The organism is Citrobacter sp. wls718 (assembly GCF_005280945.1).
In the GTDB taxonomy this organism is placed as follows: Bacteria; Pseudomonadota; Gammaproteobacteria; order Enterobacterales; family Enterobacteriaceae; genus Citrobacter; species Citrobacter gillenii.
Map to the genome: position 1 here is coordinate 56703 of NZ_SZWV01000102.1, position 47001 is coordinate 103703.

A 47001-nucleotide genomic window follows, 5' to 3' on the forward strand; every position below is an offset into this window, starting at 1 on the left:
TAAAGGCCTGATTCTCTGTTCTTCCGTCAATCAACAGAAGAAGAAATCTCTCAATTTTTTTGCCTGATGGCGCTTCGCTTATCAGGCCTACCACTACAACTCATGAATACTTTTTGGTGCGCCGTGTCGGCGCGGTATTCGCCGGGTCGTCCGGCCAGACATGTTTGGGATAACGCCCTTTCATCTCTTTTTGCACCTCACGGTACGCCCCCTGCCAGAACGCGCTCAAATCACGGGTGATTTGCAGCGGTCGCTGCGCCGGGGAGAGCAGTTCCAGCACCAGCGGGACGCGCCCCTGTGCGAGGGTCGGCGTATTGGCCTCGCCAAACATTTCCTGCATCCTGACCGCCAGCGCCGGTGGGTTATCCTCGTGATAGCGAATGGCTATCCGGCTTCCCGTCGGCACAGTGTAATGTGTGGGCAATTCACTATCCAGACGTTGCAGCATTGACCAGTCCAGTAATCCGCGCAATGCCTGGCCCACATTTACTGCTTTAAGCGCGCGTAAAGCGTGCACACCGCTCATATGCGGCAGCAGCCAACTCTCCAGCGTCGCCAGCAACGACGCGTCGTCCATGGCAGGCCAGTCGTATTCCGGTAGCCATTTTGCCGCACATTGCAGACGCAGTCGGAACTGCTCTGCTTCCGGCGTCCAGTTGAGCACACTTAGCCCTTTATCGCGAATACCATTCAGCATCGCCTGATGCAGTTCCTCTTCCGAGGGTTTGGCCAGCGGCTGCACTTTTAGCGTCAACTGACCTACCTGCGTGCGGCGCAATGCCTTTAGCGTCCCCTGACTTTCATCCCATTCGATAGTGTCGGACTGCTGCAGCAACTCAGGAGATGATTGTATCAGCGCATCGATATCCAGCGGCAGGGCCAGCAAAATACGCGCATCCGGCGAGGCGCTGCCTTGCAGCAATAAAGGCGCAATAATCCATTCATGACGCCCTGATGCGTCGTCGGCATCCAGCATCGCCCCCATCCCGTTAGCCAGCTGATACCGCCCCTCCTGACCACGACGTCGGGCAATGCGATCGGCGAAAGCCGAAGCCAGTAACGGGGCGATCAGCGCGCTATCAGGCTGCCCACCTCGAATATTCAGGCGCTTCAGCAATTGCTGGCTACGCTGCTGCCAATTCGGCTGATTGCGTGAAAACGCCACCGTCAGATCGGTACTGCCACCGCGCGGGGGCTCTTCGAGAATCGCCGCCAGTTTTGCTGCCGTTGCCGCTTCGTTGTCATCTGTGGCACGGACCAGCATCGCCGCCAGACGCGGATCGTTGCCGAGCGCCGCCATTTTCTGCCCCGCCGCACTGAGCCTGCCGCCCTCAAGTGCGCCCAGCATGTGTAGCAGCCGTTTTGCCGCCTGCAAATTGACCGTCGGCGGCCTATCCAGCCAGCTTAACTGCGCTGGGTCAGTGCATCCCCATTGCAGCAATTCCATTAGCAAGCCGGACAAGTCGCTTTGCAGCATCTCCGGCTCGCCCTGCGCCGCCGCTCTTTCGGCCTGCTCTTTCGCCAGCAGATGCAGGCAAATACCGGGTTCCAGACGGCCTGCTCGCCCGGCTCGCTGGGTCATCGACGCCTGGCTAATACGCTGGGTAATCAGGCGCGTCAAACCGGTGCGCGGGTCGTAACGCGCCACGCGCTCCTGCGCACAGTCCACCACCAGCCGGATACCTTCGATAGTTAAACTGGTCTCGGCAATATTGGTGGCCAGCACCACTTTGCGCGAGTCTGGCGGCGCGGGCAAAATCGCCTGACGCTGTTCGGTAAGCGATAACGCACCGTATAGCGGGCAAAGCAGAACATCATTGCCTACGCGCGAGGTCAGCTGTTCCTGCACTCGCTGAATCTCCCCCACGCCCGGTAAAAAAAGCAGCAACGAGCCGCTTTCCTGGCGCAATAGCTCCGCCGTTGCCACCGCCACGGCTTCATCAAAGCGCTGATGCGCCGCCAGCGGCTGATAGCGTCGTTCTACGGGAAAGGCGCGGCCTTCAGAGACAATCGTCGGCGCATCGGGCAACAGCTGCTGTAAACGCCCGTTATCCAGCGTTGCCGACATGATCAGCAGTTTTAAATCATCCCGCAGCCCTTGCTGTACATCCAGCAATAGCGCCAGCGCCAGGTCAGCCTGCAAGCTGCGCTCATGAAATTCGTCGAGGATCACAAGGCTAACGCCGTTTAGCTCGGGATCGCGTTGGATCATGCGCGTGAGCACACCTTCTGTTACCACTTCGAGCCGGGTATGCGGTCCAACGCAGTGTTGAGCACGCATGCGGTAGCCCACGGTCTCACCGGGCTTTTCGTTCAGCAACTCGGCCAGACGCTGCGCCACGTTGCGGGCCGCCAGACGACGCGGCTCCAGCAGAATAATCCGCCCCTGAATGCCGTTGTGCGCAAGAAGCTGCAACGGCAGCCAGGTCGATTTCCCGGCGCCGGTCGGTGCGGTCAGCAGAACCTGCGGTGAGGTATCAAGGGCGGTAAGCAGTTCAGGCACTACGGCGGCAACGGGCAACGTCGTCACAAATGGCTCCAGAGGGTTAACATTCTTCGCGTTGCATTGTAGCATCGCGTTAATTCATAACCGAGTATCCATCATGTCTGAGCCAAAAAGGCTGTTCTTTGCCATTGAATTGCCAGCCGAGGTTCGGGAGCAGCTTATCCACTGGCGAGCCGCACAGTTCCCGCCTGAAGCGGGTCGCCCCGTCGCGGCTGACAATCTGCACCTGACACTGGCCTTTTTAGGCGAGGTCAGCGCTGAGAAGCAGCAGGCGCTGTCACAACTGGCCGGGCGTATTCGCCAGCCGGGTTTTACGCTAACACTGGATGACGCCGGACAATGGCTGCGCTCACGCGTGGTCTGGCTAGGAATGCGCCAGCCACCACGCGGGCTGTTGCAATTGGCGAGTATGCTGCGGGCGCAGGCCGCGCGCAGCGGGTGTTACCAAAGCCCACAGCCGTTTCATCCGCATATCACACTGTTGCGCGATGCCGGCCATGCGGTCACGATCCCGCCGCCGGGTTTTTGCTGGTCATTTCCGGTCACCGAGTTTGCGCTTTACGCCTCTTCATTTGCACGCGGTCGCACACGCTACACGCCACTACAGCGCTGGACGCTTGGCGAAAAATAAAAGGACATTTCCATGGAATTTTCTCCGCCACTTCAACGCGCGACTTTAATTCAGCGCTACAAGCGTTTTTTAGCGGATGTGATCACACCCGACGGTACAACCTTAACGCTACACTGCCCGAATACCGGCGCGATGACCGGATGCGCCACACCGGGTGACACCGTCTGGTATTCAACATCAGAAAATACTAAACGGAAATACCCGCATACCTGGGAATTAACGCAAACCCAATCCGGTGCGTTTATTTGTGTTAACACCCTGTGGGCTAACAGATTAACGAAAGAAGCTATTCAGAATGCGTTAATTTCAGAACTTTCGAACTACAGCATATTGAAAAGTGAAGTAAAATACGGCGCCGAAGGCAGCCGCATTGATTTTTTGTTACAGGCGGATTCCCGCCCTGACTGCTATATTGAAGTGAAATCAGTCACGTTGGCGGAAAAAAATCAGGGTTATTTTCCCGATGCCATCACTGAACGAGGTCAGAAACACCTTCGGGAATTGATGAACGTAGCGGCCGAAGGCAAGCGAGCGGTGATATTTTTCGCAGTGCTGCATTCAGCCATTACACATTTTTCACCCGCGCGCCATATCGATGCAAAATATGCGCAATTATTAGTCGAAGCACGGCTTAAGGGGGTAGAAATTCTGGTATATAAAGCGGAACTTTCTGCCCACGGAATGACTCTTAAAGAGCCATTAGCCATTACGTTGTAATGGCATATACAAACGGGTTAATTAGTATTCTGGCCGCGTGCGCAAATACGCTTTTCCTCACAGGGTTGTCAAGTGTAACGTTTAGATAATTGCTATCCGGAAAAGCATCTGCTATTTATAGCGACCTGATTTTTCCCCCGAACATGGGGATCGATAGTGCGTGTTAAGGAGAAGCAACATGCAAGAAGGGCAAAACCGTAAAACATCGTCCCTGAGTATTCTCGCCATCGCTGGGGTGGAGCCGTACCAGGAGAAACCGGGCGAAGAGTATATGAACGAAGCCCAGCTGTCGCACTTCAGGCGTATTCTTGAAGCATGGCGTAATCAACTCAGGGATGAAGTCGATCGCACTGTGACTCATATGCAGGATGAAGCAGCTAACTTCCCCGATCCGGTTGACCGTGCCGCACAGGAAGAAGAGTTCAGCCTTGAGCTGCGTAACCGTGACCGTGAGCGCAAACTGATCAAAAAGATCGAGAAGACGCTGAAGAAAGTAGAAGACGAAGATTTCGGCTACTGCGAATCATGCGGCGTAGAAATTGGTATTCGCCGTCTGGAAGCGCGTCCGACAGCCGATCTGTGCATCGACTGCAAAACGCTGGCTGAGATTCGCGAAAAACAGATGGCAGGTTAATCCTGTCATTTGTACCACGTTGACTACAGGCGGGAGTTTCTCCCGCCTTCTTCTTTTATGCTATCCACCGACATGACTGACAAACGCTATATTGGCCGTTTCGCCCCATCCCCTTCCGGCGAACTGCATTTTGGTTCATTGATTGCCGCTCTCGGCAGCTACCTACAGGCTCGCGCACAGCACGGGATCTGGTGGGTGCGCATTGAAGATATCGATCCCCCTCGTGAAGTTCCCGGTGCTGCAGATACGATTCTGCGTCAGCTGGAACATTACGGACTGCACTGGGATGGCGAAGTACTGTGGCAATCTCAGCGCCATGACGCGTACCGTGAAGCGCTGGCCTGGTTACAAAAGCAGGATCTGAGCTATTACTGCACCTGCACCCGTGCCCGCATTCAGAGTATTGGCGGCATTTATGACGGTCACTGTCGCACATTACGCCACGGACCGGAGCACGCGGCGGTGCGTATCAAGCAACGCCACCCGGTCATGCAGTTTAACGACCGACTGCGCGGCGAGATTCAGGCCAACCCTCAGCTTGCTCGGGAAGATTTTGTCATCCACCGACGCGATGGGCTGTTTGCCTATAACCTGGCGGTGGTGGTTGATGACCATTTTCAGGGCGTGACGGAAATCGTGCGTGGCGCGGATCTTATCGAGCCCACAGTGCGCCAAATTTCGCTGTATCAGCAGTTTGGCTGGCCGGTACCGGACTATATTCATCTCCCGCTGGCGCTCAATGAACACGGGGCTAAACTTTCTAAGCAGAATCATGCGCCTGCCCTGCCGCAAGGCGATCCGCGCCCTGTTCTCATCGACGCGTTGCGCTTCCTCGGACAAGACATAGCAATACCGTGGCAAGCGCTAAGCGTGGAAGAATTACTGCATACTGCGGTGCAAAATTGGGTGCTTACGACGGTGCCGGGTTCAGTGAATGTAAATCCGGCATTCTCAAATGCCTCTTGCTGAGCTATGATTAGCCGCTATTTTTACACAGCAACACTTGTTCTGACTGAAGTTTGACACTACCGAGGTGTACTATTTTTACCCGAGTCGCTAATTTTTGCCGCAAGGTGCTAAGCCGCGAGGAGCGCGAGGCCGAGCTTGCCATCGCCCGTCCACATATGACGGTAATCCCGCGTGAGCAGCACTCTATCTCCCGCAAAGATATCAGTGAAAATGCCCTGAAGGTAATGTACAGGCTTAATAAGGCTGGATACGAGGCATGGCTGGTCGGCGGGGGCGTACGCGATCTTTTGCTGGGCAAAAAGCCGAAAGACTTTGATGTCACGACCAACGCGACCCCCGATCAGGTTCGGAAACTGTTCCGTAACTGCCGTCTGGTAGGACGTCGTTTCCGTCTGGCCCATGTGATGTTTGGCCCGGAAATTATCGAAGTGGCAACCTTTCGCGGACACCATGAAGGCAGCGAAGCCGACCGTGCAACCTCACAGCGCGGTCAAAATGGTATGCTGCTGCGTGACAACATCTTCGGTTCCATCGAAGAAGATGCGCAACGCCGCGATTTCACCATTAACAGCCTTTACTATAGCGTAGCGGATTTTACCGTTCGCGATTACGTCGGCGGGATGCAGGACCTGGAAGACGGCGTCATTCGCCTGATCGGTAATCCTGAAACTCGCTATCGTGAAGATCCCGTGCGTATGCTACGCGCAGTCCGCTTTGCAGCAAAACTCGACATGCGCATCAGCCCGGAAACCGCCGAGCCGATCCCGCGTCTGGCAACCTTGCTGAACGATATTCCGCCGGCACGCCTGTTTGAAGAAGCTCTCAAACTGTTACAGGCGGGCTACGGCTACGAAACTTATAAGAAACTGCGCGAGTACAGCCTGTTCCAGCCGCTGTTCCCGACCATTACCCGCTATTTCACCGAAGAAGGTGACAGCGCAATGGAACGCATTATTGCCCAGGTACTGAAGAACACCGATACCCGTATCCACAACGATATGCGTGTCAATCCGGCGTTCCTGTTTGCCGCCATGTTCTGGTACCCGCTGCTGGAAGCCGCGCAGAAAATTGCTCAGGAAAGCGGTCTGGCCTACTACGACGCTTTCGCTCTGGCGATGAACGACGTGCTGGACGAAGCGTGCCGCTCGCTGGCGATTCCTAAACGCCTGACATCGCTCACCCGCGATATCTGGCAGCTTCAGTTACGCATGTCCCGTCGTCAGGGAAAACGCGCCTGGAAGCTGATGGAGCATCCGAAATTCCGCGCCGCCTACGATTTACTGGCGCTGCGTGCCGAAGTGGAAAACAACGCCGAACTGCAGCGTCTGGCGCAGTGGTGGGGCGAATTCCAGGTTTCCGCGCCACCAGAGCAAAAAGGCATGCTGAACGAGCTGGATGAAGAGCCAGACGCACGCCGTCGCCATCGTCGTCCGCGTAAACGTGCGCCGCGCCGCGAGGGAAGTGCGTGACCCATCGCGTATACCCAACGGATTTCGGGTTGCATCAAGACGGCGACACAGCGAATGCCCAGGAACGTACATCAGTACGTGACAGGGATGAGCGAGGAAAGCCAACACAGATGCAGCCAGAAAGACGACGGGTATATATCGCACTCGGCAGCAATTTAGCCTCCCCGCTGGAACAGGTTAATGCTGCCGTACAGGCGCTGGGAGAAATCCCGGACAGCCGGATCGTCGCCGTATCCTCCTTCTACCGCACGCCACCATTGGGTCCTCAGGATCAACCTGATTACCTGAACGCTGCCGTTGCGCTGGAAACCACGCTCGCGCCTGAAGAGTTGCTCAACCACACGCAGCGTATCGAGTTGCAGCAAGGGCGAGTACGGAAAGCCGAACGCTGGGGCCCGCGCACGTTGGATCTCGACATCATGTTGTTTGGCAACGACGTGATTAATACCGACCGTCTGACCGTTCCGCATTACGATATGAAAAACCGGGGCTTTATGCTGTGGCCGCTGTTTGAAATCGCGCCGGAACTGACTTTCCCGGACGGTACCCGCCTGCATCAGCACCTCACCCTCCTTGGCGCAGCAAAACCTGCCCACTGGTAAATCTTCCCCTCCCCTTTAGCGTTTACTGCTTTCGCGCCAAACGGTTGCTTAAAACCATTGCCCCCCTGAATGTGACTGCTAGAATGCCGGTAAATATGACTTTCACACTCAGGAAATGTTATGAAACCGACGACCATTTCCTTGCTGCAAAAATGCAAGCAAGAGAAAAAGCGCTTCGCGACGATTACGGCCTACGACTACAGCTTCGCTAAACTCTTTGCCGACGAAGGCATCAATGTGATGCTGGTCGGCGACTCACTGGGAATGACAATACAAGGGCACGATTCCACCCTGCCGGTCACCGTTGAAGACATCGCCTATCATACCCGGGCAGTACGTCACGGTGCGCCAAACTGCCTGCTGCTTGCCGATCTACCGTTCATGGCCTACGCCACACCGGAGCAAGCCTCTGCTAACGCGGCGGTGGTGATGCGCGCTGGCGCAAACATGGTCAAGATTGAAGGTGGCGCGTGGCTGGTTGATACGGTGAAAATGCTGACCGAACGTGCGGTCCCGGTGTGCGGTCATCTGGGCTTAACACCCCAGTCGGTGAATATCTTTGGCGGTTATAAAGTGCAGGGCCGTGGCGATGCGGGCCAAACGCTGCTCAACGATGCGCTGGCATTAGAAGCCGCAGGTGCGCAGCTGCTGGTGCTGGAGTGTGTTCCGGTTGAGCTGGCAAAACGCGTGACCGAAGCGCTGTCCATCCCGGTCATCGGCATCGGCGCAGGCAATGTCACCGACGGTCAGATCCTGGTGATGCATGATGCGTTTGGTATTACCGGCGGTCATATTCCGAAATTTGCCAAAAATTTCCTCAATGAAGCGGGCGACATGCGTGCCGCGGTACGGCAGTATATTACCGAGGTTGAATCCGGCGTTTACCCGGGTGAAGAACACAGTTTCCATTAAGGAGTCAAGGTGTGCTAATTATTGAAACCCTACCGCTGCTGCGCCAGCACGTTCGTCGTCTGCGTCAGGAAGGTAAGCGCGTCGCGTTAGTTCCCACCATGGGCAACCTGCACGATGGTCATATGAAGCTGGTCGATGAAGCCCGGGCTCGAGCGGATGTAGTGATCGCCAGCATTTTCGTTAACCCGATGCAGTTTGACCGCCCGGACGATCTGGTGCGCTACCCGCGTACGCTGCAAGAAGATTGCGAAAAGCTGAACAAACGTAAAGTCGATTACGTCTTTGCTCCAGCCGTAGAAGAAATCTACCCTCAGGGTCTGGAAGGCCACACTTTCGTTGATGTTCCCGGCCTCTCCACCATGCTGGAAGGTGCAAGTCGTCCAGGTCACTTCCGCGGTGTTGCCACCATCGTTAGCAAGCTGTTCAACCTGATCCAGCCTGATATCGCCTGCTTTGGCGAGAAAGACTTTCAGCAGCTGGCGCTAATTCGCAAAATGGTGGCCGATCTGGGTTACGACATTGAGATCGTCGGTGTGTCGATTATTCGCGCCAAAGACGGTTTAGCCCTCAGCTCACGCAACGGCTACCTGACGGCTGAGCAGCGTAAAATCGCCCCAGGCTTGTACAAAGTGATGAGCCGCATTGGGGAAAAATTACAGGCCGGTGAGCGCGATCAGGAAGAGATCATTGCCATTGCAGAGCAGGAGCTGAACGAAAAAGGCTTCCGTGCCGATGACATTCAGATTCGCGATGCCGATACTTTGCTGGCGCTAAGCGAAACCAGTAAACGTGCAGTAATTCTGGTCGCTGCATGGCTGGGCCAGGCGCGTCTCATCGACAATCAAAGCGTTACATTAGCCCAGTAGACAGGGGCTAAAAATCGGGCAATACTGCCTGAAAATTTCTCAAAGCAGGTCGTTTGTGCCTGCTTTGCCAAGGTAAACGACAGGGTATAGACGTTATGATTCGCACCATGCTGCAAGGCAAGCTTCACCGCGTGAAGGTCACGCAGGCGGACCTGCATTACGAAGGCTCCTGCGCTATTGACCAGGACTTCCTCGATGCTTCCGGTATTCTGGAAAACGAAGCGATTGATATCTGGAACGTGACCAACGGTAAACGTTTCTCTACGTATGCCATTGCGGCTGAACGCGGCTCGAAGATCATCTCCGTGAACGGTGCTGCGGCGCATTGCGCTGAAGTTGGCGACATCGTGATTATCGCCAGCTTCGTGACGATGTCTGATGAAGAAGCGCGAACCTGGCGCCCGAAAGTTGCCTACTTCGAAGGCGATAACGAAATGAAACGTACTGCGAAAGCGATTCCGGTACAGGTTGCCTGATAATATAATAGCCTTGAAATATTTTTCAGGGCTATTATTCATAAAATATATAAAAAGCGCAGAATAATAAATATCACAAAATATATTATATTTTATTAATTAATCCTGTAAAACTTATTTTCGATTTTAACATATTCACCTAAGTCATTCAAACGCTCAATTCTACATTCATTATCAACAATTCTTAATTCCCCCTACAGTCCTTTCAAGAATAAAATGCCCAGACCTAAAATTCTTTAGGCTCCCTCCATTTATTGCCGGGAATATTTAATTTTATATGGATGTTAACAAATGAATAAGTTGAGCATTGCTGCGGCAGCAATTGTTTTCGCACTGGGTTCAGCATCTGCATTCGCAGATGATGTAGGTCTGATCACTTTTGATGGTGCCGTTACTGACACCACCTGCACCATCACCACTAACAACGGTGTTGACGCCAACAACGTCACCATCACCATGCCAGTGGTAAAAGTCAGCGAAGTTGAAGGGGCGACCACTGACACTGGCGGCGTTGGTTCCAAAGAATTCGAACTGCATCTGAGCGGTTGCCCGACAACGCTGACCAAAGCGTCAGCCACCTTCACCTCTCAGCAGTTCGCTGAACTGTCTAACGGTACCCTGAAAACCGATCCGAGCGTTGCTGGACATGCCGATAACGTAAGCCTGGCGCTGTATAACAACGGTTCCAGCAACACTGACCGCATCGAGGTTGGCCTGCCGGCGAACAACACTCAGACAGCAACGCTGGACGAAGGTGTTGGCGTACTGGCTTACCGCGTGGCTTACGTTCCAAGCGCAGACTGGGTGAAAGGGACGACTGATATCACCGCCGGTAAAGTCAGCAGCAACGCTACCTTTACTATGTCCTACGAGTAATCACGCCGTAGTTGGATTATGCGCCTGCCTTTTCCGCAGGCGCATCGCAGGGAGCATATATGCATCGTTACACCCAATTGACCCTCGCTGCTCTGGTATGCGCCAGCGCTGCGTTAAGCACATTTAGCGCCAGTGCGGACATCGTTATCTCCGGCACTCGCGTTGTGTATCCACAGTCATCCAAAGACGTTACCGTCAAGATGGAAAACCGTGGCAACAAACCGCTGCTGGTGCAGTCCTGGCTGGACGACGGTCGTGATACGGTTAATCCACAAGAGCTGAAATTACCGTTTATCGTCACGCCACCGGTCTCGCGCGTTGATCCGTCAAAAGGCCAGACCGTCCGTATTACGTGGACCGGGCAGGCCCTGCCTCAGGATCGGGAATCTCTGTTCTGGTTTAACGTGCTGGAAGTTCCACCAAAGGCAAAAGACGCCAATGCCCAGAACGTCCTGCAGCTCGCGTTCCGCACCCGTATTAAGATGTTTTTTCGCCCGGAAGGTTTACAGGGCGATCCGGCCACCGCGGCGGGAAATCTGAAATGGTCACAGCAGGGCGGAACACTGGTTGCCAATAATAGCAGTCCTTATTACGTATCGATGGCAAGTGCCACTATTACGGCAAGCGGTAAGAAAATAAATGTCGATTCCCATACGATCTCACCGCTATCAAGTGAAGTTATTCCGCTAAAAAACACGCCTAATATATCAGGTGGAAAAATAGAATATGCCGCAATTAATGATTTCGGTGGGATAGAGAAGCACCAGGCCAGCATTAATTAATTACCGCGCTGAAGGATATCAGCATCCAGAAGAGATAAGGGAACTATGCTTTTTCGTCGATCATTATTGTGTACAGCTATTTATATTGCACTCCAGTCTCCAGTAATGGCAGAAGAAGCATCTCCAGTTTTAGCGGATGATGTTGAATTTAACGATCAATTTCTCTTCAATACTGGCTCAAACATCGACGTAAGTCGTTATTCAAAAGGCAACCCAGTCCCACCGGGTACCTATAAAACGCAGATCCTGCTGAATGGTCAGCGTAAATTGCTGGGCGATTTTACCTTCAACGATAATGGCACGCCACGCGCTACGCCCTGCTTCACTAGCAAGTTATTGACGCAAATTGGCGTCAAAACAGCAGGGATGGATCTCGAGTCTGCTGAATGTGTCGATCTTGCCAAACAGTTCCCGCAGTCCTCATGGAATTATGATATCGGCACTCAGGAACTGTCACTCTCCATGCCGCAGATTTACGTCCTCAAAAACCCTAACGGATACGTCGATCCTTCGTTATGGCAGGATGGTATTCCGGTGGCAATGTTTTCTTATGATCTCAACAGCTGGCATTCGGAAAACAGCGGTAGCAGCTCTGACTCGGCCTATGCCGGATTAAAATACGGTGCCAATTTTGGCGCATGGCATCTGCGTGCCAGAGGTAACGCGAACTGGGACAAAGACAACGGCAGCGAATACTCTAGCCAGGATATTTATCTACAGCGTGATATCACGGCATTGCGCTCGCAGTTTCTGGTTGGCGACTCCTTTACCCGCGGTGATGCCTTTGATTCCTTCAGCCTGCGCGGCGTTCGTTTTTATAACGATGACCGTATGCTCCCCGGCGGGGCGTCAACCTTCGCCCCGGAAATTCGCGGCGTGGCAAAAAGCAACGCCAAGGTCACGATTAAGCAAAGCGGCAGTAAAATTTATGAAACCACGGTGCCGCCCGGCCCCTTCGCTATCAACGATCTCAGTACCACCGGCTATGGCAGCAATCTGGATGTTTCTATTGAAGAAGCCGACGGCAGCGTGCGCACCTTCTCGGTGCCCTACTCCTCCGTCACACAGATGCTGCGTCCTGGCTATGGTCGCTGGGACGTTGGCGCAGGCGAACTGCACGACAATGGCTTAAAAGAGAAGCCTCGACTGGGCTACGCCAGCGGCTACTACGGCCTGAATAATACCTTCACCGTTTACACCGGTGCTCAGTACATGGACGTCGGCTATTACGCTGGCTTGCTGGGTATCGCCACCAATACGCCAGTGGGTGCCTTCGCTTTTGACGTTACGCACTCAAATACATCGGTCGACGATCTGGACACCCTCACCGGGCAGAGCTATCGCATCACCTGGAGTAAGCTGATTGAAGATTCGCAAACGTCTTTCAACATTGCCGCCTACCGTTTCTCGACTGAAAACTACATGTCGCTGCGCGATGCCGCCACGCTAAACGATAACGTGAAGCACAACGGATCGGATGCAAACAATGAGTTCAGCAATTTCCAACGCATGAAAAACCAGTTCCAAATCAATATCAGCCAGCCGGTCTCTCTGTGGGATTCCAGCAGCGGGAACCTGTATGTGAACGGGAGTTGGGAGGACTACTGGAACAAGTCGTCATCGACCTCGCAATACAGCATCGGCTACAGCGATTCCTTCTCGTGGGCCAGCTACAGCCTTTCCGTTCAGCGCACCTATAACGAATACGGTGATAAAGACGACAGCGTTTACTTAAGTCTGAGTATTCCGCTGGAAAACCTGTTCGGTCGTAACAAAAGGCCGCTCGGTTTTTCCACCGTCAACATGAGCGTCAACAGTGATCTGAAGTCGAACAATAACTTCGCCACCAGCGCCAACGGTAACACTGACGACTATCGCTTTAACTATAGCGTTAACACCAGCGCCAGCCGTAGTGACAGCGGCTCAATTAACCAAGTTGGCGGCTACGGTAGCTACAACAGCTCACTGGGGCCACTCAGCGTGTCGGCTTCCGCATCCGACGATAATAGCCGTCAATATTCATTAAGTTACAGCGGCGGCATGTTGCTGCACTCCGGCGGCCTGACGCTGGCGCCGAACAGCATCGGCGATACCGACACGCTGGCACTGGTTCACGCTTCGGGTGCCAAAGGCGCGCGCTTAACCAATGGCGACGGCGAAATTAATCGCTTTGGCTATGCCATCCAGCCTTATCTGTCCGCTTACCGGGAAAATAATGTAGGCATCAATATCGACAAAATGGAACACGACGTCGAGGTGAAAAACACCAGCTCCGTGGTGATTCCGCGCAGCGGCGCCGTGGTACGGGTGGATTTCGAAACCGATGAAGGACGTTCACTGCTGCTGGAGTTGCAACGTACCGATAACGGCTTTATCCCGCTCGGCGCGGATGTGCAAAACGAAAAAGGTGAATCTATCGGGACCGTCGGGCAGGCCGGTATGGCGTACGTTCGCGGTGTCGTTGATAGCGGAAAACTGCTTGTCATCTGGGGCAGCGGCAGCGACGGACGCTGCACCGTCAACTATCAGCTCGATAGCGAGAAAGCTGAACAGAAAGTTGGCCTTACCCGTCTACTGAGTAACCAACGTTGCCAGATGTAATGGCATTATTTTTACAGGGATTATGAAGATAATGAGACTGAAAAAACTCTACCTACTGGGCTGTAGCGGACTGCTGTTCGCAACCGCATACCCAACCCAGGCGACATCACTGGATGTCACCTTTACCGCAACGCTACGCGAAACCACCTGTGATATGGCTATCGAAGGCGGCAGTGGTACTGGTCAAGACAACACCATTCCCATTGGCTCGGGAGGAACCGTCAGCCTCGATAAAATCGTCAACGGCGACAGTGCAGCACAGGCAACTTTTAAGCTGAAAATCACCGAATGCCCGGACAGCTTACAAGGGCTAAAAACCACCATAACGGGCACCAAGTCTGGCTATTCCGACTACATCATAGTTAACGGAGCAGGAACGGCTGATGCCGCAAGCTACCTCGGTCTTACTATCGCCAGGGGTTCCGCAACCGATGCGCCTTTCATCATTAACGCCACTACTGATACGGGCCGGATAGTCTGGAGCAGCGCGGAAATCAGCGCTAAAGAAGTGTCGTTAGTCGCCGCATTAGCGGTAACCAGCAAAGGCAAAGGCACCACAGGTGACTTTAGCGCCGTGGCGACCTTCAACTTCACCTACGAATAATCATCAGAAAAGGGATCTCTTGATGAAAAAATTATCATTTCTGGGCGGCGTTGCCGGTGCAGTGCTTTTTTCTGCTCACTCTTTTGCCGCAATAACCGGTACCGCCAGCGTTTCGGCAACCTTTACCACGACCGTCTCGGCAGGCACCTGTACGGCACAAATTCAGAACACCGGTGGTCAGGCTATCAGTACATTGGATTTCGGCGAGGTCTTTAAGTCAGATCTGGTCAATCAAAGCCGCAGCGAGCCGTTCAAAGTGGCCTTTACCGACTGCGCGGGCGTCAAAACCGCCAGCTATCAGGTCGTCTCCGGTACCGGGGGCGGGTGTTCAGGGCCAAGCACTAACGGAGATTCATTCTCTGCTGGTAACGCCACCGGTTTTGAAGTCTGGCAAGGCGTAGCCGGAACAGGAACGCTGCTAAGCTGCAATACCAAGCCCGCGCAAACGCTCACCATGAGCGGCAGTACGCTCGATGTTGCTTTTGCCTCCCGTATTGTTATCGCCAAGGATAGAACGATTTCCAACGTCACGGCAGGCAGCGTCAGCGCGCCGGTCACGTTTGTTGTCACCTATCAGTAAACCTAGAGGAGTAGAGCCGTCATGCCATTCAACATCCAAATACTCTCTTCACTAGGGAGAGCACTACTGATAATGGGAGTGACTGGCGGACTCTACACTGCCCCCTGCTTTGCGGATGAGGACGCGGGAGGTCTGGACGTCACTCTCACGGCTAACGTCGTGGAGAACACTTGCCAGATCTCCCTCTCAGATAACGGATTGGTTCATTTACCGATCGTTTCACGGGGTTGGTTTTACAACGGCGACGGCACAACACGTCTGCAGCCGGGCGATGCCGACAGCGGCACGCAGTTTAGTGTCAACGTTGAAAGCTGCACTAATGATACGGCAACGGTTAACGCAATGGTGTTCCGCTTTCAGCCGCAAAACGGCACCTGGCCTGCCGAGAGCCAGCAGGTATTTATCAACGACACACCCGCGGCCACTGGCGGGGCGGAAAACGTCGGCATCGTGATTTTCTCCAGCAGCGATAACCGTAACGTCGTCAATAGCGACGGCAGTTCATCCGTCGCCATTGATGTTTCAACATCAGCCAACTATCTGACCCGTTACGACTTTTACGCCCGCTACCAGAATACCGGCATCGTGAGCGCCGGAAAGATCACCAGCCATGTGCTGGTTGATGCTATTTATCAATAATCAAGGAAGATGACATGATTAAATATCTACTACTCCCGGTAGCGCTATTGGCCCTGAGTTTTAATGCCAGCGCAAGCACAGAATGCCGCCTCTCACAGAGTGGCAAAAGTGGCACTATGGCGCTGAATGGCGGAGGGACAAACCCAATTTCATTTCACTATGTGAGCGACGACATCTCAGGCTCCATCTATGAACTCACCTATTTTGATCCCTCGCTTGACCGTGATCTCTGGACCTATTGCAATAACGGAAAGGACGGCGTGGCATTTTATATGAATACCACCGAAGCCTCGAGGGTCAATATGACCGATGGCAGAGCGCTTTATCCTACCAATGTCGACGGTATTTACTATGCGGTAAAAATGTATAGCACCGGCGGAGGCGGCGGTTATTTTCCGTCGTCTAGTGGAGGCTCGTGGGTCATGGTCGACAGCGGTAGCATAGACTACTGGGACAGCAAGCAAATGAAAGCTACCGTAACGCTATATCAGGGTAGCGGGTTTGCTGGAAATGTTAACAACGTCAGCGCGATTACACCAAAAGATTCACGCACGCTGGGGCAAATTCGCATCGGCACCGCAGATTCTGATGATAACAACCCGTGGACCATCAACGTTACGCCGACCAGCTTTAGCGTGCCGGTTTACGCAGCAACCTGCACCGCGGTATCGGCCAATAACGGCACCAATAACGTTGATTTTGGCGAGATCATGATGTCATCGCTCAGAGATGGCTACTGGCCATATCAGAATTTTACGTTGCAGATGAAGTACTGTACCAACACCGTGTGGATGCGTTTTAAACTGACTTCAACGGCCAGCACCACCAATGGCACTGGTTATATGCTCCTCAAAAACACGCTGAGTGGCAGCAATGCGGCGAAAGGGATTGGCGTTTACGTGCAAACCAATGCGATAACTCGCGAGGGAGACGGAGGCTTTAAACCCGGAGCTGAAATCTGGAGTCCAATGACGAGCGTCGCGAATAGCCTCTCCCTCGACCTGCCTTTTTATGCACGTATTTACGAGCTCGATGATGGTAGTACAGTGACCGCCGGTGAATTTAAGGCCATTGGCACCTTCACCATCGACTACTTTTGATTTTACCCCTGCGGCTGGTTACTGATCAGCCGCGACATCGTCTCTAGCGAATCCGTTCTTAAAATATAAAGCCTTTTCAATAAGAACGGATTATCCCCCGGTTTCACCTTCCCTTTCACCGTCGTCACCGCTAAGTGAAACCCCGCCTCTCCTGCCGCTGTCACCGCCGTAGCGTTATAACTGCCAAAGGGGTATGAGAGGTACAGCACATGCGGATTAAACTGCGCCAGCGCGCGCCGCGAACGGGCAAAATCAAACAGGATATTATGGTGGCTACGACTCAGCAGGATCGGCCGACGGTAACCATCTACCCGATGTAAAAAATGGGTATGTGACTGAAAGTCAAACACATCCCTGATGCCATTCAATTCAGAGACGCTCATAAACTGCAGCGATTTTGGATCCCACTTTTGCGGATGCCGCTTAATACGCGATGAGATAATAAACGCCGTTGCTTTCATGCCGTATTGTTTCAACACCGGATACGCATAGCGGCTGACCGACTTCAGGCCATCGTCAAAGGTTACCACCACCGCGCGCGCGGGCAGATTAGCGCGGTTACGCACGTAGTCTTCTAACTGGTACATCGTCAGCGTGGTGTAGCCCATATCACGCAGCCAGGTCATCTGGTTGCTGAAAGCACGTACGGAAGTGGTCGTCGAGGTATGGCGAAAACGGGTGTTCTCTTCATCACGCAGAATGTGATGGTAAGTCAGCACCGGGATCCCATTATCGGTCTGAGCATCTAAGGCGCTGATATAAGCCAGCCGGTCGCCAATACGGATTTGAAACCACGTCTGGTTCAGCCTGTCTTTCAGCTTGTTTATTATGGGATAGCGCAGATTGTCCGCCAGCACGCCAAACGGCGCACTCCCGGCGTCGGGGGCGTTATAAACCGGCGTATCTTTCCAGGTGATCAGATTCTGATTGCTCAGGGGCTTATTGAGATCGCCCAGTCCATCTTCGACCTTCTGTCGCCCCTGAACGCGCTCCAGATGGCCTTTATCGATAAATCCCTTACCGAAGCCAAAGGTAAACGCGTAATAGTCTTCGCCACCGGGAATGACCGAGAGGATCTGGCCCGCACGAATATTCCCTACCGTCACCATTTTATTGCCAACCAGTGCCCAGACAGCAGCATCTTCAGTGGTTTGCATATAGCGCGCAGGCAACGCCGCAACCGCAAAACCAGAAAACAGGAACATCAGAATAAGCAGAGCACGCATAACCATATGGAATAACCGAGGCGAAAAACCTCGGTTATTGTAGCAAAAGCATCATCAATACCAATGCTTAATACTCATACAAATCATGCTTCAACACAAAGGGGGGATTTTTCTGTTGCTGATGCCACAGGCTGGTGACATCAGGACCGCCGAGGGAAACAATTTGATTGCGAAACGCCGCGCTGCTCATCGATTCTCGCGACAAAAGCATTCGCTCAAGCAATGGATACGTCACGCCTGAGATCACTTCACACTGGGAATGTTTATGGCTCATCAATGCCGCCGCGCGATAAGGCGCAGCACCTGGAATATCCGTCAGGAATATCACACCCTCGCCAGAATCGGTGTCATGCAGGGCATCGCACATCATCCGACTTAACATATTTGAACTCAGTCCACGCCAAAACCCTACCGCCCGGCATTGCGCCTGCGAGCCGAACTTTTTTTCCAGACGATGCAGCATATCCTGTGCCGTATCGTCATGACAGGTAATCACCCAACCTAACATTGCCTACCTCCTTAGCAGACAAGTAGTTTATCAGGGTGATAAATACATAACGGTGATAAACATCAAAAGTCTTCCTCTCCCGGTCCGGGAGAGGAAGAAAGAATCAGCTACGTAACCCACGTCCGCGTTGAATCAGATACCAGCAGAGTAAATAAAAGGCGGCAATAAACACCACCAGCACGCCAAAGGTCGTGACCAGCGGTACATCATGAATGCCGAGGAAACCGTAGCGGAAACCACTGATCATGTAGACAATCGGGTTCAGGTGCGACAGTCCCTGCCAGAACGGCGGCAGCAGCGTTAGCGAGTAGAACACGCCGCCCAGGTAGGTCAGCGGTGTCAGCACAAAGGTCGGGATCAGACTGATATCGTCAAAGGTTTTGGCAAAAACCGCATTCAGCAATCCGGCCAGCGAGAACAGGACCGCCGTCAGGACGAGCGTAAGCGCCACAAAGACCCACGAATGTACCTGAAACGGCACAAAGAACAGGGAGATAGCGGTCACCAGAATACCTACGCACAGCCCGCGCGCCACGCCACCACCGACAAAACCGGTAATAATGACGTGCGTCGGTACCGGCGCGACCAGCAGTTCTTCAATGTTGCGTTGAAACTTGGCGCTGAAAAATGACGACGCGACGTTGGCGTACGAATTGGTAATGACCGCCATCATAATCAGCCCCGGTACGATGAACTGCATATAGCTAAAGCCGTGCATTTCGCCGATGCGTGAGCCAATCAAATTACCGAAGATAATAAAATACAGCGTCATGGTAATGACCGGTGGGACCAGCGTCTGGATCCAGATCCGCATAAAACGGTGGATCTCTTTCGCCCAGATGCTTTTCAGTGCGACCCAGTAAAGCTGCATCATGTGCGATCTCCTTGTTTGTCATGCACCAGAGAAACAAACAGCTCCTCCAGTCGGTTCGCCTTGTTACGCATACTCAATACCTGAACGCCCTGGGCGCTCAGCTGGGAAAACACGCTGTTTACCCCCTGCTCTCTCAGCACTTCGACTTCCAGCGTGGAAGTATCAACCAGACGGTATTGATAGCCCTCCAGTTTGGGCAACGGGCTTTTCGCTGCTAAATCGAGAATAAAGGTCTCGGATTTCAGTTTGGAAAGCAGGTTTTTCATCGACGTATTCTCCACCAGCTCACCATGCTGAATAATACCGATATTACGGCACAGCATTTCCGCCTCTTCGAGGTAGTGGGTGGTCAGAATAATCGTCGTGCCTTTGTCGTTTAAATCTTTTAAAAATCCCCACATTGAACGACGCAGTTCGATATCAACGCCCGCCGTCGGTTCATCGAGGATCAGTAGCTTCGGCTCATGCATCAAGGCACGGGCGATCATCAAACGTCGCTTCATACCGCCGGACAACATACGCGCCCGTTCGTTACGTTTTTCCCACAGATCGAGCTGTTTTAGATAAATTTTGCTGCGTTTTACCGCCTCTTTATACTCAACGCCGTAATAGCCCGCCTGGTTCACCACGATCTGCTGCACGGTTTCAAACGGGTTAAAGTTAAACTCCTGCGGCACGAGCCCAAGCTGGCGTTTAGCGTTAACCGTATCTTTTTCAAGATCGTAGCCAAAGACGCTCACCCGCCCTGAGGATTTGTTCACCAGCGAGCTGATAATCCCGATGGTGGTGGACTTTCCTGCGCCGTTAGGACCTAAAAGCGCATAAAAATCACCCGCTTCGACTTGCAAATCTATGCCGCGTAGCGCCTGAACGCCACCGGGATAAGTCTTTTTAAGTTGTTGAAGTTCCAGAGCAATGGTCATGGTTTTTTACTTACCTTACATTCTAATACTTGATATTTGGTTTTAATAAATCAGGAGTTACCCTATATTAGCGCAACGCAATTTACTGGGTTACAGCCTCCATGAAAGACATAGATACACTTATCAGCAACAATGCACTATGGTCAAAGATGCTGATAGAAGAGGACCCCGGATTTTTTGAAACGCTGACGCATGCGCAGAATCCGCGCTTTCTATGGATTGGATGCTCCGATAGCCGCGTTCCCGCGGAACGTTTAACCGGTCTTGAACCGGGCGAATTATTTGTTCACCGTAATGTTGCCAATCTGGTAATTCATACCGATCTGAACTGCCTCTCAGTGGTTCAGTATGCGGTTGATGTGCTGGAAGTGGAACACATTATTATTTGTGGGCACTACGGTTGCGGTGGCGTACAGGCCGCCATTGAAAACACAGAATTGGGACTGATTGATAACTGGTTGCTGCATATCCGCGATATCTGGTTTAAACACAGCTCGCTGCTCGGGGAAATGCCGCCGGAGCGTCGTATTGATACACTGTGCGAGCTGAATGTCATGGAGCAGGTCTACAACCTGGGCCACTCCACCATCATGCGTTCAGCCTGGAAGCGTGGTCAGAAGGTCACTATTCACGGATGGGCCTACGGTATTCATGATGGCCTACTTCGCGATCTGGACGTGACCGCCACCAGCCGTGAATCCCTGGAACAGCGCTACCGACAGGGGCTGTCGAACCTCAGCCAAAAGCACAGTAACCATAAGTAACGCAACATTGCCGGGGGGCGGCTACGCCTTACCCGGCCTACAAAACGCTCACCATCAGGCACGTTCGCAGTTTTACTCGTCCAGCAGTACCACTTTGCCAACATACGGCAGATGGCGATAACGCTGGGCGTAGTCAATGCCATAACCGACAACAAACTCATCCGGAATGGAAAAGCCGATAAATTCGACTGGAACATTCACTTCACGACGGGAGGGTTTGTCCAGCAGCGTACAAATAGCCAGAGATTTCGGCTCGCGCAGGCTGAGGATTTCACGCACTTTTGACAGCGTGTTACCGGAGTCGATGATATCTTCGACAATCAGTACATCTTTACCACGAATGTCTTCATCCAGGTCTTTGAGGATTTTAACATCACGGGTAGTCGACATGCCGCTGCCGTAGCTTGAGGCAGTCATGAAGTCGACTTCGTGGGAGACATGCACTTCACGGCACAGGTCTGCCATAAACATAAATGAGCCGCGTAACAGACCAACCAGCACCATGTCACTGCCGCTGTCCTTGTAACGTTCGTTAATCTGACGCCCGAGTTCAGCAATGCGCGCTTTGATCTCCGCTTCCGGGATCATGACTTCTACAGTATGTTTCATATCTCTAACCATATGATTTAAAAACAAATCACTCAATGCTCACTCTTAATAAGACAGCATCTAAGCGCAAGGTACGAAGTATACCAGTAAAAGCCTTTATTCGCGGCATCTGTTGTCCTATGACGGTATCTTTACCCCACACCAGAACAGAGAACATGGGTCTTCCCTGGCCACCCTGAGCAAGACTCAATAAAAATACCCGCTATTTACTGCGGGTATTTTATTGCTCTCAGATTTTTGACAACAATCACTTATCAAATTTAAGCGACATTAACGATGCTTTCGCCACATCCTGATATTGTTCAACCAAATCTTTGGTCATATTAAAAGCGACCTGCACGGCTTTATCTTTTTCCGACGTTACCAGCATCATATTCAGGATTTCGGTATCCGGCGCCTGGGAGCGGAAGGTAATTAGCCAGGCTTTATGCCCATCCACGGTCACGGCTTCCGCCTGCGGTTTGAAGTTAGTCAGCATTTTTAGCATCGCATCTTTCGCTTGATCCAACTGTGATGCGGGCAACGCGCTGCGCCCGGCGGTCATCCCTAAAGAGGCCTTGCCACGCTCGTCGCCATAAATAACCTGCGGACGATTTTCCGAAGGGTACTTAATTTTCGCCATTTCGTCGGACATTGGCGTCAGCGTTTGCGGAATTTCGATACTCAAATTGAGCTGCGGGATATTCTGGCGTTGCATTTTCATTTCGGCATGCGCTGAAATCGCCACCATCATGACAAAAGATGCGGTGAGTACCTTGCGGAAAAGATCCATTCTAACCTCATGATTTATTATTAATCATATCAGTATATCCGCCGCGCTAATGAATGAAACGGTAAATGCCCATTTTAAGAACATCCTGTTTTACCGGATGGCAAAAATGCCATCCGGTCATTTTGTTACACGGTAAAGCCGAGCATCATGCCGGTGTCTTCATGCTCTAACAGATGGCAGTGCGCCATATAGGCATGCTCTTTCGGTGCATCGTGATCAAACTTCACTAATACTTCGCTGACGCCGCCTTCAACACGAACAGTATCCTTCCAGCCCGCACGGTGCGCCGCCGGTGCTTTACCGTTCTCAGACAGAATGCGGAATTGGGTGCCGTGAATATGGAACGGATGCAGCATCATGTCGCCCTGCCCGGAAATCACCCAGCGTTCGTGCTGACCTTTCGTCGCGGCAAACATCGGTTTATTCATATCAAATACCTGGCCATTAATGCGGTTGGCATTATGGAAATCGAACGTCCCGCCGTGGTCCATGCTACCCATATTGCCGTGATTCATATTACCGTGATTCATGTTGCCATGATTCATTTTACCGTGGCCCATCTCGCCATTATTCATATGCCCCATCATCTGCCCATGCCCCATGCCTGCCATGGCCTGGTCGCCATATTTCTGCATCAGCATCTGCATGCCCATCATGTCGAGCATCGGGTCCATAGACAGCTGCAGCCTGCGCACCGTCAGTCCTTCCAGTGAAGGCAAGGCTGGCAGGGTGGTCAACGTGTCTGGCAGCGTACCGGAAGCGGTGATACGCAACGGCTGAATGCGCATCACCGGATGCGGCTTATCAAAGGGCGCAATCGCCATCCCCATCTGGCTCACCGGCAGCGTGACCAGATCAAAAGCTTTGCCATCGCTGATATCCACCAGCACTTCAAACCGTTCGCCCATCAGCATGGGCAGCTCGGAGACTTTCACCGGCTCTGCCAACAGTCCGCCGTCGCTGGCAATGACGTACAGTGGACGGTTGTCGCTGGCCGCCACGTTAAGTGAGCGGGCGTTACAGCCATTCAGCAAACGCAGACGCAGCCAACCGCGCGGCGCGGCATGCTGCGGATACATCGCCCCGTTAGTCAGCAGCGTATCGCCAAACCACCCGACGGCGGCGGTCATCATATCCAGCTGATAGTTAATTTGTCCGTCTGCGGAGAACTGTTTGTCCTGAATAATCACCGGAACATCATCAATGCCCCACTGTTTCGGCAACAGCAGTTTGTGGATGTCCTCATCTTCAATCAGCACCAGTCCGGCCAGCCCCATCGCCACCTGACGACCGGTTTTGCCGTGCTGATGTGGGTGGAACCAGCAGGTCGCTGCCCGTTGTTCGGGCGTGAAGGTCACAGAACGTTTCCCGCCCGCCTGAATAACCCCTTGCGGTCCGCCATCGACGTCACCGGGAATTTCCAGGCCGTGCCAGTGCAGCGTCGTCTCTTCGGCCAGCTGATTATGGATATCAACGGTGACCGCTTTACCTTTCTGCAGTTTCAGCGCCGGTCCCAGTAAATTACCGTTATATCCCCAGGTGGTCGCGGTTTTACCTGCAAAGGTCGACTGCCCGGCTTGAACGATCAACTGTATACGATCGGCAGCATCTGTCGTTAACAGATCAGGGATAGGTAACGCAGGACGCTCAGCAGCGAAAACCGAACGGCTCCAGAGAGGTAACGCTGACGCGACGCCCAGCGCCACGGAGTACTTTAAAAAGTCACGACGTTGCATAATCACTTCCTTATATTCAGCAGCTTAAGCAGGCTATCTTTTAAGCATAAGCCTTCCCCTTACGGGAAGGTCAAGTGAACCGCTGATAATAAAGGTCGTCGCTTCGCTCGCAGTGTGCTAACGTTTAAATTCCGTGATGCAGTGGTAGAAGCAATGAAGACGTTTTTCAGAACAATTTTGTTCGGCAGCCTGATGGCCGTATGCGCAAATAGCTACGCGCTCAGCGAGTCCGAAGCCGAAGATATGGCCGATTTAACGGCAGTGTTTGTCTTTCTGAAAAATGACTGTGGATACCAGAATTTGCCCAATGGGCAGATCCGTCGCGCACTGGTCTTTTTTGCCCAGCAGAACCAGTGGGACCTCAGTAATTACGACACCTTCGACATGAAATCACTCGGTGAAGACAGCTATCGCGATTTAAGCGGTATCGGGATCCCGGTTGCCAAAAAGTGCAAAGCGCTGGCGCGTGACTCCCTGAGCCTGTTGGCCTACGTTAAATAATGTGATGCCGGATGGCGTTGACCGGCAGCGTCAGCAAAACCGACTTCACCGCGTTATCCCCCTGTGTCACCCGTAGTACCGCTTCGCCCAACTGTCGCCCGACCTCTTCGTGATCGACGGTAAACAGGCAGGCGGACGACATCACCCGTGACGAAAAGTCGCTGCTCGCCGTGGCGCACAGCATCGACTTTTCATCCAGACCGCAATCAGGCAATCCAGCCAGATAATGGCAGGCGCCCATCAGCAGAAAGTCGTTAATAAAAATAATAAAGTCAGGCTTTGCATTTTGCTGCATAAACTTCTGCATGGCCTCCTCACCAGATGACTCAGCAACGGCACCAAAGAAAATCAGCCCGTCGTTCGGCGTTTGTCCACTTTCACGCATTTCCTCCAGACAGCCGTCAAGAAACTGCAGCCCATGCATGCTGTCAGCACCTAGCGTCGCAACAGCAATACGCTTTGCCCCCTGACGCAGCGCAAAACGCACGCACTGCCGCCCCATCTCTTCATGGTGGAAATCGACCCAGTTAAAATGCCCTTTCAGCACCCGACTTTGTCCCATCGTGACGAAAGGAAACCGTCGATCGTTCAGCAATAAAATCCGCTCATCATCAATACGCGTATCCGTCAGGATGACCGCATCCGCACGGTTTTGCTCAATGATTTTTTGCAACAGTTGCTGCTCCCCCTGCCGATCTGTGGTGATGTGGATGACAGGATCGATACCGCTGGCTTTCAAGCTGGACTGTAGCCCTCTGGCAATACGCATAAAAAATGATGCGGTATGAACGTTGCCGCCGTCTGCGGCAGGCAGCAGCAGCGCCACGGCCCCCACCTTACCGCTGCGCAGATGCCGGGCGGAAGCATTCGGCCGATAGCCCAGTTTTTCCGCCGCCTCCAGCACTTTTTTCCGCGTATGGTTACTGATATCGCTTTTGTTATTCAACGCCTTCGAGACCGTCGCCGTAGAAAGATTCAGAAACTCAGCAAGTTCTTTAATATTCATTTTTCCGCATGGACTAAATTGCTTCAGACAAGGATATTTCTGCAATCTAAACCATTAATTTCCCGATGACAATAAAAAATCATTTTAACACAACATGATTATGTTGAAGAGATCACAATTACGTAGGAAAAGCCATTGCTATCGTTATTTTTCAGATCTAGCATAAAATAATACGAAATCGATTAAGTATTTTTTTAAGACACCTACAAACAAAACTAACAAAGGTAATCCCTATGCAATTAGATAGCCCGCTTCCTGTTGCGGCATCCGTCAATAAAACACGGCCACAGGTGATTTGGATTTGTCTGTTAGCGGCTCTCGCCGGTTTGTTATTCGGCCTGGATATTGGCGTCATCTCCGGCGCACTCCCGCTTATCGCCAAAGAATATCATCTACTTGATAACCAACAAGAATGGATCGTCAGCTCAATGATGGTCGGTGCCGCAGCTGCAACCCTGTGCAGCGGCTTTCTGGCGTATCGATTAGGGCGTAAATATGCCCTGCTCATTGCCGCTGGCTCATTCTGTATCGGTGCCATTATCTGTACCTGTGCCGTCAGCGCGGATATGTTGATCGCCGGTCGCTTAATTCTCGGTGTTGGCCTCGGCGTCGCCTCTTACGCAACGCCGCTTTATCTTTCTGAAATCACGCCAAAAAATATCCGCGGTGCGATGATTTCCGCTTATCAGTTAATGATTGCTCTCGGAATTTTAATCGTCTTTCTGACCAATACCGCCTTCAGCTACAGCGGCAACTGGCGTGGAATGCTGCTGGTTGTGGCTATCCCATCACTGGTTTTCCTGTTTGGCGCTTTGTTCCTGCCTCGTAGCCCACGCTGGCTGATGATGCATGGCAGAGAAGAGGATGCCAGAGCCGTATTGCTGCGCCTGCGCAACAGCCGCGAAGAGGTTGAAAGCGAGCTGCAGGAAATTAAAGAACAGCTTAAAGTTAAACAACACGGCTGGCATTTATTTAAAGAAAATAAACACTTTCGCCGTAGTGTCGGATTAGGGATCGTCCTGCAAGTCATGCAACAGTTCTCCGGCGTCAATGTGATGATGTACTACGCGCCGCGTATCTTCCACGAAATTGGCTTTAGTTCTACAGCAGACCAAATGTGGGGAACGGTAATCGTTGGCCTGGTGATGACGGTGGCGACCTTTATCGCCGTCGGTTTTGTCGACCGTTGGGGACGTAAGCCTATGCTGTATGTTGGTTTTATCACCATGGGCATTGCGATGAGTGTGGTAGGCTCACTACTGGGTGGTGATGCGTTATCGGTGATGGAGAAAGGCGTCACCGTGGCGATGCTGCTACTGTTTATCGTCGGTTTTTCTATGTCAGCAGGCCCGCTAATCTGGTTATTATGCTCCGAAATTCAGCCATTAAAAGGGCGTGAATTTGGCATTACCTGTTCCACATTTACCTGCCATATCGCCGGGATGATTGTCAGTGCAACCTTCCTGTCGCTACTCAATACATTAGGTAGCGCCCACACGTTCTATCTATATGCCTTATTAAACCTTACTGCCATTATCATTATTTATTTCTTTGTTCCTGAAACAAAAAACATTTCACTAGAAAAAATTGAACAGAATCTAATGGCAGGAAAAAAATTACGCAACATTGGCCGATGATAAAATGGAGTATCGGACATGAGTTTTATAGAATTTACTGAAGATAATTTGTATATTTCTTTTTCGCTTAATGAAAAACAGCAAATTTATATTAGCCGGTTTTCAACAACCAGAGATTGCGCGGTGCACGGGGAGTTTCCGCTGGTACAGGTACATGCCAGCGGCTACAACCAAAACGATCACCATGCCCGCAAACATACCGGCAGCGAGCCGGGTTCATCGTTACGCTACCAGTCCCATTGTTTTAGCGAAAATGAGCGGGGAAAGAAGCTTGAAATCAGCCTTAACGGTGATGCGATAGCCGTAAGCTGGCACCTTCAGCATTTTCGCGACACGCGTACGGTGCGAGTCTGGTGCGAGGTACGCAATGATTCCCCTGAGCACCTCGGACTGGAATATGTCAGCTCCTTAACGCTGTTTGCCATCAATAGCCAGCAATGGGAAAAAACAGCACTTCTGCACTTGCCGCATAATAACTGGTACGGCGAGGCACAGTGGAAGAGTCGCTCACTGCCGGACCTCGGACTGGATAAAGTGAACCATTTTTCACTCGATCGTCTCTCGGTTGAGAGTACCGGAACCTGGTCCAGCATTGGCTATTTGCCCTGCGCCGCTTTTGAGGATACCGCAGCTGGCACCACGCTACTATGGCAGATTGAACACAGCGGCTCATGGCAGTGGGAAATTGGCGATTTACGCGACCATCTCTATTTGCAAGTCAGCGGCCCCACCGAGAATGAAAGTCATTGGTGGAAAAATCTCGCTCCGGGAGAAACCTTTACTTCCGTACCGGTCGCCGTTGCGCTGGTTCAGGGAGGGTTGCAAGAAGCGCTACGGGAAATTACCCGTTATCGACGAAAAATACTACGCCCGTCGGCGGATAACCAGTGGCTCCCGGTGATATTCAATGACTATATGAACTGTCTTTCCGGCGATCCAACCACCGCGAAGCTGCTGCCACTCATTGACGCCGCCGCAAATGCGGGATGTGAGTACTTTTGTATCGACTGCGGCTGGTACTCTGATGGTGAATGGTGGGACGGGGTCGGCGAATGGCTTCCCGCACCAACACGCTTTCCCGGAGGGATCCGTGAACCGCTCGATTATATTACCGCCAAAGGCATGAAATCGGGGTTGTGGCTGGAACTGGAAGTGATGGGGATTGCCTGCCCGCTGGCGCAATCCTTACCTGATGCGTGTTTTTTCCTGCGCCACGGCAAACGGGTTATTGACCATCAGCGCTATCAGCTGGATTTTCGCCATCCTTTAGTGCTGGAGCATGCCGATCGGGTTATTTCCCGTCTGGTCGAGGAATATGGCATCAGCTATATCAAAATGGATTACAACATTAATGCGGGTATCGGGACAGAGTACGCAGCCGACAGCCCCGGCGACGGATTGCTACAGCACAATAGGGCTTATCTTAGCTGGCTGAAAAACATCATGGCTCGCTACCCGCAACTGGTGATTGAAAACTGCGGCAGTGGCGGCTTGCGCATGGACTATGCGCTTTTGCAGCAGCACAGCATTCAATCCGTTACCGATCAGACCGACTATCGCTTAATGGCCTCGATTGCCGCCGCTGCGGCCTCGGCGGTAACGCCTGAACAGGCCGCCATTTGGTCTTATCCCTTACGTGAAGGCGACCGTGAAGAAGTGGTGATGAACATGGTGAATAGCCTGCTGCTGCGGGTTCATCAAAGCGGGCATCTGGCGGAACTGAGCGAAGAGCGTTTCGAACTGATTCAGGAAGGGATCGCACTGTATAAATCGTTTCGCCAGCAGATCCCTCACCTCGAGCCGTTCTGGCCTCTTGGCATGCCCTCTTTCGCGTCACCGTGGCTGGCATTTGGTCTGCGTAACGAAAATGAAGCCTGGCTGGCGGTCTGGCGTATGGAAAGTGAGCAGAGTTCAATCACGCTACCACTCGGTGGCGTCACGCAGGCAAGTTGCGTTTACCCGCACTTCGCCAAAGTGCTCTGTCAGCCAACGATCAACAAACATGAATTAATGATTTCACTACCGGAGAAACTGACCGCCAGATTGTTTCATCTCACTTTTGCCCACTAAATGAAAACCGCCTCCCGACAGGGAGGCAGTCATTATTTCTGCTGAACAAATTCGCGGTATGCCGCCACCACCTGCAGGAAATCTTCGACGCCGCACAGAGACAAACTCTCTTCGTCGTAGTAGTTCATCCCTTCTTCCATTTCGTCGCCCGTAAACTCCAGTTGATTGGCACGCACCATGACTTCTTCGCCATCCAGCCAGAGCGTGTACTCATGCCCTGCCCGCTGCCAGGAACGCTCACTGCCTTTTACCGCACGCGCTGCTTGTTCCACTTCATCCAGTAAGGCTAGGTTTTCTTTCACTTCTTCATTAAACCAGTGCCCTACCACTTCGTGGCCCATGGACATACGCACTTTTACCACTCCGGTAATATCGCGCAGAAATTCGTAATCCATAATGTGTTCCTCTGCTCCCGGCAATGCGCCAATACCGCACTGCACCTTGCTGTAATTATCGCAGCAGCGCGGCAGAAAAAAAGCGTAACGGGTATAAGGAATCGAAATAAAAATGCCCGAAGAAGTTGACCTCTCCGGGCATTGATGCGTTTTTGTGCAAAATCCGCTAGCGAATTATACCGCCGTCTGGAAAATCACGCTGTCCGCTTTCTCGGTGTACTGAGAGAGCTGGTCAAAGTTCAGATAACGGTAGGTATCCACGGCGGTTTTATCCACCTGGGCAACATAGGTCTGATACTCTTCCGCCGTTGGCAGCTTGCCAATCAGCGCCGCCACGGCCGCCAGTTCCGCAGACGCCAGATAGACGTTCGCGCCGGTACCTAAACGGTTCGGGAAGTTACGCGTTGACGTTGACACCACGGTCGCACCGTCGGCCACACGCGCCTGGTTACCCATGCACAGTGAACAGCCCGGGATCTCAATACGCGCCCCGCTCTTACCAAAGACGCTGTAATAGCCCTCTTCGGTCAGCTGTGCGGCATCCATACGGGTTGGCGGCGCCACCCACAGACGGGTCGGCAGCTGGCCTTTATGCGCATCCAGCAGCTTACCTGCGGCACGGAAGTGACCAATGTTGGTCATGCAGGAACCGATGAACACTTCGTCGATCTTCTCACCCTGCACGTCAGACAGCAGACGCGCGTCGTCAGGATCGTTCGGCGCACACAGGATTGGCTCTTTGATATCCGCCAGATCGATGTCGATCACTGCCGCATAATCTGCGTCAGCGTCGGCTTCGAGCAGCTGTGGATCCGCCAGCCATTTTTCCATGCCCTGGATACGACGTTCCAGCGTACGACGGTCACCGTAACCTTCTGCGATCATCCACTTCAGCAGGACGATGTTAGATGTCAGGTACTCAACGATCGGCTCTTTGTTCAGCTTAATGGTACAGCCAGCAGCAGAACGCTCAGCGGACGCATCGGTCAGTTCAAATGCCTGCTCGACTTTCAGATCCGGCAGGCCTTCGATTTCCAGGATGCGGCCGGAGAAGATGTTTTTCTTACCTTTCTTCTCAACGGTCAGCAGGCCCTGCTTGATCGCGTACAGCGGGATCGCATGGACCAGATCGCGCAGGGTGATACCCGGCTGCATTTTGCCTTTGAAGCGCACCAGCACTGACTCCGGCATATCCAGCGGCATCACGCCGGTTGCAGCGGCAAACGCTACCAGACCAGAACCCGCCGGGAAGGAAATACCGATCGGGAAACGGGTATGCGAGTCACCACCGGTACCGACGGTATCCGGCAGCAGCATGCGGTTCAGCCACGAGTGAATAACACCATCGCCCGGACGCAGCGAGACGCCGCCACGGTTCATGATGAAGTCAGGCAGTGTGTGGTGCGTGGTCACGTCAACCGGCTTCGGATAGGCGGCGGTATGACAGAACGACTGCATCACCAGGTCTGCGGAGAAGCCCAGGCACGCCAGGTCTTTCAGTTCATCACGGGTCATTGGACCGGTGGTGTCCTGAGAACCTACAGAGGTCATTTTCGGTTCGCAGTAAGCACCCGGACGAATACCGGTAACACCGCAGGCACGCCCGACCATTTTCTGTGCCAGCGAGTAGCCGCGGTTGCTTTCCGCCACGTCTTTCGCCTGACGGAATACGTCGCTGTGCGGCAGACCCAGCGCTTCACGCGCTTTGGTGGTCAGGCCGCGACCGATGATCAGCGGAATACGGCCACCGGCGCGTACCTCGTCAATCAGCACATCGGTTTTCAGCTCAAAGGTCGCCAGCAGTTCATTGGTTTCATGGTTACGCACTTCACCTTTGAGTGGGTAAACGTCAATCACGTCGCCCATGTTCAGGTTGTTTACGTCCACTTCAATCGGCAGCGCGCCTGCATCTTCCATGGTGTTGAAGAAGATTGGCGCAATTTTACCACCGAGGCACAGACCACCGCCGCGCTTGTTCGGCACGTTCGGGATGTCATCGCCCATGAACCACAGTACGGAGTTGGTCGCAGATTTACGTGAAGAACCGGTGCCGACAACGTCGCCAACGTAGGCCAGTGGGTAGCCTTTCTTCTGCAGTTCTTCAATCTGTTTGATCGGACCAACGGCACCCGGTTGATCCGGCTCAATGCCTTCGCGGGCGTTTTTCAACATCGCCAGCGCGTGCAGCGGGATATCCGGACGCGACCATGCATCCGGAGCCGGAGACAGGTCGTCGGTATTGGTTTCGCCGGTCACTTTGAACACGGTAACGGTCATTTTCTCAGCGAGTGCTGGACGGTTCAGGAACCATTCGGCATCGGCCCAGGACTGCATTACCTGCTTCGCGTAGGCGTTGCCCGCTTTGGCTTTTTCTTCTACGTCATAGAAGTTATCGAACATCAGCAGCGTATGGGACAGTGCTTTAGCGGCAATCGGCGCCAGTTTCGCATCGTCCAGCGCGTCAATCAGCGGATGAATGTTGTATCCGCCTTGCATGGTGCCCAGCAGTTCAATGGCTTTCTCTGGTGTCACCAGCGGGGACATAGTGTCGCCTTTCGCGACGGCAGCAAGAAAACCCGCTTTAACATAAGCGGCTTCATCTACGCCAGGAGGAACGCGGTTGATCAACAGGTCTAACAGGAATTCTTCTTCGCCCACAGGCGGAGTCTTCAGCAGCTCGACAAGTGCGGCCATTTGGGTTGCGTCTAACGGTTTTGGCACAATCCCTAAGGCGGCACGCTCAGCTACGTGCTTACGGTATTCTTCTAGCACGACGGTATCTCCTCGCTCTCATTGTCATATGCGGTAGGCGATTCTCTTCACGCTCCTGTGAGACAGCAGTTTGTAGGGTAAATGCCCGGTACCGCATAAGGCACAATAACAGGATTTTCACTAAGTGTTAATCCGTTTACAAAAAAGCAACATAAAAAATTGGCTGAATCGTTAAGAATGGTATAGCAAGGAGGCGAGGCAAATTTGTGTCCCCTCCCACTCTCTTAAAGCGATTGATTTAAAACGGCGGCATCAGAATATTTCTACGCGTTTTCAGGCATCAGATATAATTGTGTAATAAATGTTCACACTCTTTTTCCGGACATACCGGGCGGTTACCCAATAAAAGTCAAAACTGTAAAACACGGGTGAATAATACTCGCGGCAACAGAAACGCCTTACGGCACAGCGCTTGTCTCGTTGGAGTCATTTTATGAAGTTGCCCTTTAAGCCACATCTGCTCGTCCTTCTGTGCAGTGCCGGGCTGTTTGCCGCCTCTGGCGTGATGTTCGTCAAAAGCCGCACAACGGAACCCGTTGCACCGGCCCCTGTCGCACAACAACCTTCAGCACCTGCTCCAGCGCCCGTAGCTGCACCTGCCGTGCAATCCGCACCTGCTGTCGCACCAACATACACTGCCGCACAAATCGATCAGTGGGTTGCGCCAGTCGCGCTGTACCCGGATGCATTGCTGTCGCAAATTTTGATGGCGGCGACCTACCCGGCCAACGTTATCCAGGCCGCGCAGTGGTCTAAAGACAATCCTAAAATGCAGGGTGACGCCGCTATTCAGGCCGTTGCCGGACAGCCCTGGGACCCTAGCGTAAAATCACTGGTCGCGTTTCCTCAGTTGATGTCACTGTTAGGTGAAAATCCGCCGTGGGTACAAAGCCTGGGTGATGCTTTCCTCGCGCAGCCACAGGACGTGATGGACTCCGTTCAACGCCTGCGCGCACTGGCGCAGCAAACCGGGGCATTACAATCAACGCCTCAGCAGACGGTTACCACCGTAACAAAGCCTGCACCGACGAAAACCGACACCAGTCAGTCGACAACCCATACCACGACCACCACCACAACAAGCCCAACGGTTATCAAAATTGAATCCGCCGATCCACAGGTGGTTTACGTTCCGACCTATAACCCAAATACGGTGTACGGCACCTGGCCAAACACCGCCTATCCGCCCACCTATCTGCCGCCATCGCCCGGTGAGCAATTTGGCAGCAGCTTCGTTAACGGTTTAGGCTTCAGTCTGGGGGTAGCGACAACCTATGCCATCTTCAGCAACATCGACTGGGATGACGACGACGACTGGGACCACCACCATAATAATGATGACTGGGATAATCATGGCGGTTATAACCGCAACGGCGATAACAACATCAATATCAACGTTGATAACTTCAATAAAATCAGTGGTCAACGGCTGACTGACGCCAACCGTACCTGGCAGCATAACCCGGCCTATCGTGAGGGCGTGCCCTATGCAAATAACCAGCTCAATAACCGCTTCCACGCCACAAACACGGCAACCGGGCTCAGTGCGACCCAGCAAAACCCGCAAAGAGCGGTCAACCGCGATAGCCAGCGTCAGGCAGCCATGAGTCAGATGGAGAAATCGACGGGTAAAACGCTTTCTCAGACCGCGCGTCCGGGAACGAAAGATGCTCAGCGCCAGGCATCAAATCAACAGTTGAAGCAGATTTCTCAGCGCAACAACTACCGTGGCTATGACACAAAACCACAAACCGCGAAGCGGACAAGCACGCAACAACGAGAGACTCGCCAGACGACCGCGCAGAGACAGGAGAAACGGGTTTCGCAACCTGCACAGCAACGCAACGTGCAACAGCGGAATACTCAACAGCGCGCCAGTCAGCCGCGCGCCAATGCGCTGAGCGGTAACGATAGTCGCTCAGGCAGCTGGCAAGCACAGCAGCAGCGAGGCGCTCAGAGCAGGGAAATATCCCGCAACCAACCATCGCGCCAGGCATCCGGCGGGCGCGCTGAACACCGTGAACTCCGTCATCGTTAAGGGAACCGACATGAAAATGAAATTACTCAGTGGAATGGTGTTGTTCATGGTTTCGGCCACCGCGATGGCACAGCAATCTTTCAGTACACCAGACCAGGCAACCGACGCACTGGCCAGCGCGATAGGTGAACAAAATGAAAGTGCGATGAACAACCTGCTTGGAGAAGACTGGCGCGATTTTCTGCCGTCAGAAGGTGTCGATCCTGATGCCGTTGATCGCTTCCTGCGTGACTGGAAGGTCCATCATAATACCGTCGTCGAGGGCAATACCGCGCACCTTGTTGTCGGGGACAGCGGCTGGCAGTTGCCAATCCCGGTGATCAAAACCACATCCGGCTGGCAATTTGATATGCAGCAGGCCGCCGAAGAGATCCAGACTCGCGAAATTGGCCGCAACGAACTCGCCGCCATCGAGGCATTACACGCCTATGTGGATGCTCAGCAGAGCTATTTTGCGATGAACCAGAAGTATGCGCAGAAGGTTGTCAGCACGGAAGGGAAAAAGGATGGCCTGTACTGGCCCGTTGCACCAGGCGAAGCGCCAAGCCCTCTGGGACCGGCCTTCAGCCCGCAAGAGCCTGGCACGGGTTATCACGGTTATCGTTTCCGCATCCTTCCCGACAAAACCAGCGGCTTTGCGATGGTGGCCTGGCCCGTCAGCTACGGTCATACGGGCGTGATGAGCTTTATGATTAACGGCGATGACACCGTCTACCAGGCAGATCTTGGTGAAGCATCACAAGAAAAAGCGCAGGCGTTGACCACCTACGCCCCGGATAAAAGCTGGCAACCCGTCACGCAGTAAAACGGGGAAAAACCTAAGGCCGGGTCAGCGCGAGTGCTACCCGGCAGGTTATCTGAGATTACAGGTCGTTACAGGCAAAAAAAACGCCTCCGAAGAGGCGTTTCTTACAAAGTCAGAAGATTACTTCTTCTTCGCTTTCGGGTTCGGCAGGTCGGTAATGCTACCTTCAAAGATTTCTGCCGCCAGGCCCACGGACTCGTGCAGAGTCGGGTGTGCGTGGATGGTCAGCGCGATGTCTTCCGCATCACAACCCATTTCGATCGCCAGACCGATTTCGCCCAGCAGCTCGCCGCCGTTGGTACCGACAATCGCACCACCGATAACACGGTGAGATTCTTTGTCGAAAATCAGTTTAGTCATACCGTCTGCGCAGTCAGAAGCGATAGCACGGCCAGAAGCAGCCCACGGGAAGGTGGCGGTTTCGTAGCTGATGCCTTTTTCTTTCGCTTCTTTCTCAGTCAGACCGACCCAGGCAACTTCTGGTTCGGTGTAGGCAATGGACGGAATCACTTTCGGATCGAAGTAGTGTTTCTTACCAGCGATAACTTCAGCGGCAACGTGGCCTTCATGAACACCTTTGTGCGCCAGCATCGGCTGACCGACGATATCGCCGATAGCAAAGATGTGCGGTACGTTGGTACGCAGCTGTTTGTCCACGCGGATAAAGCCACGGTCATCAACTTCAACGCCCGCTTTGCCTGCATCGAGGTTTTTACCGTTCGGTACACGACCAATAGCAACCAGTACGGCGTCGTAACGCTGTGCTTCAGCAGGTGCTTTTTTGCCTTCCATGGAAACGTAAATACCGTCTTCTTTCGCTTCAACGGCAGTCACTTTGGTTTCCAGCATCAGGTTGAATTTCTTGCTGATACGTTTGGTGAAGACTTTTACCACGTCTTTATCGGCAGCAGGGATAACCTGGTCGAACATTTCAACCACGTCAATCTCTGAACCCAGCGCATGGTAAACGGTCCCCATTTCCAGACCGATGATACCGCCACCCATAACCAGCAGGCGTTTTGGTACGGTTTTCAGTTCCAGTGCGTCGGTGGAATCCCACACACGCGGGTCTTCGTGCGGAATAAATGGCAGTTCAATCGGACGGGAACCCGCCGCGATGATAGCGTTGTCGAAGTTGATCACGGTTTTACCGTTTTCGCCTTCAACTTCCAGGGTGTTAGCCCCAGTAAATTTACCCAGACCGTTTACCACTTTCACTTTACGGCCTTTAGCCATACCAGCCAGACCGCCGGTCAGTTGAGTGATAACTTTTTCTTTCCAGGTACGAATCTTGTCGATATCGGTTTTCGGCTCACCGAAGACGATACCGTGATCGGCCAGTGCTTTCGCTTCTTCGATAACTTTTGCTACGTGCAGCAGCGCTTTAGAAGGGATACAGCCGACGTTCAGACAAACACCACCAAGGGTGCTGTAACGTTCTACGATGACGGTCTCCAGACCTAAATCTGCGCAACGGAAGGCAGCAGAGTAACCTGCCGGGCCTGCCCCAAGTACCACGACTTGAGTTTTGATTTCAGTGCTCATCATGACCTCTTAATTTATACCCGTCGTCCACCGGGTCGTTCTATCCGCCGGTATTTTACAAAATTGTTAACAATTTTGAAACAACAAACGGCAACCGATTTGTCTTTCGCACAATAACCTCACTGACTTCATGAGATTACCAGAAAAAAGCCGGCCGTCGGGCCGGCTTTTTTGCTTACATCACCAGACGGCGAATGTCAGACAGCGTGTTGTTGATGATGGTAATGAAACGAGCACCATCAGCACCGTCAATCACGCGGTGGTCAAAGGAGAGAGAAATCGGCATCATCAGACGCGGAGTAAACTCTTTACCATTCCACACCGGTTCAATAGCCGACTTGGACACGCCAAGGATAGCCACTTCAGGCGCGTTCACAATCGGTGCGAAGTGGGTAGTCCCCAGGCCGCCGATGCTGGAGATAGTGAAGCAACCACCCTGCATTTCGCCAGCCGTCAGCTTACCATCACGCGCTTTCTTAGAGATCACCGTCAGTTCACGAGACAGCTCGGTAATGCTCTTCTTGTTCACATCTTTAAAGACCGGAACAACCAGACCATTTGGCGTATCGACCGCAACACCGATGTTGATGTATTTCTTCAGCGTCAGCTTCTGACCATCTGCGGACAGGGAGCTGTTGAAGCGTGGCATCTGCTCAAGAGCCGCTGCGACCGCTTTCATGATGAAGACTACTGGGGTGAATTTCACATCCAGTTTACGCTTCTCAGCTTCGGCGTTCTGCTGTTTACGGAACGCTTCCAGATCGGTGATATCGGTTTTATCGAAGTGGGTAACGTGCGGGATCATCACCCAGTTACGGCTCAGGTTAGCGCCAGAGATTTTCTGGATGCGACCCAGTTCCACTTCTTCGATTTCACCAAACTTGCTGAAGTCCACTTTCGGCCAAGGCAGCATGCCCGGGATACCGCCGCCAGCCGCAGCTGCCGGTGCAGATTCAGCGCGTTTAACCGCGTCTTTCACGTAAGCCTGAACGTCTTCGCGCAGGATACGACCTTTACGGCCAGACCCTTTCACTTTCGCCAGATTCACACCGAATTCGCGCGCAAGGCGACGAATCAGCGGCGTTGCATGGACGTAAGCGTCGTTTTCTGCGAAGTCAGATTTGCCTTCAGCTTTTGCGGCCTGAGCCGGAGCTGCGGCAGGTGCAGGTGCTGTGGCCTGAGCCGGAGCAGCCGCTTGCGCAGGGGCAGCAGCCGGTGCCGCGCCTTCAACTTCGAAGACCATAATCAGAGAACCGGTTTTCACTTTATCGCCGGTGCTGATTTTGATTTCTTTCACGGTGCCTGCGAACGGTGCCGGGACTTCCATAGAGGCTTTGTCGCCTTCTACGGTGATCAGAGACTGCTCAGCCGCAACGGTGTCGCCGACTTTGACCATAATCTCGGTGACTTCAACTTCGTCGCCGCCGATGTCCGGTACGTGTACGTCTTTCGCTGCTGCCGCAGCAGGTGCAGCTGCCGGAGCGGCTGCTTGCTTCTCTTCTGCCGGAGCAGGTGCAGCAGCTGCTGCACCGTCGGCGGAATCGAAAATCATGATCAGTTTGCCGGTCTCAGTTTTGTCGCCAACAGAGACTTTGATCTCTTTAACGATACCCGCCTGAGGGGACGGAACTTCCATAGAGGCTTTATCGCCTTCTACGGTGATCAGCGACTGTTCAGCTTCAACTTTGTCGCCTACTTTGACCAGGATCTCGGTGATTTCAACTTCATCAGCCCCGATGTCCGGTACATTGATTTCGATAGCCATGTTTCTTTTACCTCTTACGCCAGACGCGGGTTAACTTTATCTGCATCGATATTGAATTTGGTGATAGCGTCAGCAACCACTTTCTTATCGATTTCGCCACGTTTAGCCAGTTCGCCCAGTGCCGCTACAACCACATAGGAAGCATCAACTTCGAAGTGGTGACGCAGGTTTTCACGGCTGTCAGAGCGACCGAAGCCGTCAGTACCCAGTACGCGATAATCATCAGCCGGTACATAAGTACGAACCTGTTCGGCAAACAGTTTCATATAGTCAGTAGATGCTACAGCCGGTGCGTCGTTCATCACCTGAGCGATGTACGGAACGCGCGGAGTTTCCAGCGGATGCAGCATGTTCCAGCGCTCACAATCCTGGCCATCACGCGCCAGTTCAGTGAAGGACGTGACGCTATACACGTCAGAACCTACGCCGTAGTCGTTCGCCAGGATCTGCGCTGCTTCACGGACGTGACGCAGGATAGAACCAGAGCCCAACAGCTGAACTTTACCTTTCTTACCTTCGAGGGTTTCGAGTTTGTAGATACCTTTACGGATACCTTCCTCAGCACCTTCCGGCATTGCCGGCATGTGGTAGTTTTCGTTCAGCGTGGTGATGTAGTAGTAAACGTTCTCTTGTTTCTCACCGTACATACGCTCCAGACCATCGTGCATGATGACCGCAACTTCGTACGCGTAAGACGGATCGTAAGAGATACAGTTCGGAATAGTCAGAGACTGAATATGGCTGTGACCATCTTCGTGCTGCAGACCCTCACCGTTCAGCGTCGTACGACCAGAAGTCCCGCCGATCAGGAAGCCGCGCGCCTGCTGGTCACCTGCCTGCCAGCACAGGTCACCGATACGCTGGAACCCGAACATGGAGTAGTAGATGTAGAACGGGATCATCGGCAGATCGTTGGTGCTGTAAGAGGTCGCAGCCGCCAGCCAGGATGCACCAGCACCCAGTTCGTTGATACCTTCCTGCAGGATCTGACCTTTTTCGTCTTCTTTGTAGTAAGCAACCTGCTCACGGTCCTGCGGGGTGTACTGCTGGCCGTTCGGGCTGTAGATACCAATCTGACGGAACAGACCTTCCATACCGAAAGTACGTGCTTCATCGGCGATAATCGGCACCAGACGATCTTTGATCGACTTGTTCTTCAGCATCACGTTCAGGGCACGAACGAAAGCGATAGTGGTGGAGATTTCTTTGTTCTGCTCTTCCAGCAGCGCACCGAAGTCTTCCAGCGCCGGCAGCTCCAGCTTCTCAGTGAAGTTAGGCTGACGAGCCGGCAGGTAGCCGTGCAGTTTCTGACGCTGAGCGTGCAGATAGGTATGCTCTTCAGAACCTTCCGGGAAGGTAATGTAAGACAGGTTTTCAACCTGCTCATCGGTAACTGGAACGTTGAAACGGTCGCGGATGTAACGCACGCCGTCCATGTTCATTTTCTTAACCTGGTGAGCGATGTTTTTACCTTCGGCGGTGTCACCCATGCCGTAACCTTTGATGGTATGGGCGAGGATTACAGTTGCTTTGCCTTTGGTTTCCTGCGCTTTTTTCAGTGCAGCGTAAACTTTCTTCGGATCGTGACCGCCACGGTTCAGCGCCCAAATCTGCTCGTCAGTCCAGTCAGCAACCAGTGCTGCGGTTTCCGGGTATTTACCGAAGAAGTGCTCACGAACATACGCGCCGTCTTTGGATTTGAAGGTCTGGTAGTCGCCGTCAACGGTTTCGTTCATCAGCTGGATCAGTTTACCGCTGGTGTCTTTACGCAGCAGCTCATCCCAACGACCGCCCCACATGACTTTGATAACGTTCCAGCCAGCACCTGCGAAGATGCCTTCCAGTTCGTTAACAATCTTGCCGTTACCGGTGACCGGGCCGTCAAGACGCTGCAGGTTACAGTTGATAACAAAGACCAGGTTGTCCAGTTTTTCACGGGTCGCGATGGTGATAGCGCCTTTAGATTCTGGCTCATCCATCTCGCCATCGCCCAGGAAGGCATAAACGGTCTGCTTAGAGGTATCTTTCAGGCCACGGTGTTCCAGATACTTCAGGAATTTAGCCTGGTAGATAGCACCGATTGGACCCAGACCCATGGATACGGTCGGGAACTGCCAGAATTCCGGCATCAGTTTCGGGTGCGGATAGGAAGACAGGCCTTTGCCATGAACTTCCTGACGGAAGTTGTTCATCTGCTCTTCAGTCAGACGACCTTCCAGGAATGCACGTGCATAGATGCCCGGAGAGATGTGGCCCTGGAAGTAAATCAGGTCGCCGCCATCCTGCTCGTTGCGTGCACGGAAGAAATGGTTGAAGCACACATCATATACCGTTGCGGAGGACTGGAAGGATGCCATGTGGCCACCCAGCTCGAGGTCCTTTTTAGACGCACGCAGTACGGTCATGATGGCGTTCCAGCGGATAGCAGAACGAATACGACGTTCCAGCTCCAGATTGCCCGGGTATTCCGGCTCATCTTCAACGGCAATAGTGTTTACATAATTGCTGGCCCCTGTACCTGCCGCTACTTTCACGCCGCCTTTGCGGGCTTCTGAAAGCAGTTGGTCGATCAGATACTGAGCACGCTCAACACCTTCTTCACGGATGACCGATTCGATCGCCTGTAGCCAGTCGCGAGTTTCGATCGGATCCACGTCATTTGGGAAACGTTCTGACATGGGGGTATTCCTTATCTATCTAATACGTTGAGTTATCTGGAACCTGTCCCATTACGTTCTCGCCAGAGAGCGTAATAAGACAGGTTCTGCGTTTAGTTGCCGCGCACTTTAAATGGCGCTTGATTTACAACATCTTCTGGTTAACTTGCTGCCAGAAAAATCACTAATTCTTTCGTTGCTCCAGGCGGCGTAAGGCGCGTTCACGACGGCTTTCCTCACGGCTTCTGTCCAGGAGAATTTCTTCGATAAACGCCAGGTGACGGTGGGACGCTTCGCGTGCCTCTTCCGGCTTCCCGGCGATAATCGCTTCAAAAATACGCGTACGGTGACTGCTTACCAACGGCAGCATATCCCGACGCGAATACAGCAATTCAAAGTTTTGACGAACGTTCTGGGCCAGCATCGGCTCCATACAACGGAGCAAATGGAGCAGTACCACATTGTGCGCCGCTTCGGTGACAGCAATTTGATACTGGAGAACGGCATCAGATTCGCCGTCAAGATCGCCGGACTGTTGAGCAAGCTCGATCGCATGGTGGAGTTCACGGATACGCGTTTTATCTTCATCCGTGCTGCGTAGTGCGGCGTAATAAGCAGCAATACCTTCCAGCGCATGGCGCGTCTCAAGCAGGTCAAACTGGGATTCAGGATGGTCGGAGAGCAACTCTACCAGTGGGTCGCTAAAGCTCTGCCACAGGCTGCTCTGAACAAAAGTGCCACCGCCCTGACGACGAAGCAGCAAACCCTTCGCTTCGAGACGTTGGATCGCCTCGCGCAAGGAGGGACGGGAGACGTCGAACTGTTTTGCCAGTTCACGTTCCGGTGGGAGTTTTTCTCCGGGGCGAAGTGTCCCCTCAAGAATTAAAAACTCCAGCTGCTGCTCAATCACATCGGAGAGTTTTGGTTGGCGGATTTTGCTGTAGGCCATGATTTCCTGTCTTAAGCCATTTGCCCGGAGTCAATTGGTCTTACCAATTTCATGTTCTTGACGCTAAAGTAACAAAGTATTCACCTTCTGTCCATACAGGTTTTGATTGAAATCAGTAAAGGAGGCATATTTTAACAACATTACAGAAATAACGTTTCAAACATGTAACTATGCACAAATGTTAAATTTACCCACCACGAGGTAGTTTTAACGTAATTGAAACGAAAAATTATCCCATCTGAACCGATTCACCTGCTTAAATATCGATTTAAAAAGCAAAATTAACGAATAAAAATTCAAAATGGAAATTTTGTGGTAGATAAACTCGCGCTTACAAATGGTTTCTTTTTATTCAACTCGTCATCCTCCCTTCATAAAGCAGGTGCATTCGCGCTCGCATAACATTATTCTGATCAAGACAAAAGTATTTAGGCAACATTTTACTAAGCATCACCGTAAACAAATTAATACAACAAACGGAATTGCAAACTTACACACGCGTCACTGCGTGGTTCAAAATATAAGTACTCGAAAGATGAAGAGTAAAACCACACACGAGGTTTCATGATGGAAAGTCAACAGCATGGCGATCAGCTAAAGCGCGGTCTTAAAAACCGCCATATACAGCTTATCGCGCTGGGTGGCGCGATAGGCACCGGGTTATTCCTCGGTAGCGCGTCCGTTATCCAGTCTGCAGGGCCAGGGATTATCCTGGGTTACGCTATCGCCGGTTTTATCGCCTTTTTAATTATGCGCCAGCTAGGTGAAATGGTGGTTGAAGAGCCGGTAGCCGGTTCCTTCAGCCACTTTGCCTATAAGTACTGGGGCGGTTTCGCTGGATTCTCCTCCGGCTGGAACTACTGGGTGCTGTACGTTCTGGTTGCCATGGCTGAGCTGACTGCCGTCGGAAAATACATCCAGTTCTGGTACCCGGAGATCCCTACCTGGGCCTCTGCCGCCGTCTTTTTCGTGGCCATCAACGCTATCAACCTGACCAACGTAAAAGTATTCGGTGAGATGGAGTTCTGGTTTGCCATTATTAAGGTTATTGCGGTCGTGGCGATGATCCTGTTCGGTGGCTGGCTGCTATTTAGCGGCAACGGTGGCCCGCAGGCCAGCGTCAGCAACCTGTGGGATCAAGGTGGCTTCCTGCCACATGGCTTCACCGGTCTGGTGATGATGATGGCCATTATCATGTTCTCCTTCGGCGGGCTGGAGCTGGTCGGAATCACTGCGGCAGAAGCGGATAACCCGGAGCAAAGCATTCCGAAAGCGACCAACCAGGTTATTTACCGTATCCTGATTTTCTATGTAGGTTCACTGGCCGTCCTGCTCTCCCTGATGCCGTGGACGCGCGTAACGGCAGATACCAGCCCATTTGTCCTTATCTTCCACGAACTGGGCGACACGTTTGTGGCTAACGCACTGAACGTCGTGGTGCTGACCGCCGCCCTGTCTGTCTATAACAGCTGTGTGTATTGCAACAGTCGTATGCTGTTCGGTCTGGCTCAACAGGGCAACGCGCCAAAAGCGCTGATGAACGTGGATAAACGTGGCGTTCCGGTGAATACCATCCTCGTCTCCGCGCTGGTCACCGCCCTGTGCGTCCTGATCAACTACCTGGCACCGGAATCTGCCTTTGGCTTACTGATGGCACTGGTGGTCTCTGCGCTGGTGATCAACTGGGCGATGATCAGCCTTGCACACATCAAGTTCCGCAAAGCGAAACAACAGCAGGGCGTCGCCAGTCGCTTTCCGGCGCTGTTCTATCCGCTGGGTAACTGGGTTTGCCTGATTTTCATGGCGGCAGTGCTGGTGATTATGCTGATGACGCCGGGCATGGCAATCTCCGTTTACCTGATCCCGGTGTGGATTGCTATTCTTGGCGTCGGTTATCTGTGTAAGCAGAAAACAGCCAGAGCGGTTAAAGCACATTAATTTTCACCCCCTGCCTGCAAAGGCAGGGGGTGTTACCTGCCTCACACTTTCCCACAGACGACTATTTCATCCATATCAGCGGCGCTATCCTGCAACGCAAAAACACGTTCACCAGACAATAATTCTCTCCATATCTTATTTATGGAGCGCAGTTGATGGAAACCAGTAAACTGTCGGTGAAAGAAAAAATCGGCTATGGTATGGGCGATGCCGGATGCAACATCATATTTGGCGCTATCATGCTGTTTGTTAACTATTTTTATACTGACATATTTGGCCTCGCCCCTGCATTGGTCGGCGTTTTATTACTCTCAGTTCGCGTTATTGATGCCGTAACTGACCCTATAATGGGCGCAATGGCCGATCGCACACGCAGTAAATATGGTCGGTTTCGTCCATGGCTTTTATGGATGGCTTTCCCCTACGCATTATTCAGCGTACTGATGTTTACCACCCCAGAGTGGACGTACAACAGCAAAGTTATCTATGCGTTTGTCACTTACTTCCTGCTGTCTATCACCTACACGGCGATCAATATTCCCTACTGCTCACTCGGCAGCGTCATCACCAACGACCCGAAAGAGCGTGTCGCCTGCCAATCTTATCGCTTTGTGCTGGTGGGCATTGCCACTCTGCTACTTTCTCTCACTTTGCTGCCGATGGCTGACTGGTTCGGTGGAGAAGACAAAGCGAAGGGCTATCAGATGGCGATGGCCGTGCTGGCCTTTATTGGCATGTGCATGTTCCTGTTTTGCTTTGCGACAGTACGCGAGCGCGTGCGTCCTGCCGTCCAGACCAACGACGATTTAAAAGCCGATCTGAAAGATGTCTGGAAGAACGATCAGTGGGTAAAAATCCTGTTGTTAACCCTGTGCAACGTCTGCCCGGGCTTTATTCGCATGGCTGCCACCATGTACTACGTCACCTGGGTTATGCAACAAAGCACGCACTTTGCCACCTTGTTTATTAGCCTCGGCGTTGTCGGCATGATGATCGGCAGTATCCTGGCGAAGGTGTTAACCGACCGCTGGTGCAAACTGAAAGTGTTCTTCTGGACCAATATCGTACTGGCGATTTTCTCTGGCGCGTTTTACTTCTTCGATCCAAAAGCTACCGTGATGATTATGGTGCTCTACTTCCTGCTCAACATCCTGCATCAGATCCCTTCTCCGCTGCACTGGTCGTTGATGGCCGATGTCGATGACTACGGCGAGTGGAAGACCGGAAAACGCATCACCGGTATCAGCTTCTCCGGCAACCTGTTCTTCCTGAAACTGGGTCTGGCGATTGCCGGGGCAATGGTCGGATTCCTGCTCTCCTGGTACGGTTACGACGCAGGTGCTAAAGCACAAAGCGAGTCCGCCATTAACGGTATCATGCTGCTGTTCACCCTTATTCCGGGCGTGGGCTATCTGATTACTGCTGGCGTAGTTCGTCTGCTGAAAGTTGACCGCGAGTTTATGCAGCAAATCCAGTCAGACCTGGAAAAGCGTCGCGCCAACTACCGTGAATTGAATGAGTATCACGACATTAAATCTCCTGAAAATGCAAGGAAAGCCTGATGAATCAGTGGCCTAACCCCTTTATCGAACAGCGTGCCGATCCGTTTATTCTCCGTGACGGCAGCCACTATTATTTCATTGCTTCTGTACCGGAATACGATCGTCTGGAGATCCGGCGGGCTGACTCCCTGGAAGGACTACGCACCGCCGCTGCGGTAGTTGTCTGGCGCAAACCAGACAGCGGCCCGATGAGCGAACTGATCTGGGCACCGGAGATCCATCATATTGCTGGCAAGTGGTACATCTATTTTGCCGCTACGCACACTCAGGCACTCGACAAGCTGGGAATGTTCCAGCACCGCATGTTCGCCCTCGAGTGTGCAGATGCCGACCCGCTAACCGGCACCTGGACAGAGAAAGGCCAGATTAAAACGCAGTTTGATACCTTCGCCCTGGACGCCACCACTTTTAACCACCAGGGAAAGCAGTGGTATCTGTGGGCGCAAAAATCCCCCGATATTGCCGGGAATTCCAATATTTATCTCGCGGAGCTGGAAAATCCGTGGACGATTAAAGGCGAGCCGGTAATGCTCAGTCATCCAGAGTACGACTGGGAGTGCCGTGGCTTTTGGGTCAACGAAGGCCCTGCCGTGATGGTGCACGGCGACAAACTGTTCATCAGCTATTCCGCCAGCGCCACCGACGAAAACTACTGCATGGGGTTACTGTGGATTGATCTCAGTGCCGATCCACTGAACCCGGATAACTGGCACAAATCTCCGCGTCCTGTCTTTACCACCAGCTACGAGAATCGTCAGTTCGGACCGGGACATAATAGCTTTACGCAAACGCCGGAAGGGGAAGATGTGCTGGTGTACCATGCGAGGAACTACACCGAGATTGAGGGCGACCCGCTATACGATCCCAACCGCCATACACGTTTGAAACTCGTACGCTGGGACGAAAACGGCATGCCGGATTTTGGCATCCCGCCTGCTGATACATTCTAAAACCATTGCCCGGTGGCGCTGCGCTTACCGGGCCT

General features: G+C 52.7%; 40 protein-coding genes. 25 read left to right on the forward strand and 15 right to left on the reverse strand.

Annotated features, from left to right (window positions below; translation table 11 throughout):
- Positions 1-100 precede the first annotated feature (100 nt).
- Positions 101-2530, reverse strand: a complete 2430-nt coding sequence (hrpB, locus tag FDW95_RS18975; RefSeq protein ID WP_115259420.1) for an ATP-dependent helicase HrpB — start codon at positions 2528-2530, stop codon at positions 101-103.
- A gap of 73 nt (positions 2531-2603) precedes the next feature.
- On the opposite strand from hrpB, the gene thpR reads away from it, so the two are divergent.
- The 16 genes from thpR to FDW95_RS19055 all read left to right on the forward strand — a co-directional run bounded on the left by thpR (position 2604) and on the right by FDW95_RS19055 (position 16964).
- Complete coding sequence (thpR, locus tag FDW95_RS18980; RefSeq protein ID WP_096758260.1) at positions 2604-3137, forward strand: RNA 2',3'-cyclic phosphodiesterase; 534 nt, start codon at positions 2604-2606, stop codon at positions 3135-3137.
- Between the two features lie 12 nt (positions 3138-3149).
- Positions 3150-3854, forward strand: coding sequence for a DNA/RNA nuclease SfsA (gene sfsA / locus FDW95_RS18985; RefSeq protein ID WP_115259421.1), 705 nt, complete (start codon positions 3150-3152; stop codon positions 3852-3854).
- Positions 3855-4032: 178 nt separating this feature from the next.
- Entirely contained in the window at positions 4033-4488 is a 456-nt protein-coding gene (dksA, locus tag FDW95_RS18990) for an RNA polymerase-binding protein DksA (RefSeq protein ID WP_003829221.1), read from the forward strand.
- A 72-nt stretch (positions 4489-4560) separates the two neighbouring features.
- On the forward strand, positions 4561-5457 hold the full coding sequence (gene gluQRS, locus FDW95_RS18995; protein ID WP_115259993.1) for a tRNA glutamyl-Q(34) synthetase GluQRS: 897 nt from the start codon (positions 4561-4563) through the stop codon (positions 5455-5457).
- Positions 5458-5528: 71 nt separating this feature from the next.
- Positions 5529-6926: a polynucleotide adenylyltransferase PcnB gene (gene pcnB, locus FDW95_RS19000; RefSeq protein WP_212734308.1), complete on the forward strand. Its 1398-nt coding sequence runs from the start codon at positions 5529-5531 to the stop codon at positions 6924-6926.
- A 110-nt stretch (positions 6927-7036) separates the two neighbouring features.
- On the forward strand, positions 7037-7528 hold the full coding sequence (folK, locus tag FDW95_RS19005; RefSeq protein ID WP_115259423.1) for a 2-amino-4-hydroxy-6-hydroxymethyldihydropteridine diphosphokinase: 492 nt from the start codon (positions 7037-7039) through the stop codon (positions 7526-7528).
- Positions 7529-7648: 120 nt separating this feature from the next.
- Positions 7649-8440, forward strand: coding sequence for a 3-methyl-2-oxobutanoate hydroxymethyltransferase (gene panB / locus FDW95_RS19010; protein ID WP_115259424.1), 792 nt, complete (start codon positions 7649-7651; stop codon positions 8438-8440).
- Positions 8441-8451: 11 nt separating this feature from the next.
- Positions 8452-9306: a pantoate--beta-alanine ligase gene (panC, locus tag FDW95_RS19015; RefSeq protein WP_137363583.1), complete on the forward strand. Its 855-nt coding sequence runs from the start codon at positions 8452-8454 to the stop codon at positions 9304-9306.
- A 95-nt stretch (positions 9307-9401) separates the two neighbouring features.
- Positions 9402-9782: an aspartate 1-decarboxylase gene (panD, locus tag FDW95_RS19020; RefSeq protein ID WP_023178331.1), complete on the forward strand. Its 381-nt coding sequence runs from the start codon at positions 9402-9404 to the stop codon at positions 9780-9782.
- A gap of 291 nt (positions 9783-10073) precedes the next feature.
- Entirely contained in the window at positions 10074-10658 is a 585-nt protein-coding gene (locus FDW95_RS19025; RefSeq protein WP_115259426.1) for a fimbrial protein, read from the forward strand.
- Between the two features lie 59 nt (positions 10659-10717).
- Positions 10718-11440 carry a fimbrial chaperone gene (locus FDW95_RS19030; protein WP_115259427.1) on the forward strand — a complete coding sequence of 241 codons (723 nt, stop codon included), beginning with the start codon at positions 10718-10720 and terminating at the stop codon, positions 11438-11440.
- 45 nt (positions 11441-11485) lie between these two features.
- The gene (locus FDW95_RS19035; protein ID WP_115259428.1) at positions 11486-14041 is read left to right on the forward strand and encodes an outer membrane usher protein; all 2556 of its coding nucleotides are present in this window, start codon (positions 11486-11488) and stop codon (positions 14039-14041) included.
- A gap of 22 nt (positions 14042-14063) precedes the next feature.
- Positions 14064-14645 (forward strand): fimbrial protein, encoded by a 582-nt coding sequence (locus FDW95_RS19040; protein ID WP_115259429.1) that lies wholly within the window; start codon positions 14064-14066, stop codon positions 14643-14645.
- A 22-nt stretch (positions 14646-14667) separates the two neighbouring features.
- The gene (locus FDW95_RS19045) at positions 14668-15225 is read left to right on the forward strand and encodes a fimbrial protein (RefSeq protein ID WP_115259430.1); all 558 of its coding nucleotides are present in this window, start codon (positions 14668-14670) and stop codon (positions 15223-15225) included.
- 21 nt (positions 15226-15246) lie between these two features.
- Positions 15247-15864, forward strand: coding sequence for a fimbrial-like protein (locus FDW95_RS19050; RefSeq protein WP_228758163.1), 618 nt, complete (start codon positions 15247-15249; stop codon positions 15862-15864).
- Between the two features lie 14 nt (positions 15865-15878).
- A complete protein-coding gene (locus FDW95_RS19055; RefSeq protein WP_137363584.1) occupies positions 15879-16964 on the forward strand; it encodes a fimbrial protein in 1086 nt (361 codons plus the stop codon).
- Positions 16965-16966: 2 nt separating this feature from the next.
- Here FDW95_RS19055 and FDW95_RS19060 read toward each other — a convergent pair whose 3' ends face one another.
- The 4 genes from FDW95_RS19060 to FDW95_RS19075 form a co-directional block, all read right to left on the reverse strand.
- On the reverse strand, positions 16967-18196 hold the full coding sequence (locus FDW95_RS19060; RefSeq protein ID WP_115259433.1) for a polysaccharide deacetylase family protein: 1230 nt from the start codon (positions 18194-18196) through the stop codon (positions 16967-16969).
- A 61-nt stretch (positions 18197-18257) separates the two neighbouring features.
- On the reverse strand, positions 18258-18698 hold the full coding sequence (locus FDW95_RS19065; protein ID WP_115259434.1) for a PTS sugar transporter subunit IIA: 441 nt from the start codon (positions 18696-18698) through the stop codon (positions 18258-18260).
- Positions 18699-18801: 103 nt separating this feature from the next.
- Positions 18802-19572 carry an ABC transporter permease gene (locus tag FDW95_RS19070; protein ID WP_096758268.1) on the reverse strand — a complete coding sequence of 257 codons (771 nt, stop codon included), beginning with the start codon at positions 19570-19572 and terminating at the stop codon, positions 18802-18804.
- Positions 19569-20495: an ABC transporter ATP-binding protein gene (locus tag FDW95_RS19075; protein WP_115259435.1), complete on the reverse strand. Its 927-nt coding sequence runs from the start codon at positions 20493-20495 to the stop codon at positions 19569-19571. The genes FDW95_RS19070 and FDW95_RS19075 overlap by 4 nt, the downstream gene beginning before the upstream one ends.
- 101 nt (positions 20496-20596) lie before the next feature.
- Between FDW95_RS19075 and can the strand changes: the two genes are divergently transcribed.
- Positions 20597-21259, forward strand: a complete 663-nt coding sequence (gene can, locus FDW95_RS19080; protein WP_096758270.1) for a carbonate dehydratase — start codon at positions 20597-20599, stop codon at positions 21257-21259.
- 72 nt (positions 21260-21331) lie between these two features.
- Here can and hpt read toward each other — a convergent pair whose 3' ends face one another.
- The 3 genes from hpt to cueO all read right to left on the reverse strand — a co-directional run bounded on the left by hpt (position 21332) and on the right by cueO (position 24376).
- Positions 21332-21868, reverse strand: a complete 537-nt coding sequence (gene hpt, locus FDW95_RS19085) for a hypoxanthine phosphoribosyltransferase (protein ID WP_003018658.1) — start codon at positions 21866-21868, stop codon at positions 21332-21334.
- Between the two features lie 247 nt (positions 21869-22115).
- Positions 22116-22640: a hypothetical protein gene (locus FDW95_RS19090; protein WP_096758271.1), complete on the reverse strand. Its 525-nt coding sequence runs from the start codon at positions 22638-22640 to the stop codon at positions 22116-22118.
- 125 nt (positions 22641-22765) lie between these two features.
- Positions 22766-24376 carry a multicopper oxidase CueO gene (cueO, locus tag FDW95_RS19095; RefSeq protein ID WP_115259436.1) on the reverse strand — a complete coding sequence of 537 codons (1611 nt, stop codon included), beginning with the start codon at positions 24374-24376 and terminating at the stop codon, positions 22766-22768.
- A gap of 153 nt (positions 24377-24529) precedes the next feature.
- Here cueO and FDW95_RS19100 point away from each other — a divergent pair, with 153 nt between their 5' ends.
- Positions 24530-24877: a YacC family pilotin-like protein gene (locus FDW95_RS19100; RefSeq protein ID WP_096758273.1), complete on the forward strand. Its 348-nt coding sequence runs from the start codon at positions 24530-24532 to the stop codon at positions 24875-24877.
- Here FDW95_RS19100 and FDW95_RS19105 read toward each other — a convergent pair.
- A complete protein-coding gene (locus FDW95_RS19105) occupies positions 24870-25883 on the reverse strand; it encodes a LacI family DNA-binding transcriptional regulator (RefSeq protein ID WP_115259437.1) in 1014 nt (337 codons plus the stop codon). The two genes, FDW95_RS19100 and FDW95_RS19105, sit on opposite strands and share 8 nt — an antisense overlap.
- Positions 25884-26116: 233 nt before the next feature.
- Here FDW95_RS19105 and FDW95_RS19110 point away from each other — a divergent pair, with 233 nt between their 5' ends.
- Together FDW95_RS19110 and FDW95_RS19115 are read left to right on the forward strand one after the other, a co-directional pair.
- Entirely contained in the window at positions 26117-27520 is a 1404-nt protein-coding gene (locus FDW95_RS19110) for a sugar porter family MFS transporter (protein WP_115259438.1), read from the forward strand.
- 18 nt (positions 27521-27538) lie between these two features.
- Positions 27539-29590 (forward strand): glycoside hydrolase family 36 protein, encoded by a 2052-nt coding sequence (locus FDW95_RS19115; RefSeq protein ID WP_170973032.1) that lies wholly within the window; start codon positions 27539-27541, stop codon positions 29588-29590.
- A gap of 32 nt (positions 29591-29622) precedes the next feature.
- On the opposite strand, the gene yacL is transcribed toward FDW95_RS19115, so the two are convergent.
- Both yacL and acnB read right to left on the reverse strand, forming a co-directional pair.
- A complete protein-coding gene (yacL, locus tag FDW95_RS19120) occupies positions 29623-29985 on the reverse strand; it encodes a protein YacL (RefSeq protein WP_096758276.1) in 363 nt (120 codons plus the stop codon).
- A 174-nt stretch (positions 29986-30159) separates the two neighbouring features.
- A complete protein-coding gene (gene acnB / locus FDW95_RS19125; RefSeq protein WP_096758277.1) occupies positions 30160-32757 on the reverse strand; it encodes a bifunctional aconitate hydratase 2/2-methylisocitrate dehydratase in 2598 nt (865 codons plus the stop codon).
- Between the two features lie 433 nt (positions 32758-33190).
- On the opposite strand from acnB, the gene FDW95_RS19130 reads away from it, so the two are divergent.
- Together FDW95_RS19130 and FDW95_RS19135 are read left to right on the forward strand one after the other, a co-directional pair.
- Complete coding sequence (locus tag FDW95_RS19130) at positions 33191-34795, forward strand: DUF3300 domain-containing protein (protein ID WP_115259439.1); 1605 nt, start codon at positions 33191-33193, stop codon at positions 34793-34795.
- A 10-nt stretch (positions 34796-34805) separates the two neighbouring features.
- Positions 34806-35600, forward strand: a complete 795-nt coding sequence (locus FDW95_RS19135) for a DUF2950 family protein (RefSeq protein WP_115259440.1) — start codon at positions 34806-34808, stop codon at positions 35598-35600.
- 120 nt (positions 35601-35720) lie between these two features.
- On the opposite strand, the gene lpdA is transcribed toward FDW95_RS19135, so the two are convergent.
- The 4 genes from lpdA to pdhR all read right to left on the reverse strand — a co-directional run bounded on the left by lpdA (position 35721) and on the right by pdhR (position 42516).
- The gene (gene lpdA / locus FDW95_RS19140; protein ID WP_096758280.1) at positions 35721-37145 is read right to left on the reverse strand and encodes a dihydrolipoyl dehydrogenase; all 1425 of its coding nucleotides are present in this window, start codon (positions 37143-37145) and stop codon (positions 35721-35723) included.
- A 175-nt stretch (positions 37146-37320) separates the two neighbouring features.
- Positions 37321-38910 carry a pyruvate dehydrogenase complex dihydrolipoyllysine-residue acetyltransferase gene (aceF, locus tag FDW95_RS19145; RefSeq protein ID WP_137363585.1) on the reverse strand — a complete coding sequence of 530 codons (1590 nt, stop codon included), beginning with the start codon at positions 38908-38910 and terminating at the stop codon, positions 37321-37323.
- A 14-nt stretch (positions 38911-38924) separates the two neighbouring features.
- On the reverse strand, positions 38925-41588 hold the full coding sequence (gene aceE / locus FDW95_RS19150) for a pyruvate dehydrogenase (acetyl-transferring), homodimeric type (RefSeq protein ID WP_096758282.1): 2664 nt from the start codon (positions 41586-41588) through the stop codon (positions 38925-38927).
- Between the two features lie 163 nt (positions 41589-41751).
- Positions 41752-42516, reverse strand: coding sequence for a pyruvate dehydrogenase complex transcriptional repressor PdhR (gene pdhR, locus FDW95_RS19155; protein WP_096758283.1), 765 nt, complete (start codon positions 42514-42516; stop codon positions 41752-41754).
- 564 nt (positions 42517-43080) lie between these two features.
- On the opposite strand from pdhR, the gene aroP reads away from it, so the two are divergent.
- The 3 genes from aroP to FDW95_RS19175 all read left to right on the forward strand — a co-directional run bounded on the left by aroP (position 43081) and on the right by FDW95_RS19175 (position 46966).
- Complete coding sequence (aroP, locus tag FDW95_RS19165) at positions 43081-44454, forward strand: aromatic amino acid transporter AroP (RefSeq protein ID WP_115259442.1); 1374 nt, start codon at positions 43081-43083, stop codon at positions 44452-44454.
- A gap of 155 nt (positions 44455-44609) precedes the next feature.
- The gene (locus tag FDW95_RS19170; protein ID WP_115259443.1) at positions 44610-46016 is read left to right on the forward strand and encodes an MFS transporter; all 1407 of its coding nucleotides are present in this window, start codon (positions 44610-44612) and stop codon (positions 46014-46016) included.
- A complete protein-coding gene (locus FDW95_RS19175) occupies positions 46016-46966 on the forward strand; it encodes a family 43 glycosylhydrolase (protein ID WP_115259444.1) in 951 nt (316 codons plus the stop codon). Before FDW95_RS19170 ends, FDW95_RS19175 begins: the two co-directional genes overlap by 1 nt.
- The last annotated feature ends 35 nt before the right edge of the window (positions 46967-47001 follow it).

Bases quoted from the DNA above. Each gene is read 5' to 3' on its own strand.
- FDW95_RS19035 (WP_115259428.1), top strand. From the start codon at position 11,486: ATGCTTTTTCGTCGATCATTATTGTGTACAGCTATTTATATTGCACTC.
- panB (WP_115259424.1), top strand. From the start codon at position 7,649: ATGAAACCGACGACCATTTCCTTGCTGCAAAAATGCAAGCAAGAGAAA.
- FDW95_RS19130 (WP_115259439.1), top strand. From the start codon at position 33,191: ATGAAGTTGCCCTTTAAGCCACATCTGCTCGTCCTTCTGTGCAGTGCC.
- FDW95_RS19105 (WP_115259437.1), bottom strand. From the start codon at position 25,883: ATGAATATTAAAGAACTTGCTGAGTTTCTGAATCTTTCTACGGCGACG.
- hpt (WP_003018658.1), bottom strand. From the start codon at position 21,868: ATGAAACATACTGTAGAAGTCATGATCCCGGAAGCGGAGATCAAAGCG.
- FDW95_RS19060 (WP_115259433.1), bottom strand. From the start codon at position 18,196: ATGGTTATGCGTGCTCTGCTTATTCTGATGTTCCTGTTTTCTGGTTTT.
- FDW95_RS19135 (WP_115259440.1), top strand. From the start codon at position 34,806: ATGAAAATGAAATTACTCAGTGGAATGGTGTTGTTCATGGTTTCGGCC.
- FDW95_RS19030 (WP_115259427.1), top strand. From the start codon at position 10,718: ATGCATCGTTACACCCAATTGACCCTCGCTGCTCTGGTATGCGCCAGC.
- cueO (WP_115259436.1), bottom strand. From the start codon at position 24,376: ATGCAACGTCGTGACTTTTTAAAGTACTCCGTGGCGCTGGGCGTCGCG.
- panD (WP_023178331.1), top strand. From the start codon at position 9,402: ATGATTCGCACCATGCTGCAAGGCAAGCTTCACCGCGTGAAGGTCACG.
- yacL (WP_096758276.1), bottom strand. From the start codon at position 29,985: ATGGATTACGAATTTCTGCGCGATATTACCGGAGTGGTAAAAGTGCGT.
- FDW95_RS19100 (WP_096758273.1), top strand. From the start codon at position 24,530: ATGAAGACGTTTTTCAGAACAATTTTGTTCGGCAGCCTGATGGCCGTA.
- FDW95_RS19115 (WP_170973032.1), top strand. From the start codon at position 27,539: ATGAGTTTTATAGAATTTACTGAAGATAATTTGTATATTTCTTTTTCG.
- pdhR (WP_096758283.1), bottom strand. From the start codon at position 42,516: ATGGCCTACAGCAAAATCCGCCAACCAAAACTCTCCGATGTGATTGAG.
- FDW95_RS19025 (WP_115259426.1), top strand. From the start codon at position 10,074: ATGAATAAGTTGAGCATTGCTGCGGCAGCAATTGTTTTCGCACTGGGT.
- FDW95_RS19055 (WP_137363584.1), top strand. From the start codon at position 15,879: ATGATTAAATATCTACTACTCCCGGTAGCGCTATTGGCCCTGAGTTTT.
- gluQRS (WP_115259993.1), top strand. From the start codon at position 4,561: ATGACTGACAAACGCTATATTGGCCGTTTCGCCCCATCCCCTTCCGGC.
- FDW95_RS19175 (WP_115259444.1), top strand. From the start codon at position 46,016: ATGAATCAGTGGCCTAACCCCTTTATCGAACAGCGTGCCGATCCGTTT.
- dksA (WP_003829221.1), top strand. From the start codon at position 4,033: ATGCAAGAAGGGCAAAACCGTAAAACATCGTCCCTGAGTATTCTCGCC.
- FDW95_RS19045 (WP_115259430.1), top strand. From the start codon at position 14,668: ATGAAAAAATTATCATTTCTGGGCGGCGTTGCCGGTGCAGTGCTTTTT.
- lpdA (WP_096758280.1), bottom strand. From the start codon at position 37,145: ATGAGCACTGAAATCAAAACTCAAGTCGTGGTACTTGGGGCAGGCCCG.
- FDW95_RS19065 (WP_115259434.1), bottom strand. From the start codon at position 18,698: ATGTTAGGTTGGGTGATTACCTGTCATGACGATACGGCACAGGATATG.
- FDW95_RS19040 (WP_115259429.1), top strand. From the start codon at position 14,064: ATGAAGATAATGAGACTGAAAAAACTCTACCTACTGGGCTGTAGCGGA.
- aceE (WP_096758282.1), bottom strand. From the start codon at position 41,588: ATGTCAGAACGTTTCCCAAATGACGTGGATCCGATCGAAACTCGCGAC.
- thpR (WP_096758260.1), top strand. From the start codon at position 2,604: ATGTCTGAGCCAAAAAGGCTGTTCTTTGCCATTGAATTGCCAGCCGAG.
- can (WP_096758270.1), top strand. From the start codon at position 20,597: ATGAAAGACATAGATACACTTATCAGCAACAATGCACTATGGTCAAAG.
- FDW95_RS19170 (WP_115259443.1), top strand. From the start codon at position 44,610: ATGGAAACCAGTAAACTGTCGGTGAAAGAAAAAATCGGCTATGGTATG.
- FDW95_RS19050 (WP_228758163.1), top strand. From the start codon at position 15,247: ATGCCATTCAACATCCAAATACTCTCTTCACTAGGGAGAGCACTACTG.
- FDW95_RS19075 (WP_115259435.1), bottom strand. From the start codon at position 20,495: ATGACCATTGCTCTGGAACTTCAACAACTTAAAAAGACTTATCCCGGT.
- FDW95_RS19110 (WP_115259438.1), top strand. From the start codon at position 26,117: ATGCAATTAGATAGCCCGCTTCCTGTTGCGGCATCCGTCAATAAAACA.
- aroP (WP_115259442.1), top strand. From the start codon at position 43,081: ATGATGGAAAGTCAACAGCATGGCGATCAGCTAAAGCGCGGTCTTAAA.
- aceF (WP_137363585.1), bottom strand. From the start codon at position 38,910: ATGGCTATCGAAATCAATGTACCGGACATCGGGGCTGATGAAGTTGAA.
- sfsA (WP_115259421.1), top strand. From the start codon at position 3,150: ATGGAATTTTCTCCGCCACTTCAACGCGCGACTTTAATTCAGCGCTAC.
- folK (WP_115259423.1), top strand. From the start codon at position 7,037: ATGCAGCCAGAAAGACGACGGGTATATATCGCACTCGGCAGCAATTTA.
- FDW95_RS19090 (WP_096758271.1), bottom strand. From the start codon at position 22,640: ATGGATCTTTTCCGCAAGGTACTCACCGCATCTTTTGTCATGATGGTG.
- FDW95_RS19070 (WP_096758268.1), bottom strand. From the start codon at position 19,572: ATGATGCAGCTTTACTGGGTCGCACTGAAAAGCATCTGGGCGAAAGAG.